The following is a 55,906-nucleotide window of genomic DNA, read 5'->3' as shown; positions in this document are numbered from 1 at the left end:
CAATTCGCGACGATGTTCGTCAATGCCCGTAACAACATCCGTGCCCGGGCCGCGGCGATCCATCCCGAACTGCACCCGCTGGGGTTCAGGGTGCTCACGATCCTCTCCCGCTCGGGAGCCCGTCAGCAGGGGGCCTTGGCCGAGGAGACGGAGGTGGACAAGGCGATGATGAGCCGGACCATCAAGCAGCTCGAGGCCCTGGGCCTGGTGGAGCGGAGCATCGACCCGAACGACGGCCGCGCCCTGCTGGTCGCCATGACGGATCTGGCCCGGGCGCGCTTCGACGCGACGCTGGCCAATGCCCGCCGCGTGCTCCACGACCGGCTCGCCGAATGGGAGCCCGGCGAGGTCCGCCGCTTCACCGACCTGCTGGCCAAGCTGAACGACTCGGGCATTTAGCCCCATCCCCCATCCATGTGGTCCTTGGTCCCGGAATGAAGATCTTCCGGGGCCAGGGACCACATGCGTATCGGGTAGCGTTTCAGTCAGCGCCACCGGTCCCCCTTACGGGATCCCAAACCAAGGAATACCCCCATGGGATTGCTCTTCAGCCACGACACCCTGCCCCAACGCGTGCTCTTCGGCACCGGCAAGGCCGCCGAACACCTCGCCGCGGAGGTGGCTGCATTTGGGGCCACGCGGGTCATGATGATTGCCGGGCGGCGCGACGCCAACACGGCCGCCGGCCTTTCCGCCCGGCTCCCGGTTGTCCTGCACTATTCCGACATCGTGCAGCACGTGCCCATCGAAAGCGCGGCACGTGCCCGCGCCGCCGCCCGGGAGCACCGCGTCGACCTGCTCGTGTGCCTCGGCGGCGGGTCGGCCGTGGGACTGGCCAAGGCCGTCGCCCTGGACACCGGATTGCCCGTCATCGCCATCCCCACCACCTATGCGGGCTCCGAGGCAACCAACGTCTGGGGCCTGACCGAGGACGGCCGCAAAAAGACCGGTGTCGACGCGCGGGTGCTCCCTGCCACCGTCATCTACGATGCGCAGCTCAGTCTCTCGCTGCCCTCGGGGCTGAACGCCATGGCACACTGCATCGATTCGCTGTGGGGGCCGCGCGCCGACCCGATCAATGCGGCACTCGCCGCCGAGGGAATCCGTGCCCTGGCCACCGGCCTGCCGGCCATCGCCGCGGATCCGTCGGGGATCGACGGCCGCGAGCAGGCACTCTATGGCGCTTACCTGTCGGCGGTGGCCTTCGCCTCGGCGGGTTCGGGCCTGCACCACAAGATCTGCCACGTGCTGGGAGGCACCTGGAACATGCCACATGCCCAGACCCACGCCACGGTGCTGCCCTACGTGTTGGCGTTCAATGCGCCGCACGCGCCCGAAGCCGAGTCCCGCATTGCCGCGGCCTTTGGCAGCCCCACGGCACTTGAGGGGCTCAACGCGCTGCGGAAGCGGCTGGACGCACCGCGGGCGCTGAAGAACTACGGATTCGACGCGGCGGACATCCCGGAGGCGGTGTCACTCATCCTGCCGCAGGTTCCTGCCATCAACCCGAGGACCGTCACCGGGGAAAACCTGACGGAGCTGCTCACCGCTGCGCTCCACGGCACCGACGCGGCCGGCCTCTCACCGGTCAAAGCCTGAACGCAGCCAAGCCACCGGCGGCTCGAACCTTGGCCGCGGCGATGTTGCGGCCTGTCGGCACGCCACCGGCATCCGGCTGGCCGTCGGGCAGGTTGCCGGGCGGCATGGCGTTCCCCTTACTTCCTTACCTCGCATGAACCGGAATTGACCCCGCGTCGGCCTCGCAATTTATAGTCGGGGTATGGAACAGCGCGTATTGGGCAAGACCGGACGGAACGTTTCAGTCATCGGACTGGGCACCTGGCAGCTCGGGGCCGACTGGGGCAACGTCGACCCGGGGCAGGCGCGGACCATCCTCGCGGCTTCCGCCGAGGCCGGCGTCACCTTCTTCGACACGGCCGACGTCTACGGGGACGGCCGCAGCGAGCAGGCCATCGGGGCGTTCCTCGCGGAGAACCCCGGCACCGGCATCACGGTGGCCACGAAAATGGGCCGCCGGCTGGAACAACGGCCGGAGAACTACAACCTGGCCAACTTCCGCCAATGGGTGGACCGATCCCGCCGCAACCTGCGGACCGAAGCCCTGGACCTGGTCCAACTGCATTGCCCGCCCACCGCCGTCTACAGCCGCGCAGAGGTGTATGACGCGTTGGACACCCTCGTCTCCGAGGGCGCCATCAAGAACTACGGCGTCAGCGTCGAACGGACCGATGAAGCCCTCGAGGCCCTGCGCCACGACGGCACCGCATCCGTCCAGATCATCCTGAACGCCTTCCGGCTCAAGCCGCTGGACGAGGTGCTCCCCGCCGCGAAGGCCGCGGGAGTGGGCATCATCGCCCGGGTTCCCCTCGCTTCCGGCCTGCTCTCGGGGAAGTACACCAGCGAAACCAGGTTCGCCGAAGACGACCACCGCAACTACAACCGCACCGGCGCCGCCTTCGACGTCGGGGAAACCTTCTCCGGCGTGGATTTCGAGCTGGGTCTCCAGGCCGTGGCCGAGTTCCAGCAGCTGGTGCCGCAGGGCGTAGGCACAGCACAGGCGGCCATCGCGTGGGTGAGTGCCCAGGACGGCGTCACCGCGGTCATTCCCGGTGCCCGCACCGTGGAGCAGGCCCGGGCCAATGCCGCCGTCGGGGCCGCAATCACCCCGGAGTTCGACGAAAGCGTCCGCTCCATCTATGACCGCTACTTCCGCGAGGCGGTCCACCCCCGCTGGTGAATGCCCGGCGGGGCCGCTTGGGGTCCCGCCGGAGCCTCGGCGCGATCGTCGTTGCGCTTTCCGGATGCCGCGCTGCGCTATTGCGGTCTTTTGCCGGCCGGCCGCCGGCTACCGGATGGATTGCGCAGCGGCGGCCGCGGTAGCGGCCGGATCCTGCGCGGTCGGGGAGAGCTTCGCGGGGTCGCGGCGCCCGGTGCGCGTGGCACCGATCCCGGCAACAATCACCAGCACGATGCCCGCGATCGCGGCCGGGCGCGGGACCTGCTGCAGGAAGATAAACCCGACGACCATGGCGATGGCCGGCTCCAGGCACATCAGCGTGCCGAATGCCGCGGTGGTCAGGCGGCGCAGGGCCAACAGCTCGAGGCTGAACGGGATGACCGGCAGCAGCAGCGCAAGGGCCAGCCCGATGGCCAGCACCTGCACGTCCATCCGCCCGATCACCTCCGGCCCCACCACCAACGTGGCGGCCAGCGCCGCGACGGGCATCGAAATGGCCAGGGCACCGATCCCGTCGACGGCGTCCCCCGCACGCTGGGTAAGCAGGACGTAGAGGGCCCAGCAGCCGGCGCCGGCCAGGGCGAAAAGCACCCCGGCCAGATCTGCCGCACCGTGCCACGGTTCGGTCAGCCCGAGCACGCCGGCCGCCGCGACCAGCGCCCACCAGCGCCCGGCACCCCGACCCTGGACGATGGCCACGGCCAGCGGGCCCATGAATTCCAGGGCGCTCGCGGTACCCAGCGGAATGGTTTCCACCGCCTTCATGAACGCCAGCGTCATGCCCGCGGTGGCCAGGCCCAACAGGGCGCAGACCCCCAGCGTGGCCCGGGTGAACCGCATGCGCCACGGGCGGGCAATGGCCACCAGGATGACGGCGGCCCAGGCCAGGCGCAACCAGGCAACGCCCTCGGACCCCAGGGATCCGGCGAGCCCGATCGACGCGGCAAGGCCCAGCTGGACACAGCCCATCGCGGCAAACGCCATCAGGGAACCGACGGAGGCGGACGTGGCGGCGGGTGCGGGTGTGGAACTCATGGATTCAAGTAGATCCGAGACGGGTTGTCCATGTCCACGCGAGAATCATCAACATATCGTTCGTTATTACTGCACAATGGTTGTCATGGAAACCCGGCGCCTGCAATACCTGTACGAGCTCTCCCGCATGGGATCGATGCGCGCGGTGGCGGACATCCTGGGCACCACCACCTCGACCGTCTCCCAGCAGATCGCACAGCTGTCGCGGGAGACCGGGGCCCGGCTGCTGGAGCCCGACGGACGCGGGGTGCGCCTCACCCCGGCCGGACGCCGACTGGCCGAGCACGCGCAAACCATCCTCGCTGCCGTCGACGCCGCCCGCCTCGACCTGGATTCGGGGGCCGAACCCTCCGGAACGCTGCGCGTGGCCGGATTCGCCACCGCGATCCGCAGGACGCTGATGCCGGTGATCGAGGAACTGGCCGAACGCCATCCCCGGGTGCGCATCGTGGTGCTCGAGCACGAGCCGGCGGAGTCGCTGAAGCTGCTGGCCGCGGACGACCTCGACCTGGCCCTGACCTACGACTACAACCTCGCCCCGGACGAGGTGGGTGCGGACATCGAAACTCTGCCGCTGTGGAGCACCGCGTGGGGGCTGGGCGTGCCGACCGCCGAGGCGCAACGGTTCACGGCCGGTGGCCTGATGCCTGACGCCGCGGCGGTCTTCTCCGCCTTCCGAGAGCGCGACTGGATCGGAAACTCCCGCAACATTGCCGATGAAACCGTGCTCCGGCTCATCTCCTCGATGGCGGGCTTCGAGCCGGCCTTGCGCCACCAATCCGACAGCCTGGACCTGGTCGAGGACCTGATCCTCGCCGGCCTGGGCGTGGGCCTCCTTCCGGCCGACCGGCCGCAACGCGAAGGCATCGCCATCCTGCCGCTGCACCACCCGGACCTGCAGCTGCGCGCCTTCGCCCGGACGCGCCGGGGACGCAGCGCCTGGCCTGCACTGGCCCTGGTGCTGCAGCGGCTGGGCAACGGCTGACCGTACCGACATACGCCAAGGCAGGGCCCCACATGTGGGCCCTGCCGTCGGTTGCGAAGCCAGGTCCGGCTAGCGCACCGCGCGGAACTTCACGGCGGAGGCCAGCGCGACGATGCTGACACCGGCGAGCACCGCCAGGTAGTAGCTCGGTGCCATCGGCTGGCCGGTGACCTCGATCAGGTAGGCGCAGATCATGGGCGTGAACCCACCGAACACCGCCACCGCCGCGTTGTAGCTGAAGGACAGCCCCGTCGCGCGGGTTTTGGCCGGGAAGACATCCGCCATGACGGATGGCAAGGCGCCGAAGTAGACGGACTTCAGCAGGCCCAGGACGATCATGACCAGCGCCAGCACCAGGAAGGTCCGGCCGGCAATGAGCCACATGAACAGCGGGATGGTCAGTACCGCGATCGCGATGGCGGCCGGGACCATGATCCGGATGCGTCCGAACCTGTCGGAAAGGTGACCGACCAGCGGGGTGAGGAAGGTGAGGATGACACCGGTCAGGATCAGCGAGGTGAAGGAAATCGACGGGCTGATCCCCAATTGCTTGATGCCGAAGGTCGGCATGTACTGGATGACGAAGTTCAGTGCGGTGGAGATCGCCAGGGCGCCGCCGGCCATCAGGACGCTTGCCTTCTGCGAGACGAAGACATCGCGCACCGGTGCGTGCTTTTCCTCCGGCGCCACCGCGGCCAGCGGTGCCTCGTCCACGTAGCGGCGGATCATCCAGCCGGCCGGTCCCACCAGCAGCCCGATGACGAAGGGAATCCGCCAGGCCCAGGCGTTCATCTCGGCCTCGCTGAACACCGAGGTCAGGATGACCACGGTGATGGCGGCCATCAATGCTCCCAGTCCTTGGCTGGCAAATTGGAAGCTTCCCAGGAAACCACGTCTTCCCTCGCCCTGCGCAATGAGGTAGGAGGTGGCTGCCCCGAATTCGCCGCCGGCCGAGAAGCCCTGGATGAGACGGCCCAGGATGAGGCCGATCGGGGCCAGGATGCCGATGGCGTCATAGCCGGGCATGAAGGCGATCACCGCCGTCCCGAGCACCATCAAGCGGATGGTGAGCATCAGGCCCTTCTTCAGGCCGTTCCGGTCGGCGTATGAGCCAAGGATCAATCCGCCCAGCGGGCGGATCAGGTAGGAGCCGCCGAAGACCGCGAAGGCCTGGATCACCTCGACGGCGGGGTTGTCCGAGGGGAAGAAGTTGTGGCCGATGTAGATCGCCAGCAGGGCATAGATCGACATGTCGTACCACTCGAGGGCATTGCCGATCGTGGCAGCGGCGATGCCGCGGGCCATGGATTGCTTGCGGGGCGCCGGAGCGCCCGGTGCTTGCGGGGTTGCGGCGATCTGGTTCTGACTGCGGTTCATGGGAGTTCCCCTCGGGAGGCGGTGTCAGGCGTGGGTGGACAGGACACTGGGCGCGAACGGGCTGTTGCCGCGGACCCCCAGGTCGTGGAAGAGACCGCACATGAGCTGCAGTCCCTGTCGGGCGATCGGTTCGAGCATGTGTTCGTTCGGGGCATGCTGGAGGCATCCGGGATACGAATGCGGGATCCAGAGGGTTGGCAGGCCAAGGGTCGATTCAAAGACGGCGTTGGGCAGCGAACCGCCGATGTTGGGCAGGATGGTCGTCGGCAGGCCGGTGCTTTCGCGCAGGGACTCGGACGCCCAGTAAACCCACGGGTCATCGGGTTCGATCCTGCTTGCCGGAAAGCTGGTCAGCACCTTCGCCCTGACCATCGGGAAGCCCGCTTCGTTGAGTGCGCGCTGGACCTGGCCCTCGAGGTCCTGCACGTCGGTGCCCACAACGAAACGCAGTTGAAGGACGGCATGCGCGGTGCCGGGGATGGCGTTGACGGGGTTCTGCGGATCCGCCGCCCCGATGGCCAGCACCTCGAGGGTGTTCCACCCGTAGACGCGTTCGGCCGGGGTCAATTCCGGATCCCCCCAGCCGGCATCCACGTTCGGGTCGTCCCGACCCGTGGCGACCTGGATGCCGTCCAGCGCATTGCGCACAGCGGCGGGCAGGGCGGAAGGAAGCAATGCGGGGAGCTTGATCCTGCCGTGTCCGTCAACCAGCACGCCAATGGCGGCGGCGAGGGTGGTGGCGGGATTGCGGATCAGTCCACCCCAGTTTCCGGAGTGGTAGCTCTCCGTGCGCAGGTCGGCGGCGAGTTCGAAGGTGACTCCACCGCGGGCGCCGAGGAAGATGGTCGGGGCCTCGGCCGATAGCCGGGGCCCGTCCGAGGCGATGAAGACATCGGCGGCAAGCTCCTCGCGGTGGGCTTCGGCGAACTCCGCCAAGTCCGGGGAACCGATTTCCTCTCCGGACTCGAAGAGGAACACCACGTTGAACCCGAGGCTCCCGTGCGCCTCGAGCAGGAATTCCAGGGCCTTGAGATTGACCAGGTGCTGGCCTTTGTTGTCCGCCGAGCCGCGCCCGTACCAGCGTTCGCCCTCGGCGCTGAGGGTGAAGGGATCCCTGCCTTCGTCCCACTGGCCCTCGTGTCCGTCGACCACGTCGGCGTGGCCGTAGCAGAGCATGGTCGGAAGATCCGGGTCCTCGATCCGGCGGCCGACCAGGAAGCTGTTGGCCCCGCCGTTCCACTCCGCGTGGATCCGGTTATCGAAGCCCATGCGCTGGAGCCGGGGAGCGATCTTGTCGGTGAGGTATGAATTCAATTCAAGGCGGTTTGCCGAGTTGGTGCTGACGGTGCGATGCCCGACCAACGCCGCCAGCTCCGAGAAGAATCCGCCGCCATCGACAAATGACGCCGCCTTCTTCAAGATTTCCTTGCGATTGCTCATGGCCGCACATCCTTTTTGTTGTTGTATCGTGAATCACACTAAGAGCAGCGACGGGCATCCACCAGTAGCATTTTTCGCAACCTCGTTGACTTGAAGTCAAACCTGATGAAATGAGAATCGAATCGTGCAAATGCTGCCCACGTCCCTGGTCTACTTCCATGAAGTGGCCCGCACCGGCTCCATCACCGATGCTGCCGAAGCGCAGCATGTCTCCGCCTCGGCCATCAGCCGGCAAATCACCCAGCTTGAGCACTCCACGGGGGTCGCGTTGTTCCGCCGCCACCCGCGCGGAATGCAGCTGACAGATGCCGGGGTGCTGTTGCTTGCCCACACACGCCGCAGCGAGGCGGAGGCCGAGGAACTGCTGGGCGAATTGCGTGAACAGGCCTCGGGCAAGCAACGGACGCTTGAAATCGTCAGCTCCGAGGGCCTGGCCGCCTATCGGGTGCCGTCGGCCATCGCCGCATTCTGCCGGGAACACCAGGACGTGTCGATCCAGCTCACGGTGCTTCCGTCGCCGGAGGCAACGCGCCGCATCGTCGATGGGAGTGCAGACGTGGCCATGATCTTCGCCCTGGGTCCGCAGCGCGACGTCACCGTGGAATTCTCCTGCCCGGCACCCGCCTACGCGGTGGTCGCCGACGACCATCCCCTGGCCGCGCATGCCAAGGTCTCACTGTCCGAGCTTTGCCAATACCCGCTCTCGCTTCCCGCCAAGGGCATCAGCCAGCGGGAGCTGTTCGATATTGCCGCCCAAATGGAGGGACTGGTCCCCCGCATTGCCATGATCACCGACCATATCAATCCGGCCATGGAATTCGCCCGATCCGGCGTCGGGGCAACGTTGCTGAGCCATTTTGCCCGGCGCGAGGGCCTCACCGACGGGCTGCGTTTCATTCCGGTTGACCACCCGGCGCTCGGCGAGCGCCGGGCACAGATCCTCACCATGCCGAGGCGCCGTCAATCGGCATTGGCCGCGGCATTCATCCAAACCATGACCAAGGTCCTGCGCCAGGACTAACCAGCCGCCGCGGGCCGTCGGGGGAGGTTACTTCAGCAGCGCGACGTCGGACACCAAGTCGATGTGGGCCTGCATGGCCGCGGCGGCGGCCGCCGCGTCGCCATTCCTGATGGCCCGCGCGATCACCTGGTGCGATTCAAGCGAACGCTCCGGGCGGCCGGGCTGCCCCAGGGACTCGAGCCTGGTCTCAAGCACCATTTCGGCAATGAAGGTCATGAGCTGGGCCAGGACGCGCGAGTGCGCGGCGGCGGTCACCGCCTCGTGGAAGAGTTCGTCGCCGCGTTCACCACGGCCTCCCTTGGCGATCTCGCCCGCCATGACCTCCAGGGCCTCGTAGATCCGCTCGAGGTCGGCGTCGGTGCGTCGCTCCGCCGCCAGCGCCGCGAGCTTCACCTCCAGCGTGCTGCGCGCCTCCACGATTTCGGGCAGCCTGTTTTGGTGCTCCCGGAGGTCGCGCAAGACGGTGGCGATGCTCGGCCGGTAGACCAACACCGCGCCGGTCCCGTGCTGCACGTCGATAACACCCAGGACCTCGAGTGCCACCAGCGCCTGGGCGATCGTCGCCCGCGAGACTCCCAGCTGGTCGGCGAGGTCCCGCTCGGCCGGCAGGTGGTCGCCGGGCCCCAGCTGCTCGGATTCGACGTAGCCGAGGATCTGTTTCATCAGCTGCTCGTAGAGCCGCGGACGCGCCACCTTGCCCAGCGATGCAGGCTTTTCCCGAGCCACGATAGACCTCCCAGCGTTCAAGTGTTGACTCCAATCTACACCGGACGCCCATTGACAAAGACACCTACTGTCTAGGAGGCTAGTCCAGTGACACCGTGACGCGACTCACACCATTGGATCTGAACAAAGGAATCGCATATGTCCCCCGCCGTTATTTCCATCATCGTCCTGGCGGTGATGTTCTTGATTGCCACGGTGCTCCCCATCAACATGGGGGCACTCGCATTTGTCGGCGCGTTCCTGTTGGGCGCGGTCTTCTTGGGCATGGATTCCAAGGACATCCTGGCCAGCTTCCCCGGGGGTCTGTTCCTCACCCTGGTGGGAGTCACCTATCTCTTCGCCATAGCCCAGAACAACGGGACCATCGACCTACTGATCAACAAGGCAGTGAAACTCGTCGACAACCGGATCGCCCTGATTCCGTGGGTCATGTTCATCATCACCGCGGCCATCACCTCGGTGGGCGCCCTGGGTCCCGCGGCGGTGGCCATCATGGCACCCATCGGCCTGAGCTTCGCCGCCAAGTACAAGATCAATCCGCTGATGATGGGCATGCTCATCGTCCACGGAGCGCAGGCCGGCGGGTTCTCCCCCATCGCCGTCTATGGCGTCATCGTCAACGGGCTCATCGCCGAAACCGGTTTTGCCTTCAGCCCCACCGCACTCTTCCTCTCCAGCTTCATCTTCAACCTGGTCATTGCCCTGGTGCTCTTCATCGTCTTGGGCGGAAGCAAGCTCGCCGGATCCCGCGCCGGGCAGCTGGCCGAGCGCGTTGCGGAGGCCCGCCTGGAGGTCTCGGTCGGTGCCCGCACCGCCGACGTCGACTTCAAGGGTTCCGGCAGCGGAACCTACGGCCCCCGCGACCCGGCCGGCGACGGCGCCGCCGCGACCAAGTCCTCCGGCGAGCGCTTCCCGCAGGTCATGACGATCCTGGGCCTGATCGCCCTGGCTGTCATTGCGCTGGGCTTCAAGGTCGATGTGGGCTTCGTGTCCATCACCATCGCCGTGATCCTGGCACTGGTGAATCCCAAGGCGCAAAAGGGAGCGGTCAACAAGATCAGCTGGTCCACCGTGCTGTTGATCTGCGGAATGCTCACCTTCGTCGGGGTCCTCGAGGAAGCCGGCACCATCGAGTACGTCTCGGACGGCGTCGCGAACATGGGCATGCCGCTGCTTGCTGCGCTCATGATCTGCTACATCGGCGCGGTGGTCTCGGCGTTCGCCTCGTCCACCGCGATCCTCGCGGCACTCATCCCCCTGGCGGTCCCGTTCCTCGATTCCGGTTCCGTCAGCGCCGTGGGCGTGGTCTGCGCCCTGGCGATCGCGTCCACCATCGTGGATGTCTCGCCGTTCTCCACCAACGGTGCCCTCGTGCTAGCCAACGCCCCCGAGGGTACCGACAAGGACCGCTTCTACAAGCAGATCCTGGGCTACGGCGGCATCGTCGTCGCGGTCGGGCCGCTGCTGGGCTGGGCCACCCTGGTCCTGCCCGGCTGGCTCTAGGCGCCGACCTCCCCCTTCCACTTGCCCCAATTCACCACCAGTCACAAGGAGTCTTCGTGAGCACCACCGCGTACAAGACGCTGCCAACCATCCCCGCCACGGCCACCGGCCCGCTGAGCGGATACACCGTGCTGGACCTGACCGGCGCCCTGGCCGGCCCACATGCGGGCATGATGATGGGGGACCTCGGTGCCCGCGTCATCAAGGTCGAGTCGCCCGGGACCGGGGACGACACCCGCAGCTGGGGCCCGCCGTTCGTGGGACCCGAGGACAACCCGCAGGCCACCTACTTCCTGTCCTGCAACCGCAACAAGGAGTCCATCGCCCTGGACCTCAAGAGCAAGGAGGGCAAGGAAACGCTCTCCCGGCTCATCGAGCGCTCCGACGTGCTGATGGAGAACTTCCGCACCGGCGTCCTGGAACGCCTGGGATTCGGCGTCGAGGCGCTGCACGAGCTCAACCCCCGGCTGGTGATCCTCTCGATCACCGGATTCGGGCACGACGGCCCCGAATCGCACCGCAGCGGATACGACCAGATCCTGCAGGGCGAGGCGGGCCTGATGTCCCTGACCGGGTCCGGGCCCGATGACCCGCAGCGGGTGGGCGTCCCCATCGCCGACCTGCTCTCGGGAATGTACGGGGCCTACGGTGCCCTCGCGGCCCTGCTGGAACGCGAGAAAACCGGGAAGGGGCAGGTTGTCCGCACGTCCCTTCTGGCCGCCATCGTCGGCGTCCACGCCTTCCAGGGCACCCGCGCCACCGTGGCCGGCCAGGTGCCCCAAGCCCAGGGCAACCACCACCCGTCCATCGCCCCCTACGGGCTGTTTGGCTGCCGCAACGGCAAGGTCCAGATCAGCGTGGGCAGCCAAAAGCTGTGGCTGGCCTTCGCCGCGGCCTTCGGGCTCGAGGGTACCCGGCCGGAATTCGCCACCAATGCCGACCGCGTCAAAAACCACTCACTTCTCCTGGCCGAGATCGAGGCGGCCTTCGCGCACCACGAGCCGGCGGACCTGCTGGCGAAACTGGATGCCGCCGGCATCCCCGCCGGCAAGGTCCGCACGCTGGACGAGGTCTACGCATGGGACCAGGTCGCCTCGCAGGGCCTGATGATGGATGTTGAGCACCCGGTGCTGGGCAAAATCACCCTGCCCGGCCCGCCACTGCGCTTCTTCGACCCCGCCACCGAGGCAGAGACCACCCGGACGGCACACACCGCTCCCCCGGTGCTGGACGCCGACGCCTCCTCCATCCGCACCTGGTTGGACGAGGAAACGGAGGCACGGCCGTGACCGCTACCGAACTGAAGGCGAAGCGCATGACGGCAACCGAACTGATCGACACGGTCCTGGATGCGGGATCGTTCGCCTCCTGGGACGCCCCGGTCCGGCGCCCGGTCATCGGCGAAAAATACGCCGCGGACCTTGCCGCCGCCGAGGCCAAGAGCGGCGTCGATGAATCGGTGCTCACCGGCGAGGGCCTGATCCGGGGCCGCAGGGTGGCGGTCATCGTCTCCGAATTCCGGTTCCTCGCCGGCTCCATCGGGCAGGCCGCCACCGAACGCATCACCTCGGCCATCGAACGCGCCACCGCCGAGGGGCTGCCACTGCTGGCGGGCCCGGCCTCCGGCGGCACCCGCATGCAGGAGGGAACCCTGGCTTTCCTCGGGATGGTCGCCATCACCGATGCGGTGCGCCGGCACAAGGAAAGCGGGCTGCCCTACCTGGTCTACCTGCGCCACCCCACCACCGGCGGGGTCATGGCCTCCTGGGGGTCCCTGGGGCACATGACGGTGGCCGAGCCCGGCGCGCTGCTCGGGTTCCTGGGCCCGCGGGTGTTCGAGACCCTCAACGGCACCGCGTTCCCGCCCGGCGTCCAGGTGGCGGAGAACCTCTACCGCAAGGGGCTGATCGACGCGGTCGTGACGCCGGAGGAACTGCCGGCGATCGTCGACCGCGCCCTGCGGATCCTCACGCCCACCCAGGGGCCGGACCCGGCCATCGTGCCGGAGGTACGTGCCGGGACCCCAAGCGACGCGAGCGCCTGGGACTCCATCCTGATCAGCCGCAACCCCCGGCGCCCGGACCTGCGCATGTTGCTGGCCGCCGGGGCGGTCGATGCGCTGCCGTTGAACGGCACCGGCCAGGGAGAAAAGGACCCGGGGTTGATCCTGGCCCTGGCCAGATTCGGGCAACAGTCATGCGTGGTGCTGGGCCACCAGCGCCCGCGGCACAAAGACACCCCCGCGATGGGCCCCGCCTCGCTGCGCGAGGCCCGCCGCGGCATGCAGCTGGCCGAGGAACTCCAGCTGCCGCTGCTGACCATCATCGACACCGCCGGGGCGGCGCTGTCCAAGGAAGCGGAGGAGGGCGGACTTGCCGGGGAAATAGCGCGGTCGCTCAACGAGCTCATCGGCCTGAAGGCGCCGTCCGTGTCGGTGCTGCTGGGCCAGGGAACCGGCGGCGGGGCACTCGCGCTGCTGCCCGCTGACCGGATCATTGCCGCCCAGCACTCGTGGCTCTCCCCGCTGCCCCCGGAAGGAGCCAGCGCCATCATCCACCGCACCGCGGACTTCGCCCCGGAGGTCGCCGCCGAACAGGGCGTCGAGGTCGCCTCGCTCGCACGCATCGGCCTGGTGGACCGCGTGGTCGAGGAACGTCCGGATGCATCCCTTGAACCGCGGGAATTCTGCACCCGGATGGGGCAGGCCATCGAGCTGGAGCTGGCCCATGCCCGTGCGATCCCGGAAAACGAGCGCTTGGCCCGGCGCCGGGCAAAGTTCCGGACGCTGGGCGCCTGACGGGACACACCCCGGTGCCCGGTCCCTTCGGGGCTGGGCACCTGCTTGTGTCCGGCCCATATTCAGACCAGACTCGAGGTAAAGGGGCGACGCCCACGCCCTCATCCGCCCGGAGGAGCCAAGCCATGTCGCATCACAAGAAGCGCCGCTATACCGGAAAGGTGCCCCACCCCCTTGCCGCGGGGCACGCTCAGATACTCGAGGTCGCCATGGAAGCCGGCCGCAGGGCCGGGCGAAAGGCCGCAAAGAAGAAGTTGAAGCGGGCTTCCCGGCATGACGGAACCAAGCTCTCCAAGGCATTGCGTGAATCGGTGCTGCGGGACGCGGAGAAGGCAGGTGGCAAGGCCGCATACGCGGCCGCCGCCAAGGCAATCCGGAAGGCCGGGCACCGGATCGCCGTTCCGACGGACCTGCACCAATCCACCGGGTCGCCGCTCGCGCCGGGCCCGATCCATGAACCCATGCCGGTCCCCAGGCGGCGGATCAGCGGTTCGCAGATCGTGATGGAAGTCCTGCGTGTGGAAAGGCCCAGCCGCAGCATGGTGCGCATCGTCGCCGGCGGGGAAGGTTTCGACGACTTCGAGTCCAACGGCGCGGCCGACCAGTACGTCAAGCTGTACTTCGCGAACCCCGCCCTCGGGCTGCTGGCGCCCTACGACATGCGTTCGCTGCGCAAGACGCTGCGGCGCGAGGACTTTCCTGCCTCCCGTTCCTACACGATCCGCCGCCACGACCCGGTGGCCCGGGAACTGGCCATCGAATTCTTCATCCACGAGCCCGCCGGTCCGGGCGCCGCCTGGGCAGCGGCAGCGCAGCCCGGCGACCAGCTGGTGCTCTCCAAGTCCAAGGGCAAGTTCCGTCCCGATCCGAAGGCCGAGCAGCACCTCTACGCGGCAGACGACGCGGGGATCCCGGCCATCGCCGCGGCGCTGGAAATGCTGCCGCGCACGGCATCGGGGCGGGTCTTCCTCGAAGTGGAGGGCCCGGAGGACGAACAGGAGTTCGACCTACCCCTGCACATGGAACTCACCTGGCTCCACCGCAACGGCGAACCCGCGGCCGTCAGCAACCTGTTGGCCGACGCGCTGCGGGACATCCCGGCTCCGCATGGACGCGTCGAGGTTCTGGCGCTGGGCGGGCGCGACGCGGTGCGCGACATCCGCAAGCTGGCCTCGCACTGGGACATCGAGCAGCGCAACATCCACGTTTCCAGCTACTGGACCGCGCGCCGCCCCGGGCGCATGTGGCCGGTGCTGGCCGCCGAGGGTCCCCGCACCGAGTCCAAACAACAGACCGGCGGGACGGTCGATTAGGCGGACGGAAGGCCCCGGGTGATCTGCGACAGGGAACGGTTCACCTGGAAGACCTTCCCGCGGATACCGGTAATCCCCCATCCTGCCAGCCTGGCGCTGTGCATCTCCAGGTACGCCCGGGCGTCTTCCTCCGCGGTGAACAGGTAGACTCCCCCGGCTTCGCCCGTCTCGCTGTTCTCGGTCCACAGCTTCCAGATCAGGCCGGGTTCCTGTGCGATGCTGTGGGCCAACTCGGCATAGCCTTTGGCCATCTCATCTCCAAAGGGCCCGTCCGTGGGGAAGTCGACCTGAACCATCCACAGGCTCTCTTCCGACCGGAGGGCGTCATTATTTGTAGCAGTCATTGTTTGGGTTCACTTTCCATGGTGGCGAGCACGATGTGCCGCAGTTGAATGAGTTCCGAAGTCCGGCAGGGCGGACGATTGTCACAGGCATCAGGGCCAAGCCCCACACTATCGGGGGCGTGCCACACGCAAAAAGAGGCCCTGCGGTGCGGTGCGTCAACTATTGACGCTACGCACGGTTTCGTTCATTGTCGCCCGGTGAAGCCTGGGCAACGACGACGCAGTCCAGGGCCGGGCGGAGTTTGCCGGCCACGGCCCTGGTTCTGGTTTCAGCGGACAAGATGGACATGCCCTCAGCGCGCAGCCAGCCGGCCACCTGGGCCGGGGTCTGCAGCACTGCGGGATCCTGCGGACCTCCAGTCCCATGCTCGAGGTTGGAGGCATCGTGGCTGACAAACAGGAAACGGCCACCCGGGGCCAGAGCCCCGGCCGCGGCGGTCACCGCTGCCTGGAGCTGCGTTACCGGCAGTTGCAGATAGGCAACGAGCACCAGGTCCGCGCTTCCGGGCTCCGGTGTGATGGCGGTTGCGTCCTGCACGATCCACTCGATGTTCTCGTCCAGAGCCTGTGCCGTCGCCACGTTGCGTCCCACCTCCAGGCCCGTGGAAGAGAAATCAACGGCCTTCACCTTCCAGCCCCGGTCGGCCAGCCACAACGCGTGGCGTCCCTCTCCCGCGGCCAGGTCCATCGCCCTGCCCGGCGCCAGCGCGCCAAGTTCCTGCACCACCCAGACATTCGGTGCGGCGCCCCACACTCCGGCCGGGTCGGCATACCTGCGGTCCCACGCCGTCGCGTCAAGCGGTCCTGTTGTTCCAGTCATCAGCCAGCTCCTTCATCAGTGGTGCCCATCGTGCTTGCTGCCCACCACGGGGATGTCGACGGTCGCATGGCGCCATGATATCCCCGGGCAAACGTTGTTCGAACCTACGCGCATTGCTCCGCCGGCCATTGCCGAGATCGACGGCGGTCGCGCTGCCTTGGACTCATCGTGTTTCGGCGTCTTCGGGCTTTGCAGGGGATGCAATCCGTCGACGCAGCGGGCACGCGGGGACGGCGACCCAGCAGAGGGTCGCGGTCGCGGCGAGGGCGGCGGCGGTGACGACGAGGATGAGGTTCGCCGGTGCCGGCAGTTCCTGAAAGAGCACGAAGACGCCCATGCCAAGCACGAAGAAGCCAAAGCCCTTGCGCAACGATGGTTCGGGGATGCGTCCGGCGAGCCGGGCACCAATGAATGACCCGAGGATCGCGGCCGTGGTGACCCCGCCGACCAGCGCCCAATCCAAGGAGACCGTGGTGAGGTATCCGCCGAGTCCGGCGAAGGACTTCATGGCGATGACGATCAGCGAGGTGCCGACGGCCACCGGCATGGACAGTCCGCCGAGCAGGGCGAGCGCGGGCACGACGAGGAAGCCGCCGCCGGCGCCGACCAGGCCGGTGACCAACCCCACGACCAGGCCCTCGAGGACGACCTTGGGCACCGGGAGCTCGCCGTCGTGGGCCTCGGACGAGGGGACCTTGCGGCCGCGGATCATGGCCAGGGAGGTGGCGACCATCATCAGCGCGAAGGCGAGCATGAGGATGGTTGCGGGGATGTGGCCGCCGAGCAGGCCTCCTCCGAAGGCCCCCGCCATGCCGGCGCCCCCGAAGACCAGCCCGGTGCGCCATTTCACGCGTTTCTTGCGGGCGTGGTCCACGGCGCTGACCGCGGAGGTCGCGCCGACCACGAAGAGCGAGGCGGCGATGGCTTCCTTGGGGTTCATGCCCGCGACATAGGTGAGGATCGGGACCGTGAGGATGGATCCGCCCCCGCCGAGCAATCCGAGCGAGAGTCCGATCAGCACCGACAGCAGGAGGGTGAGAGCGAGGGTAAGGGTCATGAAGAAAGTCCTTGCGGGGTCGGGGGTCGGCTCTGCGCGCGGCGGGTGGGGGCCGTCGGGGAGTTTTCGCTAGGTGACGGGCAGGTCGGCACGCTGCCAGGCGTTCATGCCACCGTCCATGTTGTCGGCGATGAATCCGGCGTCCGTGAGTGCGTCGGCGACGCGGGTGCTCCGGTTGCCACTGCGACACACCACGATGACGGGACGGAACCGGTCGATCTCCTCCAGCCTGTTGCCCAGCTCCCCCATGGGGATGTGGATGGCGCCGGGGATCATGCCCTCGGCAACTTCGAAGTCTTCGCGGACGTCGAGGATCTGGTCCTCGCTGCGGCGCCGGTCGGCGTCGACGACGGTGATATCGGGCATGGTTGTTCCTTTGGCGCGTTGAGGAGTGAGTGTCTTTCCTGACCCGGGATGTCAAGCCCGGGGCGGGAGTGGGTTGGGGAAAGGCCGACGGAGCCGGCAGAGGTGGTGTTAGGAGCTCCTGCCGGGCAGCTGGGCGATGACCGATTCACGGGTTGGCTCGTTGCCGGTCTTGTTCCACGGCATCTTGGACAGGGCCTTGCCCATGGCGCAGGTATTGGTGGCAGCCGAGAAGGTCAGGCCCGCACCGATGACACCGGCAACGGTGCGCAGTTGCGGGGAGAGGAACTTGCCCCCGGCCAGCCCGGCGACAACCAGGGAACCGGCGGCCATTCGCACCTGGCGTTCCAAGGCCCAGCGCTTGGAACCCTGGACGGTTTCTCCGCCGGCCTGCTGGTATCCCGGCACGCCCCCAACGAGGACATGGGCATCGTTGAAGCCGACTCCGGCGAGCTTTGAGCGGGCCTCGGTGGCGCGCACGCCCGACTGGCAGACAAGTACCACCTTGGTGTCGAGTCTCGCGGCAAGCTCCGCGGTGTGCTCGGCCAGCAGCGGGAGTGGGACATTGTAGGAGCCCTTGATATGCAGGCTTTCGAATTCGGCAGCGGAACGCACGTCGAGAACCACGACATGGTCGCCGGAGGCAATCCACTCGTTGAGCACTCCGGGGCTGGTGGTCTGGGGAGTCGTGTTCATGGCTTTGGGGCCCTTTCCGCCGGGCAGGGTGCCCGGCCGGTCCCGCGTCCGGAAGGGATGATGCGGGACCGATTTATGCTGGTCGGGTGGTAGGGGTGTGTGGAGCGCCTAGGCGTCCTGCGCTTGCTTCCAGGCGTTCCATCCGACGTAACTGCCCTCGAGCTCGATGACCTCGTGTCCGGCGCGGCGCAGGGCGGAGGCTGCCACGGAATTGCGGACGCCGGACTGGCAGTAGCTCACGATCACGCCGTCGGACGGCAGCTGGTCAGTGTGCCACAGCACGCGGCCGGCGTTGAGCTGTTCGGAGCCCGGGATGTGCCCGGCGGAGTGCTCGGACTTGTTGCGCACGTCGAGCACCATCGCCGCGTCGAACCGCGCCAATTGGGCGGGGGCCAACGTCTCGGGGGTGTAGGTCGGAAGACCCTCGAACGAGGTCACGTAGCCGGCGACGTTGTCGATGCCCACGCGGACGAGGTGGTCCCACATTTCGGTGGCCGTTTCGCTGCCGGGTGCCAACAACACCAGCGGGCGCTGGTCGGTTTCCGGGTCCATGGCCCAACCGCCGTAGCTGGCTGCCTTGTTCCCGGCCGGGATGTTCAGCGCCCCCACCACGGTGCCCTTGTGGACCTCGCTGTGGTGGCGGGTGTCGACTATGCCGATTTCGTCGGCCGCCAGTGCCTCAACGACATCGGAGCCGGATAGCTCGACCAGCGGTGCGCGTTCGCCCATGATGGCCGGTCCCTGTCGGTTTTGGCGCTTCATCCGGCCAAAGTAGGCGTGGGCGTCGGGCTGCCCGTCGAGCAGGGTCTCAATGAATCCGGTCTCATCGTTTGCCGCGAGGTAAGGGCCCCACCAGGAGAAGTTTCGTTCATATCCGACGGTGGAGGACGGAATGGCGCCCAGCGCCTTGCCGCAGGCACTGCCTGCACCGTGGCCCGGGTAAATCTGTACATAGTCGGGCAGGGTCAGGAACTGCTCTTTGAGCGAGACAAACAGGTCGTGCGCCCCGGCGAAGCGGGTGTCGGTGCCGCCGGCTGCCTCGTCGAGCAGGTCTGGGCGGCCCAGGTCACCCGAGAACACGAAATCTCCCGTGAGCAGGAAGCCCGGTTCGTCGCTGAAGGCGCCATCGGTGATCAGGAAGGAGAGGTGCTCCGGGGTGTGGCCGGGGGTGTGCAGGGCCTTGAGGCTGATGTTGCCGAGCTTGATGGTGGACTGGTCAAAGAGGCGTTCGGCGTCGAATTCATACTGCCAGTCATCGCCTCCCTCACCTGAAACGTAGATCGCCGCGCCGGTGGCGGCCGCCAGTTCACGGGTACCGGACAGGTAGTCGGCATGGATGTGGGTTTCCGTGACGGCCGTGATCTTCATGCCGTTCTTCGCGGCAAGGTCCTGGTACACCTGAATGTCGCGGCGTGCGTCGACCACGACAGCCTCGCCCATTGCCTGGCAGCCGATGAGATAGCTGGCTTGCGCGAGGTCCTCGTCATAGATGCGTTCGAGAAGCATGATCTCTCCTTTTGGTTGCGTGAATCAAAAACAATACCCCCGGGGGTATCTCGCCACCACAAACAATAATACCCCTGGGGGTATCCGTCAAACGATCCATCGGCCAGCCCCCGGGGGCGCCCTCTGCGCAGAAAAGCGGCGGTCGACACCATGTGTGAATGATGCCGACCGCCGCCGGACCTTGGATGGTTGGGCTTAGCGGCCAAAGAGGCGCGCGAAAAACCCACCGCCCTTGCGGGATTTCCTCGGGGCACTTGGATCGCAGGTGCAGCGCTTGCTGCGTGGCACGTGGGCCATGACCTGCTTGACATGCTGGCCGCATCCGGTCCAGGTGGTTTTCTGGCACTTGCGGCATTTGATCGCACGGCACATGTGGCGGCTCCTCGCGTCTGGGGTTATCGAGGGCCCATTTGCTCCCTCTGCATTCGAGTATGACACATACCCCCGGGGGTATTTAAAATCACTGTCCCCGAATCACCGAAAAACCCCCGGGGGTATAGAATTGATAAAACCAACACCCGGGAGGGACCCACCATGGAACTTGAAGCGGACACCATGAAACCGGCCATCAACAGGCTCAAACGGGCCCAGGGCCAGCTGAACGCGGTGATACGCATGCTGGAGGAAGGCGGTGACTGCCGCGCGGTGGTTACCCAGCTTTCCGCCGCCTCCAAGGCCATCGACCGTGCCGGGTTCTCCATTATCGCCACTGGCCTCGAGCAGTGCCTGAAAAGCGAGGACCCTGCGGCCGACCGCGCTGACATGGAAAAGCTCTTCCTCTCACTTGCATAGTTCCCAACCAGCCAACGCCGCAGAATTACTTCAATGCCTTCAAAATGCATAGGCAAAATAATTCACGCGACCGTATCGTAATTCCTTAAACCCGGGAACCCTCGGTGACTGTTTCCGAGACGACTGGCCTCTCGGATTCGGCTGAAGGTCCTGCCGATGCCGACGTTTAGCCGCCACTGGTGGTCTCAGTTCAGCATGGCAAGAAGGATTTCGTCCGCCGCCCGAAGACCGGAACGCACGGCCCCGTCCATGTAGCCGTTCCAGACGGACGAGGTCTCCGCGCCCGCCCAGTGGATGCGTCCGACGGGAGCCGCCAGGGCCTTGCCGTACTGCGTCCAGGCGCCGGCACCCAACCGCCCCCCGTAGCAGCCGCGGGTGAATTCCTCCGCCGTCCAGTCCTGCTCCACGATGTCGAAGGGCTTCGCCGCCTTCGGCCCGAAGTACTTCACCAGGTCCGCGACGACCAGCGCACGGCGCTCCGCCTCGCCCAATGGGCTGGCGGTGCGGGCATGGTGGCCCTCCAGGAAGCCGACCAGCACTCCGCAGGACCCGTCGCGCGGACTGTTGTCCAAGACGACGTTGAAGGGGTCATCGAAACTCCACACCGTGCCGCTAAGCCCCTCCTCGCGCCAAAACGGCGTGTCGTAGCCAACCTGGAACTTGATCACGGCCCCGGCCGGCATCTGCTGGGTAAGTCCGTCGCGCAACGAAGGCAGCGGCGGATCGTAGCGCAGGCGCCCGGCAAGCGTCTGCGGGATGGCGACGATGACGTGCCCGGCCGTGAGACTGCCTCCCTCGTACTCGACCACGACCCCGGACTCGTCCTGGCGGATGGTCCGCACCACGGCGTTGAGCCGCACCGACTCCCCCAGCGCCTCGGCCATCCGCTCGGAGATCAGGTGCGTGCCGCCCACGACCCTCGACTCCTGCGCACCGCCCGTGGTGGTCATCAGCGATTCCAGGCTGGTTCCCGACTTGACGTAGAACAGGAAATGCAGAAGCGAAAGCTCCGGCGACTCGGCCGAGAACAGCGAAGGCACCAGCAGTCGGAAGAAACGATGGGCCAGCGCGTCGGAGGTGTTCTCAACCACCCACGAGTCCAGGGTCTGCCGATCCAGGTCCCCGGCTCCTGCCGTTTCCCACGGCTCGCCCAAGGCCACCGTGGAGGCCATCGCCTCCAGCTCCTCCCAGAGCCGGTTCACCTCCGCGGCCGTTTCCGGCGGAAGGCCATAGGACTTGTCCGCGTAGCGCACCAACTTCCCGTCATACGCGGTCAGCGACTCGCCTTCGTCAAAACTGGTGAAGGTCTCTAGCCCCAGTTCCTCGATCAGCCCCAGCACCGCATCCTGCGTCGGGCCGACCCATTGGCCGCCCAGCTCCACCGGCTCCCCATTGCTCAGGAAGCCGCCCATATTGCGCCCCGCCACCCGGTCGCGGGCCTCCAGCACTGCCACGGACCGGCCTTCCGCCACCAACTTCCGGGCAGCGCTGAGACCGGCCAGGCCCGCACCCACGACAACTACGTCCACATCAAACATCCAAAACCTCCACTAGGTCATTGCCTTGGCCACAACACCGGCGCGTTAAACGACTTTGTCCCGGGGCGCTGGCCCCGGGACAAAGTCAGCGGATCTAGCCGGCGACCGGTGCGAACGCGGCGCGTCCCTGGACAGCGGAGGAGCCGAGGTCGCCCTTGGGCAGCTCGGCGCCGCCCTCGACGGACGTCACCCAGGCGTCGGCGGTGGCGACGGTGGCGAAGTTGGAGTGCAACAGCACCATCAGTGCTTCGTGCAGCTGCTGCGCATCGACCTGGCCAGCCTCGTTGGCGAGGTGAACCGCTCCGCTGGCGTCGGAGAGGATCTCCACGCCGAAGCCCAGCGGTTCTGCGGCCGCGGCGGTGGCCAGGTCGCAGTTGTTGGTCATGTAACCGACCAAGGTGATGGTGTCGATCTGGTTCTCCCGCAGCCAGGCCTCGAAGTCGGTGCCGGCGAAGACGCTGGCGTAGCTCTTGACCAGGGACTTCCAGGAATCCTTGCGACGGGCCTCGATCTCCGGGTGCAGCTTCCAGCCCTCGGAGCCCTCGGCGAACACCGGCGCCCCTGCCGGGTACTGGTGCTGCACGGCTACGACGGGCATGCCCTGCGCGTTGGCCAGGTCGATGGCCCGGGTGATGTTGGCCAGGGAATCGCTGCGGTTGGGGTACTGGATGGCCAGTGGCCCTTCTTCGGCAAAGTAGTCGTTCTGCACGTCGACAATGACCAGTGCGCGGCGCAATTCAGCCATGGTGGGCTCCCATTCGTTGTGTTTGGTTGGTGATTCCAGCATGGCAGGGCCCGCTCGGGTACAGTGAGTGGCGTATATGCACATCTTCGATGGAAATGGGCCAGAATGAAGATCGCCATCCACGCCTTCGATGGCATGACCATGTTCCACCTCGCCACGCCCCTGCTGGTTTTCGGAGAGGTGGCCCGCCTGGGTCTCGCCCCGGACTGGACGACGGCGGTATTCAATGACACGGGGCAGCCGGTGCGCAGCGCCGAGGGCAACCTGATCGGCGACATTTCCGGACCGGAAACTGCAGCCGACGCCGACCTCGTGGTGTTCCCCTCCTGGCTCTCGGAGCTGCCCGATCCCTCCGGGGAACTGCTTCAGCTGATCCGCGAGGCACATGGGCGCGGGGCCGCCATCGCCGGACTGTGCCTCGGCGCGTACCCGGTCGCGTGCAGCGGCGTGCTCGACGGGCGCACGGCCGTGACGCACTGGGGAGCCGCCCGGGAGGTCGCGGCCAAGCCACATGCCGCGGAATTCAACGATTCAGCCCTCTACATCGACCACGGCGACGTGCTCACCTCGGCCGGCACCGCTTCGGCCCTGGATGCCTGCCTGCACATCGTGCGCACCCGCCTCGGCTCGGCGGCCGCGGCCACCGTGGCGCGCCAGATCGTCATCGCCCCGCACCGCGACGGGGGCCAGGCGCAATACATTGCGCGCCCGCTGCCGGATCCCGAGTTGGACGGGCCGCTGGGCCGGACCATTCAATGGGCGCTGGCGAACCTGGACCAGGACCTCGAGGTGGACGCCATGGCGGCCCACGCCACGATGAGCAAGCGCAACTTCACCCGCAGGTTCAAGGAGGTCACCGGGCTCTCCCCCGCCCGTTGGGTGCTCGGTCGCCGGCTCGACGATGCCCGCCAATTGCTGGAAACCACCAACTGGAGCATTGCCCGCATTGCCGAATCCTGCGGCTTCGGCAGCGCGGTAACCTTCCGCCAGAACTTCGTTTCCGCCTATTCCACCACGCCGACCTCATACCGCCACCGTTTCACCGCGCGCTGAGCGGCGTGCCGTTTACCCCGAGGCGGAGCCCGTGGCGCGACGGCGGTCGCCCAGCTGCAATGCGAGAATGACCAGGGCATAGGCCAACGCTGGAAGCAGGGCCCAGCCCCAGTCGCCGAACTCCACCTCGAACGCCTCGGCCGTCGCCCCGCCCATGTTGATCCAGGCGGCGAGCGGGACGGAGAGCGCCCAGGCCAGCCCCACGGCGAGCATGCAGGTGCAACGGGAGGTGAGCCCGAGGAACTTCGCGCCCAATGCGCTGAACAGCGCGGCCAACACCACGAAACCGAAGGCCACCAGCAGCAGGGTGTTGACCATCCGGAATTCGCTCAGGCCGCCGTGGCCATTGCCGGCGAGCACGAAAAGGATCGCGCCGGTGAGGACTGCGGTCAACACCATCCCCAGGCAATTGACCCGCTGCCAGCTCGGGGCCGCCGAGTCCCTGCCCGAACCGCGGTCCAACGGGGTCGCGGAATACGCCTGCGTCCTGTTTATCCCCACCATGGCGCTCCCCCGGCTCGAAGTTGTTCGGCCCCACGTCGATGTGGTGCGATGCGTGGTGCAAACCCGCACCACTCCAGCATATAGTCAACCTCTTGGATAAAGCGATTGGCGGGCCGATCCGAAGTTAAGAATACCGGGCCGCTCCGGCGATCCCCGCACCCTCAGCGCGGTCACTGACCAAGGAGACGCGTTGAAGGTGGCGGGAGAAGCCGGGGCGGCCCGGAAGTTGGAGGCGGCTCGGCGGCCTAGACCTCGCCGCGGCGAATCAGCTTGCCCTGCGGGGTCGTGAAGTCGACCTCGGTGCCGCGCACGAAGGTCCGGCGGACCTTGCCGGCCAGGACCTTGCCCTGGTACGGGGAGATCGGGTTCTTGTGGTGCAGCTTGTTCACGTCGACCAGGAAGCTGTCCTCGGGTGCGAAGAAGGCGAAGTCGGCGTCGTTGCCCAGCGCGATCGCACCCTTGTGCTGCAGGCCGGCGATTTCCGCCGGGCGCTTGGACATCCAGTCCAGCACGGTCTCGAGCTTGATGCCGCGACGCTGGGCCTCGGTCCAGATCAGTGCCAGGCCCAGCTGCAGCGAGGCGACCCCGCCCCAGGCCACGCCGAAGTCGCCGTTCTCGACGTCCTTGAGGTCGATGGTCGAGGGCGAGTGGTCCGAGACGATGCAGTCGATGATCCCGTCCTCGAGTCCCTTCCAGAGCAGTTCGCGGTTGGAGGCCTCGCGGATCGGCGGGCAGCACTTGAACGCGGTGGCGCCGTTCGGGATCTCCTCGGCCAGCAGCGTGAGGTAGTGCGGGCAGGTCTCCACGGTCAGCTTCACGCCGTCGCGCTTGGCCGATTCGATCATCGGCAGGGCGTCGGAGGAGGACAAGTGCAGGATGTGGGCGCGGGCGCCGGTCCAGCGGGCGCGCTCGATGACCTCGGCCACCGCCACGTTCTCGGCGCCGCGCGGGCGGGAGGCCAGGAAGCGGTCGTAGTGGTCGCCCTCGGCGTTCGGCGCGCGATCGATGGCGCGCGAATCCTCGGCGTGGACCAGCATCATCGAGTCGAAGGACACGATCTCGGTCATGTCCTCTTCCATCTCGTCGGGCTCGAGGTAGGGGAATTCCTCGACGCCGGAGTGGAGCAGGAAGCACTTGAAACCGGAGACGCCGGCGTCGTGCAGCTCGCGCAGGTCGGACTTGTTGCCCGGGATGGCCCCGCCCCAGAATCCGACGTCCACGTAGGCCTTGGCCCGGGCAGCGTCCTGCTTGAGCTCGAGGGCCTCGACGTTGACGGTCGGCGGGATCGAGTTCAGCGGCATGTCCACGATCGTGGTCACCCCGCCCGCGGCGGCGGCCTTGGTGGCGGACTCGAAGCCCTCCCACTCGGTGCGCCCCGGCTCATTGACGTGCACGTGGGTGTCCACCAGGCCCGGGATCAGCACCTCTTCGACGGAAAGCTCGATGAGCCGCGCGCCGGAGAGGTTGTTGCCCAGGGGCTCGATGGCCACGATCTTGCCGTGGCGGATGCCGATTTCGCGCGCGACGGTTCCGGCGCCCGTGACGATCCGCTCGCCGCGGATCACCAGGTCGAAGTCCGCGCCTGTGTTTTCTTCGGTCCGTGGCGTCGTTGCCTCGGTGAGCTCGGTGTTGCCCATGGTCTCGTCCTTAGATCTCGTGCGTTGGAAATGCGGTGGAAAGCGGGTGTTACGCGGGGGCCGCGTGGGTGGCCAGGAATTCTTCGGCCAAGAGGGTTGCCGCCCGTTGCACAAGTGGTCCACCCTCACTCATGCAACGGGCAACATCGGGTTCCAGCTCGAGCAGCGACCTGACAGCGGCGAAGCCCGCACCGGTTGCCTGCTCGGCGGAAAGTTGGTTGCGTCCACAAATTGCGTAGACGGGAATGCCGTGGGCGGCGGCCAGCTGGGCCACGCCCACCGGCGTCTTGCCTTCCAGCGACTGGGTGTCGAGGCTGCCCTCGCCGGTGAACACCGCGACGGCCCCGGACAGTGCTTCTTCGAGTCCGGTCAGCTCCAGCACCACGTCGATGCCGCGGCGCCGGGTGGCTCCCAGCACGGCCATCGCGGCGAAGCCCACGCCGCCGGCGGCCCCGGCCCCGGCGGCTGCGGCAAGCGCGTTGATGTGCCCGGGGCCGAATTCACCGCCCAGCACCTGAGCCCAATGCCCCAGCGCGGCATCCAGCGCCGAAACCAGCTCCGGGCTTGCGCCCTTTTGCGGGGCGAAGACGAAGGCTGCGCCGTTGGGCCCGGTAAGCGGGTTCTCCACGTCGGCGGCGAGGGTGAAGGTGGTCGTGGCGATCCGCGGATCCAGTGCATCGAGCTCGACGCGCTCCAGGGTGCCAAGCGCACCGCCGCCCAGCGGCAGCTCGTTGCCCTGCTCGTCCAGCAGTCTGGCGCCGAGTCCCTGAAGCATGCCGGCCCCGCCGTCGGTGCAGGCGCTCCCGCCCACGCCGAGGATGATCTGGGTTGCCCCGGCGTCGAGGGCCGCGGCGATCAGTTCGCCGGTGCCGAGGCTGGTGGCCCCGAGCGCATCCTTCCCGCCGGGCAGCCGGTCCAGGCCGGAGGCCTCGGCCATCTCCACGACGGCCACTTCGTCCCGCAGGCCGAAGGCCGCGCGCACCGGCTCCCCGGTGGGTCCGGCGACCGTCGCATGGTGCAGCTCGAAGCCACACTGGGCGGCCGCGGCGAGGGTTCCCTCGCCGCCGTCGGCGACGGGCACCGCGAGCGTGCGCGCCCCGGGCATTGCCGCGCGCACCCCCGCCTCGATGGCGGCGGCAACCTGCGCGCCGGTGAGCGATCCCTTGAACTTGTCCGGTGCCACTACTACCAACATGGTGTGCCGCCTCCTCTCGTGTTGTTCTTGCCTAGACCGATGCGCCCACGTGCACGCCGTGCGAAGCTTCCAACGGGGCCAGCGCCGTGGGGGCGTCCGCCGCCGCGGTGGCCAGGTCCTCGAACTCGTTGACTGCATCCAGTTCAGCACCCATGGCGATGTTTGTCACACGCTCCAGGATGACCTCGACGACGACGGGCACCTGGAACTCCGCGGCCAGGCGTCCGGCCTCGGCGAAGCCCTCGGCCAGCTTGGACGGGTCCTCCACGCGCACCGCCTTGCAGCCCAGGCCCTCGGCGACCTTGACGTGGTCAACGCCGTAGCCGTTGGTCTCCGGGGAGTTGATGTTCTCGAACCCCAGGGAGACGTGGTAATCCATCTCGAAGGGACGCTGCGACTGGCGGATCAGGCCCAGGTAGGAGTTGTTGACCACCACGTGGATGTAGGGCAGCTTGAACTGCGCGCCGACGGCCAGCTCCTCGATCATGAACTGGAAGTCGTAGTCCCCGGAGAGCGCGACGACGGTGGAGTTCGGCTTGCCGCGCACCACGCCCAGGGCCGCGGGGCCGGTCCAGCCCAGCGGGCCGGCCTGGCCGGCGTTGATCCACTGGCGCGGGCCGTAGACGTGCAGCATCTGTGCGCCGGCGATCTGGGACAGGCCGATGGTGGAGACATAGGTGGTGTCGCGGCCGAAGGCCTCGTTCATTTCCTGGTAGACGCGCTGCGGCTTGATCGGCATGTTCTCGAAGTTGGTCTTGCGGTGCAGCGTGCCCTTGCGCGCGGTGCATTGATCGGCCCACGCCGAGTAGTCCGGCAGGGTGCCGGCGGCCTTGCGGTCGCGTGCCGCGGCCAGCAGCTGGTCGATGGCCGCCCCGGCGTCGGAGATGATGCCCAGATCCGGGGAGAAGACCCGGCCGATCTGGGTGCCCTCGATGTCGATGTGCACGAACGTGCGGCCCTTGCGGTAGGTGTCCAGGCCGCCGGTGTGGCGGTTGGCCCAGCGGTTGCCCAGGCCCAGCACGAAGTCGGAGGCCAGGAAGGAGACGTTTCCGTAGCGGGTGTGGGTCTGGATGCCGACCATGCCCGACTGCAGGCGGTGGTCATCGGGAATGGTGCCCCAGCCCATCAGGGTCGGGGAAACCGGGATGTTCAGCAGTTCGGCCAGCTCGACGAGCTTGTCCGAGGCGTTGGCGTTGATGACCCCTCCGCCGGCAATGATCATCGGGTGCTTGGAGGCAACCAGCAGGTCCAGGACCTTCTCGGCCTGGCCGCGGGTGGCTGCCGGCTTGTCCGGGGTGAGCGGCTCGTAGGCGTCGATGTCGAATTCGATCGTCGCCATTTGCACGTTGATCGGCAAATCCAGCAGGACCGGGCCCGGGCGTGCCGAGCGCATGATCTGGAAGGCCTTGGCGAAGTATCCCGGGACCAGGCCCGGCTCCAGGATGGTGGCGGCGAACTTGGTGACCGGCTTGGCGATGGACTCGATGTCCACGGCCTGGAAGTCTTCCTTGTGCAGCTTGTCGGTCGGCGCCTGTCCGGTGATGCAGAGCATCGGGATGGAGTCCGCGATCGCGGCGTAGAGGCCGGTGATCATGTCGGTGCCGGCGGGGCCCGAGGTGCCCAGGCACAACCCGATCTTGCCCGTGGCCCGTGAGTAGCCGTCGGCCATGTGGCTGGCCCCCTCGACGTGGCGGGCCAGCGTGTGGCGGATGGTGCCGCGGCGCTGCATGGCCGAGTACAGGGGGTTGATGGCCGCACCGGGCAGCCCGAAGGCCTCGGTGGCGCCTTCCTTTTCCAGAATCAGGACAATTGCATCAACGACGCGCAACTTTGCCATGGTGTTCAGCTCCTTGTGTCAATCCCCGGCGCCGGCGCTTGCCTGGCGGGGGGAGGGTGTTGGTTTGGGTGGACCGATGGCGCACAGCGGGTGCTTGCCGCGAAGGATCCCTGGGGGCGGATGGTGCGGTGCCGGCTTCCGGGCCGGCACCGCACCAACTGCCCTGCTTGCTAGCTGGCGGCCACGGGTTCGGCCGGCACGTCGGCGGATCCGCTGAGGCGTTGTACGCCGCGGAAGAGCCCGGAGTGGTCAAGTGCGCCGTCGCCGCTGGCCACGGTGGAGGCCACGAGCTGGGCGACGAGTGCGCCGAGCGGAAGCACGACGCCCGCCTCGCGGGCCGCGGAGGTCACGATGCCCATGTCCTTGTGGTGCAGGGCCAGGCGGAAGCCGGGCTCGAAGGAGCGGTCGAGGATCTTCTGCCCCTTCTGGTCCAGGACCTTGGAGCCGGCGAGCCCGCCGCCCAGGACCGTGAGGGCCGCGTCGGTGTCCACGCCGTAGGCCTCAAGGAACACCACCGCCTCGGAAAGTGCCTGGATGTTCGCCGCAACGATCAGCTGGTTGGCTGCCTTGACGGTCTGGCCGGAACCCGAGGGGCCCACCAGCACGATGGTCTTGCCCACGGCGTTGAAGACGGCTTCGGCGTCGGCGAAGTCCGCTTGCTCGCCGCCGACCATGATGGAGAGCACTCCGCCGATGGCACCGGCCTCGCCGCCGGAGACCGGGGCGTCCAGCGGGCGGAGTCCCGCGGCGCGGGCCTCGTCGGACAGGCGCGCCGCCACGTCGGGGCGGATGGAAGAGTTGTCGATCCACAGGGCGCCGGACTTGGCGTGCGCGAAGACCCCGGCCTCGCCGGTGACGACGTCTTCGACGTCAGCGGAATCCGGAACCATGGTAATGATGACGTCGGCGTCGGCCACGGCCTCGGGGATGGAGCCGGCACCCTTGCCGCCGGCGGCAACGAGTTCCGCGGTCTTTTCCGGGCTCCGGTTGTAGCCGGTGACCTCAAAGCCTGCCTTGGCCAGGTTGATGGCCATGGGAAGGCCCATGATGCCCAGGCCGATGAATGCGATCTTGTGCGTGTTCGACATGCCGTGCTCCTGAAAACTTGTGCGTGCTGGTGGCTCGGGCAGCGCGTGCCCGAAAGTGTTTGGGGTGCCGGTTAGGCGGGCTGGCGGATGAGCCAGGTGAAGGCCTCCGCGTGGGCGGCCTTGTACTCAAGGGCGACGCCGCCGGCGTAGCCGAGGTCGCGGGAACGGGTGACCCATTCGCCCAGCGGCAGGGTTCCGGTGCCCGGCGCCCCGCGTCCCGGATCGTCGGCGATCTGGATGTGCCCGAATTCGTGGGCGTGCTCCTCGATCAGTGCGGCAACGTCGTCGCCGTTCACGGCCAGGTGGTAGAAGTCGGCCAGCAGCTTCACGTTGGCTGCCCCCGCGGCGTGGACCTTTTCCAGGACAAAGAACGCGTCGGCGGAGGTCTTCAGCGGGTAGGCCTCGGAACCGGAGATCGGCTCGAGCAACACCGTGCCGCCGATCCGCTCGACGCCCTTGGCTGCCGCGACCAGGTTGGAAATGGCCAGCTTGTCGTGCGCCTGGCCGTCGATCCCGGGCTGCCGGTTTCCGTACAGGGCGTTGAAGCCCTTGCAGCCGGTGGCCTCGCCGATGCCTGCCACGACGTCGATGTTGTCGAGGAACTCGGATTCGCGTCCGACCCAGGAAACCAGTCCGCGGTCCCCGGCCGGCATGTCGCCGGCGAAGAAGTTCAGGCCCTCGAGGGTGACGCCCGCGTCCTTGATCGAGGCAACGAAGGCGTCGACCTCGGAGTCGGCGGGTACGGCCGTGGCAAACGGCCACCAGAATTCAACGCTGTCAAAGCCCGCGGCCTTGGCCGCGGCGGCGCGCTCCAGCAGGGGCATCTCGGTGAGCAGGATTGAACAGTTGACGGTGTAGGCCATCTTCGACTCCTTCATGGTTCCAACTTCCATATTGTGAAATATGTTTATTGCCTTATGAGAACTCTAACGAGTGGGCCGAGTCACTGTCAAGGGTGCCCAACAGCTCCGCGCGTCGGCCTACTAACACGCCCCGGGCGACGGAAACGGACACGAACCGGGCATGACCAGTCAAATTCGGATCACGGGATTTTTTCCGGTAATTCCACCTGATGAAAATCCTTTTCTTTTACATGGAATCATGCCATCATCGATCCACGAAGTAATCTCCGTCACACCCCCTGTGGTGAAAGGTACGAGTTCTCATGACCCATCCAGATGTGCGCACAGCGACGTCAGAATCCAGCGTTCCGCCCGTGGTCCAGCACGAACTGAATCCCCATGGACTCAGCGCGTCGCTGTACAACAGCGACCTGGCACCGACCACCAAGGCGGGAAGGACCTGGTCCAGCTACAGCATCTTCACGCTGTGGGCCAACGACGTCCACTCCCTGGGGAACTACGCATTTGCGATTGGGCTCTTTGCACTCGGCCTGGGCGGCTGGCAGATCCTGCTGGCCCTGGGCTTCGGCGCAGTCCTGCTCTTTGGGCTGTTGAATTTTTCCGGCTTCATGGGCGAAAAGACCGGCGTCCCGTTCCCGGTTATGAGCCGCATTGCCTTCGGCATCCGCGGGGCACAGATCCCGGCCCTCCTGCGCGGTGCGGTGGCCATCGCCTGGTTCGGCATCCAGACCTACCTGGCATCCGTGGTGCTGGTGGTCATGATCCTGGCCGTGGCCCCTTCAGCCGCGAGCCTTAACTCCAACAGCATCCTGGGCCTTTCCACCCTGGGCTGGATTTGCTTCGTCTCCCTCTGGGCACTCCAACTGGTCATCGTCAGCTACGGCATGGAAATGATCCGCAAGTACGAGGCCTTCGCCGGTCCCGTCATCCTCGTCACCATGGGTGCGCTGGCCATCTGGATGTTCACCCAGGCCGGCGGCTCCATCGCCTGGTCCACCGGGGACGCCAAGACCGGGGTCGACATGTGGCTCGGGATCCTGGGCGGCGGCGCCCTCTGGGTCTCCATCTATGCAACCTTCGTGCTGAACTTCTGCGACTTCACCCGCAGCGCGCGCTCCAAGGGCTCGATCGTGCGCGGCAACTTCTGGGGCATCCCGCTGAACATGCTGCTCTTCGGCGTGATCGTCGTGGTCATGACCGGTGCACAGTTCAAGATCGACGGCACCATCATCGACAGCCCCTCGGACGTCGTCGCAGCCATTCCGAACACCTTCCTGCTGCTGGCGGCATCGGCGGCCCTGCTGATCCTGACCATCGCGGTGAACCTGATGGCCAACTTCGTCGCCCCGATCTACGCATTGACCAACCTCTTCCCCAAGGTGCTGAACTTCCGCCGCGCCGGCATCATCTCCGGGGTCATCGGCCTGCTGATCCTGCCGTGGAACCTCTACAACTCCCCCGCCGTCATCACCTACTTCCTCGGCGGCCTGGGCGCCCTGCTCGGCCCGCTGTTCGGCATCATCATGGCCGACTACTGGATCCTGCGCCGCGCCCGGATCAATGTCCCGGACCTCTACCGCACCAACCCCGAGGGCACCTACTTCTTCACCCGCGGCGTGAACTTCCGCGCCATCACCGCCCTGGGCATCTCCGCCATTGCGGCACTGGTCCTGGCCTTTTCGCCCGCCCTGGGACACGTCTCAGCCTTCGCCTGGTTCATCGGCTCCGGCCTCGGCGCCCTCGTCTACCTGGCCATCGCCAGGCGCGGCCAGGTCCACCAGGACGTCGACGGCGAGGCCATCGCCGTGGCACCCAGCCACTAGACGCCAACAGTTCCCCGATCCCACCGGCAACACAGGAGTTTCCCCATGCGCATTCTCGTCCTCAACGTCAATACCACCGCGTCCATGACCCGGTCCATCGGCGACTCCGCCCGTTCGGCGGCCTCCCCGGGAACCGAGATCGTCGAGCTGACGCCCGACTTCGGTGCCGATTCCTGCGAGGGAAACTTCGAGAGCTACCTCGCCGCCATTGCCGTCATGGACAAGGTCGTGAACTACACAGAGCCCTTCGACGCCGTCATCCAGGCCGGCTACGGCGAACACGGCCGCGAGGGCCTGCAGGAACTGCTCGATGTACCGGTCGTGGACATCACCGAGGCGGCCGCATCCACCGCCCAGTTCCTGGGGCACAAGTACTCCGTGGTCACCACGCTGGACAGGACGGTTCCGCTGATCGAGGACCGGCTGAAGCTGGCGGGCCTCACCGATCGCTGCGCCTCGGTCCGCGCCAGCGGGCTGGGCGTGCTCGAGCTCGAGTCCGATCCCGAACGCGCCGTGGCCGCCATCGTGGAGCAGTCTCGCCAGGCGGTGCAGGACGACAAGGCCGAGGTCATCGTGCTTGGCTGCGGCGGCATGGCGGAGCTTGAGGCCAAGGTCGCCGAGGCCACCGGCGTGCCGATCGTGGACGGCGTGCGTGCCGCGGTGACCATCGCCGAATCCCTCATCCGGCTGGGGCTGAGCACCTCCAAGGTGCGCACCTACGCCATGCCTCGACCGAAGGTGGTCACCGGCTGGCCGATCACCAAGGCCGCCGTCAACGCTGGCTGACGCGCCGGACATCGAGGACCACGCTTGACGAGGGGCGGCTGCCGGTACGGCGGCCGCCCTCCGTTCATTTGGCCCGTTCATTTGGCCAATGGTCGCGGGTTTGGCCCGCAGCTTGAAGCACCCCAGATCGTGCCACCTCCCGCGTCTTTGGGTTCGCCGAGGCCGGAAGACACTTCGCCGCCGCCCTTTGCGGGATGATCGGTAGGTGGAACTTTCAATGGCTTCGATCCCGGCGGGCAAGGTCCGCCTGCGCGATGCCCGATCCGATTCGGTCCGCGAGGTCAACCTCCGCCCGATTCATCTCTCCGAGACACCTGTCACCCAGGCCCAATGGGCGGACGCGGACGGTGCCGAACTCGTCGAGGCCTCCGCGCAGGATGTGCCCGCCCACCCGGTCACCTGGTTCGAGGCGGTGCGCTGGTGCAACAAGCTCTCGCAGGACCACGGACTCGATCTGGCCTACCAGATAGCAGGTCGAGAGATCACCTGGAACGTCGGCGCCGGGGGCTACAGGTTGCCAACCGAGGCCGAATGGGAATTTGCCTGTCGCGCGGGCACCACGGCGCCCACCTATGCCCCCCTGTCGAAGATCGCGTGGACCTCCGGAGACGGAGTCAACGGCCCGCAAGCCGCCCGCCTCAAGGAGCCCAATGGCTTCGGCCTCTTCGACATGATCGGCAACATCTGGGAATGGTGCTGGGACTTTGCGGACACGGCACGCTACGGGGACTACAGAAGTCTGCGCGGCGGCGGCTGGGACGACAAGTCCTGGAGCTGCCGCGCCTCGGTGCGCCGGGGCAGCGCACCCGATGCCGTGCTTGAAGACGTCGGATTCCGGGTGGCGCGAGGAGCGGTCGGCGAGCGCGGCGAGACCGCTGCACAGGGGTGGTCCGCCACGGCGGATCGCCGGCGGGCCGATATCCGCGGCCCTCTTCCCCTCGGGTGGACGCCATTGCGGAGCCTGCTGCGTGGCTGACCGCGTCCCGCAAGTCACCCCATCCGTGGGCGTATACTTTTTCGCATGTCCATTTTGATCTCGACCCCACCGCCCCGCGGGCGTTCGGAGGTAGCCGGCGTCTTTTCCGCCGGCTCGAGATAAGGCTGTCCACTTTCGGTGATATTTCGCGCCCCTTTGGCGCGCCCACATCCGCCGCCGGGTGATCGGCGACTCGTCGCCCGACCGCGCGCGGATCCTTTGCCCCACCCGAAGCATGCCCCCTCCCCTTCGCCGCGGCGACGAGGCGGCACGACAGTCAGGCCCAGAATTTCCATGCATTCACTTTCCGAAAAACAGATCCGTTCATCCTTCATCAATGCCTCGCTGCGCGAGCGCAAGGCCATCACGCTCCCGGAGGACTTCGACTCCCTGGATTGGGACACCTTCGAGTTCCTGGGGTGGAGGGATCCGAAGTTGCCTTTGGTCGGCTATGTCGTCACCGTTCTCGACGACGCACCTGTGGGCATCATGTTCCGCAAGACCGAGGGCAAGATCCGCAACCGCCCCCAGTGCTCGTGGTGCGAGGACGTCGACCTGCCCAACGACGTGGTGTTTTTCAACGCCAGGAAGGGCGGCCAGGCCGGCCGCGACGGCGACACCATCGGCATCCTGGTGTGCGCCGAGTTCCAGTGCCCCGCCAATGTCCGCATGATGAAATCGCTGCCCTACCTCGGTTTCGATCGCGGGGCGGAGGTCAACCGGCGCATCGCCGTGCTGCGCGAGCATGTGCAGAACTTCGCCAAGCGGGTGCGCGACGACGCCTGATCCCGGCAGCTGGCCTCTTGCGGAACGACGCAATTAGCCCCGCGACACCAGCCATGCCAGCACGTCGCCATCCAGCTCACGGTCCGCAAGGATGAGCCGGGAAGCCGGCCGGTCCCCGACCGCTGCGGCCGTCTGCGGCGACGGAGCTCCCTCCCAACGGAGTTGAAGACCGGCCTTCTGCGCCACCTTGAGCGATGCGGGGTTGGTGGAAAGCACCCGGGCAATCACCGGCACCAAATCCCTGGCGGCATGGGCGCGTTCCACCGCGTACCCGGCAAGTTCGGTGGCGAATCCGTGGCCCCAGCAGGCAGGGTCCAGCCGGTAGCCAAGGTTCCATACGGGCGTGCCGGCAACCGCCGCAAGCAGGTGCACTCCCCCGGTGCCCAGTACCTGGCCGGGCTCCAAGGGCGGGTAGGCGCCGGCCTCGCCCAGCCGCACGACCCAGTGCGAGAGGCCGTGCTCCCGCCAGCCGGCGCCAAACGTTTCCAGCAAGGACTCGGTCTGCCGCGGATCCGTGACCCGTTCGCCGGGGATGTGCGCCCAGGTCCGCGGATCGCCGGAGATCGCGAAGACCTCATCCAGGTCCTCGGGGACGGGTGGATCGAGACGTAGCCGTTGCGTCATCTGCCGGTCCGGGATCATTCCACCAAACTACCGTCCGGCGGCAAAAAAGCCGGGAATAGCGGGTCCGGCACCGAGCCACGCCTCTGCATATGAGTCGATACCGGTTCGATATGGATTGGATTCCGGGCCCGTCGCCGGCCCGCTCGTTGGTAGGGTGTCTGCATGATCAACACTGCCCGCCTGCACTCGGACCTTTCCCGACTCGGCCGCGAAACCAACATGATGCTGGCCACGATCGACACCCTGTCCGCCGACGAAATGTCGGCGCCGTCCCTGTGCGAGGGGTGGAGCCGGGCCGATGTCATTGCCCACCTGGCATCCAACGGCCGTTCGCTGGTCAAGCTCATCGACTGGGCCACCAGCGGGGAAGAGCAGCAGCTCTATGCCTCCCCGGAGGCCCGCAACGCGGAGATCGCCGCGCTCGCTGCCCTGCCGGGCCGGGAACTCGTCGAGAAATTCCGCAGCGCCGCGGAGTACTTCGCCGAACAGTGCGAGCGCCTGGCCGGGGAGCTCGCGGTCCAGGAAGTGAACCTGCACGGCAAGGTCATCCCCGCCACCTCCATCGTGGCGCTGCGCATCGCCGAGGTCGTCGTGCACCACCACGACCTGGACACCGCCTGGACCATCGAGGAGGCCGACCCTGACTCGCAGCTGGACGCCGTGGAGGCGGCGGTGCGCACCATGCGCGCCAAGGACGCCCCGGGCATGACGCTGGTGACCGAGGAAGGCGACGAGTGGGTCGTCGGCGACGGCGCCCTGCAGGTCAAGTCGGACCGCGAGGGCCTGATCGAGTGGCTCGCGCGCGGCCAGGCACGCTACATTGAATCCAGCGGACCCCTGCCGGTGCTCCCGGCCTGGTAGCAAACGCCTCTCCCCGGCACCACCCCTTTCCCAACGGGCGCCGGCCGAGATGGGGGGCAGGGGGTTTCCCCTCCCCCAAACACCGTCGGGCCCTTTGAACGCATCGCGTTCGAAGGGCCCGACGGTGTTAAGCGCTGTGCCGCGTTACAAGGCGATCTGGCGGTTCTGGTCCTTGTAGAGCAGGTAGCGGAAGTTCGACGGTCCGCCGGCGTAACAGGCCTGCGGGCAGAAGGCGCGCAGCGACATGTAGTCCCCCGCCTCGACCTCGACCCAGTCGGCGTTCAGCCGGTAGACGGCCTTGCCCTCCAAGACGTACAGGCCGTGCTCCATCACGTGGGTCTCGGCGAACGGGATGGAGGCGCCGGGCTCGAAGGTTACGATGTTCACGCCAAAGTCGAACGCCACGTCCTGCGGGTCAAGCATGCGCGTGGTGCGCCACTTGCCCTCGGTCTCCGGCATCGCGCCGGGCTCGATGTCGCGCTCGTTGCCGACGACCGGTCCCGGGGCCGCGACGCCGGCCAGGACCTCGTAGCGCTTGCGGATCCAGTGGAAGGTCGCCACCTCGACGCCGTTGTTGTGGGCCTGCCACTGTGTGCCGGCCGGGACGTAGGCGAACCCGCCCTCTTCTAGGGTGTGCGCGGCGCCGTCGATGGTCACGGTCAGCCGGCCGGAGACCACGAAGACGAAGGACTGGACCTCGGCCTGCGGCTCCGGGTGATCCGAACCGCCGCCCGGGGAGACCTCCACGATGGACTGGGCGAAGGTGGTCGAGCCGCCGGCGACCGGGCGGTTCAGCACCCAGGCGCGGGTGCCGGTCCACTCCGGGAAGACCGAGGTGACGATGTCACGCAGCACCCCGCGCGGGATGACCGTATAGGCCTCGGTGACGATGGCGCGGTCGGTCAACAGGTCGGTCTGCGGCGGGTGCCCTCCGTAGTTCGTGTAGTAGCTTGCATCCGCACGAGTCTGGATCTTAGACATTCGAGTCCTCCGTCTGTGTTGCTCGCGTCAGGGCGATTGATTCAAGGGTGGATAGGGAAATCTCTGCTTCCGCGGCGATCTCCTCGGCGGTCAGTGCGCCGCAGACCAGGCCGCGGCGGATGAAGTTGGCCAGCGCCTTGGCGGTGGCCGGTTCGTCCATGATGGCCGATTCGATGCGGTGCACGTAGTTGCGCAGGCGCGCCGCCGCGGCGGCAAAGCCCTCGCGGTAAAACGCGTAGGTGGCCAGGTAGCGGGTGGGCAGCTGGTTCTGGTGCAGGTCCCAGCCCTGGTAGATCCCGCGCTCCAGGTGGCGGCGCACCAGCCGGGCATGCAGTGCCCAGGCGGCCTGGACCTGTTCCGGATCGCCCAGGGGCAGGATATTGGTGGAGCCGTCGGAGAGGTGCACGCCGGTGCCGGCGACGGCCACCTGCATGACGTTCTTGGCGTAGTCGGCCGCCGGGTGCTCCATCGACTGGTAGGCCGCCGCGATGCCCAGCGAGGCCGAGTAGTCGTAGGTGCCATAGTGCAGCGAGGTGATCCGCCCCTGGCCCGCGTGCAGCAGCGTCGCCGAGGGGACGGTGCCGTCATGGGCGAGGATCAGTTGCGGGGTTTCCATCTGGACCTCGAAGCGCAGGCGCCCGGCGGGCAGCGAGTGCGCCGCCTCCAGCTGCTCGCAGACGAAGACCATGGCGCGGACCTGGGCGACGGTGGTGACCTTCGGCAGGGTCAGCACCAGGCCCGGCGGCAATTCGCCGGCGCGGGCCAGCGTGGAGACGAACAGATCCAGCGTCCGCAGCCCGCGGGCCCGGGTGGGTGCCTCGAGGCACTTGAAGCGGATGCCGATGAACGGCGGAGCCACGCCCGCCGCCACGGCCTTGGCGACCTGTTCTGCCGCTGCAACGGCAGCGGCGTCCTCGGCCGTATCGCCGCGGTTGCCGTATCCGTCCTCGAAGTCCAGGCGCAGGTCCTCGATGGGCTCGCTGCCCAGCTTCGCGGCAACCAGCGTGGCAAGTTCCTCCGGCCGCGTCAGTCCCAGCTTCCCGGCCAGGTCGGCCAGGCCCGCCACGCCGCCGGCGGCCTCAAGCGCCGCGGCGCCCCAGGCCGCGGGCAGCTCGGGGGTGAAGCGGTCGGCCGGGACGTAGGCGGTGTGGATCGGCTGGCGCCGTCCATCGTCGCCCGGGTAGTTCTGCTCCAGCAGTTCGTCGGTGGGGGCCAACTCGCTTTCGATGCGTGCCAGTGCGGCCGCGCCCAGCGCGCCCTGGCGGATCATTTTGCCACCAGCTCGGTGCTCAGCAGGCGGTAGGCAGGCAGCGTGAGAAAGTCCTCGAAGTCCTCCTCGCGCCCGGAGACCAGTCGGCCGATGAGTTCGGCGGCCGGGGCATAGTAGGCGGCGAAGGTTTCCTCGTCGTTGACCTCGTCGCGCAGCTTGGCGACCTGGACGGCCAGGGCATCGGCGACGAGTTCGGCGGTGATGGTGTTGCCGGTGTCTGCGGCGACGACCTGGTTGTTGATCTGCTGCCAGATCTGCGAACGGGAAATCTCCGCCGTTGCCGCGTCCTCCATGAGGTTGTGGATGGCCACCGCGCCATTGCCCGAGAGCCAGACGGCGGTGTATGCCACTGCAACGTAGAGGTTGGCGTTGACCCCGGCCTCGGTCACCGAGCCCGGTGCCGAGGCGACGTCGAGCAGTTGTTCGGCGGTGACCGCGACCTCGGGACGCTGGCGGTCGATCTGGTTGGGCTTGGCGCCGAGCACGGAGTCGAAGACCTCCACGCAGATCGGGACCAGATCGGGGTGTGCCACCCAAGAGCCGTCGAAGCCGTCGTTGGCCTCGCGGGTCTTGTCGGCCCGGACCTTCTCGAACGCGGCGGCGGTGACCTCCGGCTCGCGGCGGTTCGGGATGACGGCGGCCATGCCGCCCATCGCAAAGGCACCGCGCTTGTGGCAGGTGGCCACCAGCAGTTCGGTGTACGCGCGCATCATCGGCGCCGTCATGGCCACATCGGCGCGGTCCGGCATGACGAACTTCTCGCCGGCCTCGCGGAAGTACTTGATGATGGAGAAGAGGTAGTCCCAGCGCCCGGCGTTCAGGCCCGAGGCGTAGTCGCGCAGCTCGTAGAGCATCTCGTCCATCTGGAACGCGGCCGGGATGGTTTCGATGAGCATGGTGGCGCGGATGGTGCCGTGCTCGATCCCGAGTTCCGCCTCGGCGAAGGCGAACACCTGGTTCCACAGGCGGGACTCGAGGTAGGACTCCATCTTGGGCAGGTAGTAGAACGGGCCCTGGCCCGATTCCGCCAACACCTTGGCGTTGTGGAAGAAATGCAGGCCGAAGTCCACCAGCGCGCCGATTGCCGGTGCGCCGTTGATGAGCACGTTGGCCTCCGGCAGGTGCCAGCCGCGCGGGCGGACCACGACGGTGGCCAGCGGTGCGTCGGTGCGCAGCGCGTAGGACTTGCCGTTGCCCGCGTCTTCGAAGGACAGGGTGCCGGCGGCCGCCTCGGTGAGGTTCACCAGCGCATCCACGACGTTGTGCCAGGTCGGGGTCGAGGCGTCCTCGAGGTCGGCAAGCCAGACCTTGGCGCCGGAGTTCAGCGCGTTGATGGCCATCTTGGCCGGGGAAGCCGGGCCGGTGATTTCCACGCGGCGGTCCTGCAGGGCGGCCGGCGCCTGGGCGACCTTCCAGTCGCCGGCGCGGATGTCCGCGGTGGCCGGGTCGAAGTCCATGGTGCCGGTCTTGGCGACCTCCGCGCGGGCCTTGGTGCGTGCCGCCAGCAGCTCCTCGCGGGTTCCGGTGAACTTCTCGTGCAGCTTCAGGACGAAGGCCAGCGCCTCGGTGGAGAGGATCTCATCGGCCTTGGCAACGGACGGGGTGTGGGTCAGTGTGATGCTCATCGTGGTGGACCAGATCTTTCTTGCTACTTGTTCTTCACGGCCGCGGAGGAGACGGCCTCGGCAACGTCTGCGGCCACGTGCGGGTCGAAGACGGAGGGAATGATGAAACCTGGGTTGAGTTCATCTTGGCTCACCCGGGCGGAAATGGCATCGGCTGCGGCCAACAACATTTCGTCGGTGATGTCTGAAACGCGTGCGTCGAGCAGTCCGCGGAAGAAACCCGGGAAGGCCAAAACGTTGTTGATCTGGTTCGGGAAGTCCGAACGGCCCGTGGCGACCACTGCGGCATGGCGGCCGGCGGCGATCGGATCGACCTCCGGGTCGGGGTTGGCCATGGCGAAGACGATGGCATTCTCGTTCATGGCCTCGATGTCCGCCTCGTCCAGGACGTTGGGGGCGGAGACGCCGATGAAGACGTCGGCGCCGACCATGGCTTCCCTGAGCGTCCCGGTGAACTGTTCCGGGTTGGTGTTGTCGGCCAGCCACTGGCGGTGCGGGTCTGCGGAAACATCGGTGCGGCTGATCGCTCCGTTGCGGCCGGCGGCGATGATGTTCTTGGCGCCGCGGGCGGCCAGGAGCTGGATGATGGCGTTGCCGGCGGCACCGACGCCGGAGACGACGATGCGGACCTTGTCGATCTGCTTGCCGACCACAAGCAGCGCGTTGGTCAATGCTGCGAGGGTGACGATGGCGGTGCCGTGCTGGTCGTCATGGAAGACCGGGATGTCCAGCTCCTCGCGCAGGCGGGCCTCGATCTCGAAGCAGCGCGGTGCGGCGATGTCCTCGAGGTTCACCCCTCCGTAGACCGGGGCGAGGGCCTTGACGATCATGATGATCTCCTCGGTGTCCTGGGTGTCCAGGCAGACCGGCCAGGCATCAACGTTGGCGAACTGCTTGAACAGCGCGGCCTTGCCTTCCATGACCGGAAGCGCGGCGGCAGGGCCGATGTTGCCCAGGCCCAGGACGGCGGAGCCGTCGGTGACCACGGCAATGGTGTTGCGCTTGATGGTGAGGTTGCGGGCGTCCTCGGGGTTCTCGGCGATGGCCATGCACACACGGGCCACCCCGGGGGTGTAGGCGCGGGAGAGATCGTCGCGGTTTCGCAGGGCGACCTTCGGGACGACCTCCAGCTTGCCGCCCAAGTGCATGAGGAAGGTGCGATCCGAGACATTGCGGACGTTCACGCCGTCCAGCGCATCGAGGGCATCGCGGACCGATTGGCCGTGTGCGGCATCGGTGGTGTTGCAGCTGACGTCGACGACCATGTGGTCATGGCCGGATTCGGCCACGTCAAGTGCCGTGATTGACCCTCCGGCGCGGCCCACGGCCGCGGCCAGTTCGCTGGTTGCAGTGATCGAGACGGGCGTTTGGACACGCAGCGTCAGTGAATATCCCGGGCTAGGTACAGCCATATCGTCCTCCTGAAAAAGTTTCCGTATAGTGGATACTATTATCTACTCAGTGAAATTACAAGCACTTATGTAGAGTGGGTCACGGGAATTGTGCAGCAAAGTTTCGGATCGTGGAAGAAATAGCTAGGGTTCCGGTAGTGTTGCACCACAAGACTTGACCGTTTGCGGGACCTTTTGACGGTTCCCGCCCGCGCACCAGCAGACCCAGGAGCATCGCCATGGCCGAAGTAAAGACGACATCGGGCGTCCAATCCGTCGAGCGCGCCTTCGAGCTCCTTGAACTCATTGGCCGGGCCGGCGGGGAGGCGGCCCTGAGCGAACTTGCCATGGACACCCCGCTCCCGCTTCCCACCATCCACAGGCTGCTGCGCACCCTGGTCGGCATTGGTTACGTCCGCCAGCTGAACAACCGCCGCTACGCCCTCGGCCCGCGGCTGATCCGCCTGGGCGAGGTCGCCAACCGCCAGCTGGGCGCCCTGTCCACGCCCATCCTGCAGAACCTGGTGAACGAACTGGGCGAGTCGGCCAGCATCGCGGTGCTCGACGGCGACATGGTCACCTACATTTCCCAAGCCCAGTCGCCGCACGCGATGCGCATGATCACCGAGGTCGGGCGCCGCTCGTCGCTCCATGGAACCGGAGTGGGCAAGGCAATCCTGTCGGTGCTGGAAAACGACCGGGTCCAGCGCCTGGTCAACCAGGCGGGCATGGCGCCCCACACGCCGAAAACCATCGGCACCATGCACCAGCTCTTCGAGGAACTCGATCAGGTGCGCACCCGCGGCTATGCCATCGACGAGGAAGAGCAGGAGCTCGGCGTGCGCTGTCTGGCGATGGCGGTCCCCGGCGCGCCGACCCCGATGGCGATCTCCGTCTCCGGGCCCGTCACCCGGCTCAACGACGAGTTCGCAGCCAGGGCCGTGCCGCGCTTGCGCGCAGCGACGGCCCAGCTTTCCGCGGCCCTCGCCGTCACGACGGGCTAGGGCGACCGACCGCACGGGACGTCATGGAACCGGGAATTCCTGAATCCACTTTGTACGCACGATCCTTCATCGCGTCGGCGCCTTGGCGCGCGCTGCGTAGGCGAGCCGCCGCGTAGGGCGGGAAGCCGCGTAGGGCGGGAAGCCGCGTAGGGCGGGAAGCCGCGCGGCTTTCCATGGCCACGATGCACATGATCGGCGCGTTCTGCGACCGGCCCTGCAGTGCCCAGGCGTCCAGCAGACCGTTGCGTCACTGGACTCGGGGATGCCCGCGGGCCCGGTACGGTGCGGAAAACGAGGAGGTCACCCTCTTGCGACCCCTGGGATCCTCACCAGCATGCTCTCGATACCGGTCCCATGCCTACGAAATGTGAACAAGCATCTCGCGGGTTTCCTGAGCCTGATAGCCGGAGCCCAACACCTGGAGCTTCCAACTGCAAACTGTGACGACGTGTGGACCGGAAACACTCCCCGTGGAGGACTGCCGGAGGGCAGTGGCCATGTTGCCCCTCGTGCCAGCGCTGTCTGGCTGCCCTATTTATGCGTTCTTCGGCATCACCTACGAATGCTTCCGGAGCCCAGATCATCCTTCTGCTGTCGGCCGCGGGGCACCGCGAAATGGTGCATTTGCATATCCTCGCAAGGGCGGGCGAACGTGCCCAAGGACCGAGTCAGCCAATTTCCTGTCAGGGAGGACGGCCGCTCGGGTCCCAAGGCACGACGACAAGGCAGCGACAATGCTCGTCGGGCCGGGATCCCTGGGCGAAGCCTCCGGGGCGTACGTGCATTGGAAGTCGGTGATCGGCTGGACATGGTCCTGGCTGCCCCGCCAGCTACGACCCGGAAACTGGGCCCACCAACTGATGATTCCTTTGGATTCATCCCTTGAACCTGCCCGCGGCACCGAGCCGCAGGCGGCCGGTTGTCGCCTGCGCTACCGCACGGGGGCACCGGGACCGAGCGGAATGCCCAGCGCCCACCAGGCGAGGAACAAACCGAGCCACACCACGAACATGATCAACGCACACGGCAATGTGAAGGAGATCAGCGTGCCAATGCCCGCCTTCTTGTTCAGCGTCTGGAGGTAGCCCACACAGAGAACAAAGCTGGTGCTCATCGGGGTGATGGAGTTGGTGCACGAATCGGCGATGCGGTAGAGCGCCATCGTGGTGGCAGGATTTGTCCCGAGCAGCATCATCATCGGGACGATGACCGGTGCCACCAGCGCCCACAGGGCCTGGCCGGAAGTGATCATCAGGTTGAGGACCGCGATGCAAACCACAACAATCAAGAAGAGGCCAACGCTGTTGACCCCCAGGCCTTGGATGGCATCGGAACCGACCACGGCCACCACGGTGCTGATTTTCGTGAACTTGAACAACGCCAAAAACTGGGAGACGGCAAAGAATAGGACGATCAGCGGCGCAATCGAACGAACGCCGTCGGCCATGAAGCGGGGGATGTCGGAGGCGGAATCAAGTTGCCGTGAACCGGCCGCGAAGGCCGTGCCCAGAACCAGAAAGAACATCGACAGGAAGAACGCGATACCGTCCAGGAACGGCGATTCCAGGAACTCCCCGCCCTCGCCGCGCAACGGTGATCCCGCGGGAATGATGGCCGCAGCCAGCAGCGCGAGGAATGCCACCGCCGAGAATCCGGTGACGCGCAGTCCACGGCGTTCCTGCTCGTCGGAGAGCAGGGCGCTGGGAGCCATGGCGGACAGTGCCGCCGTGTCGTCCTGCTGGGAGTCGACCACCAGGGTGTGCTCACGCTTCTTCAGGATCAGCTCGGTGACCAAGGTGACCGTAATCGCCAACACTATGGCTGAGACCGTCGTGAAGTACATGTTGTCCGTGGCTCGAACTGTGACATTCGGATCGATGAGGTGGGCGGCCTCGGTGGCTACCTTTGCAAAGACCACATCGCCGGGGGCGATCAGCGGATTTGCATCTCCGGCGGCATTGATCGAGACGAAGGCCACGATCATGCCCAGCATCGGCGAGCGTCCCACGGCCTTGAACGCCACGGCGCCCAGCGGAATCAACACCACGTAGGCGGAGTCGGAGAGGAACTTGGAAAGCGCGCCGCCCAGTGCCACGGCGAACACCACGGAGCGCGGCGACACATTGCTCAGCGCACGCCGGGCGATGACCTCGAAGAGTCCGGACCTGTCCGCCACGGCAACGCCCAGCATCACGATCAACACCGTGCCCAGCGGCCCAAACGTGACGAAGGATTCCTCCGCGCCGGTCAGCAGGGAGCGGATGGCCTCGACACTTAAAGCATTGTTGACCCCGACCGTCTCTCCGGTCGCGGGATCCGTAACCTGCACCCCGGCGTTGGACAATATCCAGCTGGCCACGGCGAGCACTCCGAAGAGAATCCAGAACAGCCAAAACGGATGAGGCAGTGCGTTGCCTGCCCGTTCCACGCTGGCGAGCAAACGGAGCCCCAGCGATTCGCTCCGGCCTCCGATTTTGGTGATGGTCATGGATCCTCCAGTAGTGCGGTAACCCTGAGCCGCGGATTGCCCAGTAGCGTGGGAATCGAAAACCCCACCCGTGATTTGTATTACAAGCACCGCGGTGCTGGGAGATGATTATCCAATTTTCGACAATCGTTCCGGAAGTTGCGACGAGGATTTGGAAACTGTCCCGCGAGATGCATAAGGACGGTTCAATGAATGCCAACCAATGATCCCCACTATTCGCCGACTTCGGAAACGTGCCGCCCGGTAGGGGAAGTCATCTGGTCAGGGTGGCCAGCAGGTCCGGGCCCATCCTGAGCACCGTGGCGGTGTCGATGCGGTGGTAGACCAGCTTTCCCTGCCGATCCGAGACCACCAAGCCCGCTTCGCGCAGCACCCGCAGGGATCGGGAGATCTGTGCCGCGGGTTGACCGAGCCTTACCGCAAGATCGGAGGTCGTCATGGGCTCTGCCGAGATGTGCCGGAACAGCTCCATTCGGGAGTCGGCACTGAGCGCGCTGAGCCTGCCACGCATCTGCTGGATCTGCAGGAGTTCCTCCTGCGGGGTCTGCGCCGGGAAATGGACGATGACCGGGTACCCGGCATTGTCCTTGACCGTGAGGTGGTTGCCGATCCAACGCGAGGGGACCAGCAGCAGCTGGCGTCCTGCCATCTTCACCCGGCGTTGCTGGAGCGTGTCGAAACGGACCTCGGAGGCTCCGCGGAACGCCTTGGCCGTGACGCTGAGCGAGGCGATCGTTGCGATGGGGTCGTCGCGGTTCAGCTTGCCTGCGAGTTGGGCTGCGGCGCCGCTGATGTTGAGGGCGAGATCCTCCCATTCCTTCCTGAAGAACGAACTCCAGCAATCCGAGCAAAATTCGATGATCCTCCGCCTGAACTGCTCCGGGTCATTCAGAAGTTGTTCGGCCAACTCGAATCGTCCCAAAGATCGCGACCGGCACGTGTCAAGGAATTCCCGACGGGTTTTTTCATCATGCAACAGTTCCGAGGCTGCCGGGAGGTCCTTGCTGAAGCCGCGGATGGCTTCGGCCGCCATGGAGACGAAAGCCTCAAGCGGCAGGGCGGCCATGCCAGCGAGTTCACGGTCAAGATTCTGCTTTGGTCCGGTGGAAACCGGAAAGAAGAATCGTGCGCGGAACCGTGCCCACAGGGGCGAGAGAGCGTTGAACTCGGCGATCAGCCGATCGTCCAGATTCCGCGCGATGGCCTGAACTTTTGCAGACGATTCGAAGTGATGGTCAGGTTCCGCCAATACGTGGAGTACCGCCATCAGCTCGGCCAGCGGGGAAACCGATACGTGCAGGTTGTTGGTCTCGAATCCGGCAAATTGAAGTGCAATGGCCATGAGTCCTCCTCTGCCATGCCTAATGTGTTGCGAACAATTGGCTCAATTCAGCCAATTGTCGCACGCGGCGCCGGTTCACTGGCTAACTTTTCATGGTGGAGGACTCCGCCGGCGCAGCTGAGAGTACCACCGGGAATTGAAAAACTGAGGAATGAGGTCGCAGTTGACTAGTTACATTGATGAGAGAGCCTTGCTGTCGGAGGACGCGGGCCGTCCGCAGGAATTCATGGTTGCGATGAGTGATGGATGCCGGCTTGCCACCGACGTATACCTGGGCGACGCTCCCGAAGCGCCCCGGCCCGTACTCTTGGAACGCACACCCTATGGGAAGCGTTCAAGCCGGGATTCGGACCAGTCAATACATGACCAGCCAATACCTCTGCCATCCGAGATCGCCGATTTTTTCGTCCGACGAGGCTATGTCGTGATCCGTCAGGACTGCCGCGGCCGAGGTAATTCGGAGGGCGAATTCGTCAAATACCTCAATGAGGGACAGGACGGGGTAGACACGATCGCCTGGATCGAAGCCCAGCCCTGGTGTGATGGGCGTGTGCTGATGAACGGGGTTTCCTACTCGGCCCATGTGCAAACGGCGGCGGCTGCTTTGGCCCCCTCCGGCCTGGCTGCCATGTTCATGGACTCTGGCGGATTTTCCTCGGCCTATGAGGTGGGCATGCGCATGGGCGGCGCCTTCGAACTCAAGCAGGCAACCTGGGCGTTTCGCCATGCGGTGCGAAGTCCGGCAGCAGCAGGCGATCCCGTTCTCGCTTCCGGGCTGGCCGCGCTGAACGTGGCGGACTGGTTCCACCAGACGCCGTGGCGGCAGGGCAGCTCACCTTTGAGTCTGGCCCCCGAGTATGAAGGCTACCTGCTGGAGCAGTGGGCCCATGAGAACTTCGACGACTACTGGGCACAGCCTGCAATCTATGCCCGCGATTCCTACGACAAGTTTCCCGATGTGCCAAGCTTCCACATCTCCAGCTGGTACGACCCCTACATTGCCTCGGCCATCGAGAATTTTCAGCAGCTCGGAGATCGCAAGTCCAGTCCGGCTTACCTGCTGCTGGGCCCCTGGACCCATGGGAAACGCTGCCAGAGCTACGCAGGCGACGTCGACTTTGGCCCGGCGGCATATTTTGACGGCAATCTTGCTCCGTCGTACCTGGACTTTAGGGCTGATTGGATGGACGAGGTCCTGGGACGGGACACGAGTGCCGTGCAACGGGCCGCTGTCACCTATTTCCTGATGGGTGGCGGCAGCGGCAATGCCACGGCCCAGGGCCGGCTGGATCATGGCGGCCGATGGGAACACGCGGCCACGTGGCCCCCGGAAAACGCGCAAAGGGTCACCCTGTACTGCTCGCCAGACGGGGGACTGATTCCCGAACCGGTCGCACAGGACACCTCTATCACCTATGCCTTTGATCCGAACGACCCGGTTCCCACCATCGGTGGCCAGGTCACCAGCGGCGAACCAGTCATGCGCGGCGGGGCCTACAACCAGGTGCCCAGCGACGAAATCTTCGGAGCCAGCCAGCCGCACCTACCGCTCAGTGCCAGGCCCGACGTTCTGGTATTCCGCACCCAGCCCCTGCAGGAGCAAGTGGGCATCGCAGGTGAAGTGACCGCGGAGATCTTCCTCTCATCCTCGGCCAAGGATACCGACCTGACCATCAAGCTGATCGACGAGTACCCGCCGAGCCACGACTTCCCCCAGGGTTTTGCCATGAATCTCACCGAAGGAATCCTGCGGGTGCGTTATCGCAATTCCTTCACCGAACCTGAATTAATGGAGCCCCACCGGGTATACCGCGTCACGGTCTCGGCACCTGCGACCGCAAATCTCTTTGCCGTCGGGCACCGGATCCGGCTTGATGTTTCATCGAGCAACTTTCCGCGCTTTGACGTGAACTCAAATACCGGCGGGACGATTGCCACCGACAGGATCAAGATCGTGGCCGAAAACACCGTGCACATGTCGGATGCCCATCCGACGTCGCTTTCACTAGACGTGTTATCCGACTAGCTCCATTGCCTCGCGGGTTGGCAGAACCGGCAATGGAAGCGATGTGTACAACCCGAAAATGCGCGTCCGCACGGACCCAGGGAACCGGGTCGACTGTGGTTCCTGGATCCGTGCCAATGGCCGCACGGGCCAGAGTCGCTCAGTGAAGCTGCGGGGGCTTCCCGGATCGCACGAACTCGGACTCGTCCGGGCACGGGACGCCGGCCGCCTCGCATTTCTTGCGATACTCCTCGACGATGCCCTTGAATTCGTCGTCGTCGACGACGGGGATCTCCTCGCCGTCCGCGGCGATGAGCTTGCCGGACTTGAACCGGTCCCCGTCCAGTAGCCCGCGGACTTCCTCCGCCTTGACGATGCGCGGGATCTGGTCGGCAATGAGCATGCGTGGCGGGGCCGCGGCATAGGCCGAACCGTGTCGCTTCGGGGTGCCGATCTTCAGCTCATTGAACAGCAGGTTCAGTGCCACGGCCATGACCGCGGCCGAGCTGATGCCGGAGTGGAAGATGGTGGCGAACCAGGTCGGGAACGCATCGTAGAAGTCGGTCTTGACGATCGGCAGCGCCCCGAAGGCGATGGAGGTGGCCACGATGATCATGTTCAGGTTGTTGTCGTATTTCACGCTCGCCAGGGTGCGGATCCCCGAGGCCGCAACGGTGCCGAAGAGCACGATGCCTGCCCCGCCCAGGACCGGGGTGGGGATCGCGGCGACCACGCGGCCGAGCACCGGAAGCAGGCCCAGGACAACCAGGATGCCTCCGCCGGCCGTGACCACGAAGCGGGATTTCACCCCGGTGATGGCCACCAGGCCGACGTTTTGCGCGAACGCGCTCTGGGTGAAGGTGTTGAAGACCGGGGCCAGGATGCTGGAGGCCATGTCGGCGCGCAGGCCGTCGGCGATGCGCCGCGAATCGACGCGGGTCTTGGCGATCTCCCCCACCGCGAGGATGTCGGCGGTGGTTTCGGTGAGGATCACGATGACGACGATCGTCATCGAGACGATGGCACCGACCTCGAACACCGGCCACCCGAAGGCGAAGGGCTGCGGGAAGGCGAAGATGGCGCCGCGACCCACGGCCGAGAAGTCCGCCACACCGAGGAACACCGCAATGACGGTGCCGATGACCATTGCCAGCAGGATCGACAGGCGTGAGATCGCTGCCTTGCCGACCTTGGAGAGCAGCAGCACGATGACCATCGTCATGCCGGCCAGGCCGATATTGGCCAGCGAACCATAGTCGTCGGCCTTGGCGTTTCCGCCCATGGCCCAGTTGGCCGCTACCGGAATGAGCGAGAGCCCAATCATCGTGATGACCACGCCGGTGACCACCGGCGGGAAGAACCGCACGATCTTCGCGAAGAACGGGGCCACCAGGAAGCCGATCACGGAGGCCGCGAGGACCGCGCCGAAGACCGACTGGATGCCGCCGTCGCCGTTGACGATGGCCACCATGGTGGAAACGGAGGCGAAGGAGGTGCCCTGGACCAGGGGAAGCTGGGCTCCGAAGAAGGGGACGCCTACGGTTTGCAGGATCGTGGCCAGGCCGCCGACAAAGAGGCAACTGGCGACCAGCACGCCGATTTGTTCCGGGGTAAGCCCGGCGGCACCGCCAATGATCAGCGGCGGGGCGATGATGCCGCCATACATGGTCAATACGTGCTGGAGCCCGTAGGCGATCGTCTTGCCCAGGGGCAGCCGTTCGTCCTCGGGACGGTGTGTAGTATTTTTGACTTGCGCGGCCTTCATGTCTGACTCCTTGACGGGTTGCGACGCATCGGGGGTGCGCGCGTTGCACCGCGCGCACCCCCGAGACCTCATCGGCTAGCAGAATCCGGGCGTGTTTTCCCAGATCGGATGGGCTGCGGAGGCGCCCTCGCGGGTGATGGCCGCCTCGATCAGGCCGTACGGGCGATCCGCGGCAAAGAAGACCTCATTCGGGTTGTCCTGTCCAAACGGGGACAGGTCGACGAGGAAGTGGTGCTTGTTGGGCAGCGAGAACCTGATTTCCTCGATCTCCGGATGCGCCTCCAGGACCGCCTCGCCCATGTCGAACATTGTCTGTTGCAAGGCGAAGGAATGCTTGGCCGCGAAGCCAGCCAACAGCAGTTCCCGCACCGAGGCGTAGACGGCATTGAAGTCCACGTCCCCTCCGGCAACCGCGTTGGAGTTGTAGCGCCAGCGGCTGCTGACGTCGGTGGCCAGGATCCGGTCGCCGGTTTCCTGCAAGGTGGTGTAGCGGTCAACGGGGAAGTTGCGGAATTCGCTGGCGGTGGACTTCAGGACCGTGAGGTCCTTGATCCCGGCGAGCACCGAGGCCTCGCCGTCCTTGATTTCCAGGACCGCGGTGCGCACCTCGGACTTGTTCCGGGAGAACGCGTGATCGTGCTCCTGGATCCGGTCCCAAAAGTATTGCTCGGCTGCCCAGCGCCCGCCCGTGACCCAGTCGAATTCCGTGGTGAAGTGCGCACCGAGCCGCAACAGGAACGCCTCCGGCGAGCCAACGCCATCCCGGGCAAAGCCGTAGACCGTGTTTTTCTGTGTATCGGTTGGGACAACGTGCCGGTTGTCGCCGTCGATGTGCGCGGCGAGGAAGTCGCCGTGAAGCTGCGAGGTCACGTTCAAGTCCTCGATCTCGTGCCGCTCGGTGTCCCGGGTGATCTTCACCAGCCGGACCTCGGCCTTGCCGTATTGGTTGGCGCCGAGAACGATCTTGGTGCCGGTCTTCTTTTCGGCTGCAAAGGTGTTCATGATATCTAGCTCCCTCGGTACGTGGAATATGCAAACGGGCTGATAAGAAGAGGTACGTGGTAGTGAGCGGCGGTGTCGCCAACGACGAAATCGATGCTCACCGCGGGAAAGAAGGTTTCCGTACCCGTCTTTCCGAAGTAGTCACCGGTGCCGAACGCGATTCGGTGGTGACCTGCTTCAACCTTTGTCGGACCGAGTGACTCGATGCGTCCGTCGGCATCGGTGACTCCTGATCCGATTTCTTGCCAGCCGGATGCCGTCTTGGCTTCCAGCGTGGCCTTGACACCGGAGGCAGGCCTCCCGGTCCCGGTGTCGAGTACATGGGTGGTGATGTGGCTTCTCGCAGCCTGGTTGGCGCTCATCGAAGGCTCCTTTGGACTCGTTGAGGGGAAGGAAAAGCTTTAGATTCCGGTGGACGTGATCTAGCTTGAGGGCACGCGGCCGAAGCACGCGTCGAGGCGAAGAAGGGCGATGGCGCGCAGCTGTTCTCCGACTTCCGCCAGTTCGACCTCGGGGTCGTTGTCCAGTCGGCGGCGCAGTTCAGCGAGAATTTCTTCGCTGCTTCGGCCGGCGGCGCGTATCAGGAAGACGCGTTCGAACCGTTCCTCGTAGGCACGGTTGCCGGAGAGAAGCTCGGCGGCAATTCGCCCGTCGAGATTCAGCGTGGATTGTTCGCCGCGGCTGAGCGTTGCTTCCGCGGATGAACCGGCGGCACGTTCCCCGATACGGGGATGGTGGGCAAGCGCCGCGTTGATCTCCGCTTCGGTGAACGGGTCGGCGGCGTTTTGCGCGCAGGCTAGGAGTTCATCGATGGAACCAAAGGGGCGGGCGCTGAGAATCGTCTCAATCCAGCGGCCAATATCTGCACAGGGCCGGAGCACTGCGGCCGCGTCAGCCGAGTCGAGGTCGTTGAAACGGGAAATGTCCATGGGGTGATCAGCTCTTTCAATCCTGCGAGGTTTTCCTGCACCATCCAGGGCTGAACACCCTTACCACCGGCTTGGAACCGGCTTCGACTCGATGTTTCTGGATGGTGGAACTTTGCTTTCACACCATGTAACTCGGATCACACCCTTCCCGTCAAGGGTTTAGCCGAATCTTTTCCCGCTGCCCGCCCACCCCTGCCCGGAGGCCGGCGTGAAGCAAGTTGCGGCGAGCCCTTGCCTTTCCCATGCTCCGCGTACATACTTAATTTCACAAACCAATATTTAGATTTCATATCTTGGAATCTTTGTCGTTTCGAGGAGGACCGCATGAACACCACCCAGCCCATCGCTGAAACATCCAGCGAGAAAAAAGCGCGCGCACTTCTGGAAACCTCGACGGCACTCAGCACCGGAATGTTCCACCCCATCGGCGGATTGGACCCGGACATGAGCCGTGGCCCGCGCAGTCCCAGGCCACGCATCGGACTCTGGTCGTGGTTGCGCGCCGCTCGCAGGTAGCCCCGGGAGTCCGGCTCGAGGGCCCCGGCGCAACTGCCACGAATTGCATACCACGTCGAAAGAACAGCCACGGCGGTGGAACCCCCGGCCCGGCACGGGTGTCCCGCCGCATGCGTGTCCCCGCCGGGCAACCGGCGCCACAGGATCCGGGACCCGCCGCTGCGGCGGTCTCCTCAGTAGGCTGGGGTCGAATGCCTGAACGCGAACCCTTCGCCTGCAGGCACAGCCGACCAATGCCAGTCTCACTTCAAAGGATGATTCCGCTTGAACCCTGTCCCCAATCAGACCGTGCCCGCGTGGCGAACCATGCTGGTCACCGGGGCCGGTTCCGGAATCGGACGCGCAGTCACCCGACGCATGCTCGAGGCCGGGTGGAACGTGGTCCTTGCCGGGCGGCGCGCGGCGCAGCTGGAGCAGAGCGCAGGCACACACCCCAACGCGCTCGTGGTGCCCACCGACATCACCGACCCATCGGCCGTGGAACGGCTATTCGCCGCCGGGATCGATCGCTTCGGCAGGATCGACGCGCTCTTCAACAACGCCGGGGTTTTTGGCCCCTCCGCAACCATCGGCGAGCTCACGGCGCAGCAATGGCAGGATGTCTGCGCAGTCAACCTCGGCGGTGCCATCCATTGCGCGGGTGCCGCGTTCAGGCACATGCAGGCGTCCGGCGGCGGTCGCATCATCAACAACGGTTCGATCAGCGCGCAGGTGCCGCGCCCCGCCTCCGTTGCCTACGCGGTGACCAAGCATGCGATCACGGGCCTGACCAAGTCCATTGAGCTCGACGGCCGCCCCTACGGAATAGCGTGCTCGCAGGTCGACATCGGCAACGCCGCCTCCGAGATGATGAAGGATGTCGGCGCGACCTCGGGCGCGCTGCAGGCCGACGGAAGCCGGAAGGTCGAGCCCACCTTCGACATGGACCAAGCCGCGGCAACCATTGAGTTCATTGCCGCCGCACCGGCCGAGGTGTCGATCAACCACGTCACCATCACCGCCGCCGGGATGCCGTTCATCGGCCGTGGCTAGGGCCGGCCAGTCCGCGGCACCCTAGAGGTGCGCGGCAAACAAACGGTCGAGCTTGATGAACGAGGACTCCCATCCGGCACGCGCCGGCTCCAGGACCTCGGACGGCAGCGGACCCTGGGTGATCCTCAGCGCGGTACCCGCCGGGCAATCGGAAAACTCCACGCGCAATTCGATGACCAGGTTCAGGGTCATTTCATGCGGTCCATCTTCCCCGACCAGCAGCTCATGGTCCCTGACCTCGGTGAATGTCGCATGCACCGGCGAAGTTTGGGTGGGGTCCTCAAGCAAGTGCATCACGAACTTCTGTACGCCGCCGACCCGGGGCTCAATGTCCACCGTGTCCACATGTACGCCCCAGCCCTCCGGGCCGAACCATTCGGCCAGGATTTCCGGTTCTGTAAAAGCTGCCCACACCGCGCCTCGGGGTGCGGAAAATTCGCGATCAATGACGAGTTTGCCCATATCCATGCGCACGAGATTACCCCGGTTCGAGCGATGGACCGAATAATCCGCCGCTTCTGTGGGGGCAAACACGCACCACCGGTTGATGAAAGGATTGGGATCATGACCGTGATGAAATCAATCCTGCTCTTCGGCGTGGCCGCCCTGCTCGAAATCGGGGGCGCCTGGTTGGTATGGCAGGGAATCCGCGAGCACCGGGGCTGGCTATGGGTCGGGGCCGGCGCCGTGGCCCTGGGACTCTACGGCATCGTGGCCACGCTCCAACCCGACGCCAACTTCGGCCGCATCCTGGCCGCCTACGGCGGCGTCTTCATTGCCGGTTCGCTGTTGTGGGCGGTCTTCCTTGACGGGTTTCGTCCGGACCGCTGGGACATCGCCGGTGCCATCGTTGCCCTGGCCGGGGTCGGGCTGATCATGTACGGCCCGCGCGGGGCCTAGGAGCACTGCCCGAGCCCGGATGCTGGTCCCACTCCCATCTCCTGGGAGCACCCCACGAGCCGGCCCTTCTCGGCATCGTTCCTCGCCTCGTGCATGAAGCGCACCTCCTCACCCGGCACACCACGGGCCGCCAGGTCTTCCCTCAACTGGTCGAACACGTTCCAGTCCGGGGATGGGGTGCCCAGGTCGCAGAACACGATTTGAAGTGCCCCGGGGCCGGGTGGGGTTCCCGGTGGCCGGGTCTTCGTAGATCCGGTCCTAGTTCTTTTCATACAGCCCAGCGATCAAGTCGACCGCCGCACCGGTCTTGGTGGCCGCTTCCAGCAGCTCGAGAGTCGGGTCCGCCAGGCGCATGCCCAAGGCTGCCTTGCGGCCACCGCTGGCACTTTTCAGCATTGGGATGTCGCCTCCCTTCCGCTCTACGGCCACTCCCCACAGATAAATAACAACCGGTAATAAATATTATGTAAACCAATAAAAAGGACTATTCGCGAAAGGTGCAGATAGTCCCCTTTTGATACGTTTCCCCGTGGTTCAGCAATTCGCGTTCTGACGTGGGTCTTGCTGATCATTCCACACATTTCTCGGAGCAGTGCCGCTATCGGTTGACACCACCAGTCGAACGTCGCCTGACCAGCAATTTTCTGTTGATCCATTGCAATTTTTGCATTCCGTCTGCAATATTTTTATCCATGAAAGCCGCGTGGTGAATGAGGACATGGGCGGATTGATCTGGCTGCCGTCGATTGCTGCGGCGCCGGATCCGGAGAAGTTCCTGGACGAAGCGTTAGGCGGTTGGTCGCGCCA

The 55,906-nt window shown here is 66.2% G+C and carries 53 protein-coding genes (1 of these 53 cut by a window edge); 22 read left to right on the top strand and 31 right to left on the bottom strand.

What is annotated here, in order from left to right; translation table 11 throughout:
- From OIU93_RS18935 to OIU93_RS18925, 3 genes are all read left to right on the top strand, one after another.
- On the top strand, positions 1–399 hold the 3' portion of the coding sequence (locus OIU93_RS18935; protein ID WP_264271611.1) for a MarR family winged helix-turn-helix transcriptional regulator. The gene continues 90 nt to the left of window position 1, outside the view; only the last 399 of its 489 coding nucleotides appear in the window; the start codon falls outside the window, past its left edge; its stop codon occupies positions 397–399.
- Positions 400–534: 135 nt separating this feature from the next.
- Positions 535–1,599 (top strand): maleylacetate reductase, encoded by a 1,065-nt coding sequence (locus OIU93_RS18930; protein WP_264271610.1) that lies wholly within the window; start codon positions 535–537, stop codon positions 1,597–1,599.
- A 181-nt stretch (positions 1,600–1,780) separates the two neighbouring features.
- Entirely contained in the window at positions 1,781–2,758 is a 978-nt protein-coding gene (locus OIU93_RS18925; RefSeq protein ID WP_264271609.1) for an aldo/keto reductase, read from the top strand.
- Positions 2,759–2,866: 108 nt separating this feature from the next.
- Here OIU93_RS18925 and OIU93_RS18920 read toward each other — a convergent pair whose 3' ends face one another.
- On the bottom strand, positions 2,867–3,793 hold the full coding sequence (locus tag OIU93_RS18920; protein WP_264271608.1) for a DMT family transporter: 927 nt from the start codon (positions 3,791–3,793) through the stop codon (positions 2,867–2,869).
- Between the two features lie 85 nt (positions 3,794–3,878).
- On the opposite strand from OIU93_RS18920, the gene OIU93_RS18915 reads away from it, so the two are divergent.
- Positions 3,879–4,778 carry a LysR family transcriptional regulator gene (locus OIU93_RS18915; RefSeq protein ID WP_264271607.1) on the top strand — a complete coding sequence of 300 codons (900 nt, stop codon included), beginning with the start codon at positions 3,879–3,881 and terminating at the stop codon, positions 4,776–4,778.
- A 69-nt stretch (positions 4,779–4,847) separates the two neighbouring features.
- Here OIU93_RS18915 and OIU93_RS18910 read toward each other — a convergent pair whose 3' ends face one another.
- Both OIU93_RS18910 and OIU93_RS18905 read right to left on the bottom strand, forming a co-directional pair.
- Positions 4,848–6,155, bottom strand: coding sequence for an MFS transporter (locus OIU93_RS18910; protein WP_264271606.1), 1,308 nt, complete (start codon positions 6,153–6,155; stop codon positions 4,848–4,850).
- 24 nt (positions 6,156–6,179) lie between these two features.
- On the bottom strand, positions 6,180–7,595 hold the full coding sequence (locus OIU93_RS18905) for a M20 family metallopeptidase (RefSeq protein ID WP_264271605.1): 1,416 nt from the start codon (positions 7,593–7,595) through the stop codon (positions 6,180–6,182).
- Positions 7,596–7,725: 130 nt separating this feature from the next.
- Between OIU93_RS18905 and OIU93_RS18900 the strand changes: the two genes are divergently transcribed.
- A complete protein-coding gene (locus tag OIU93_RS18900) occupies positions 7,726–8,616 on the top strand; it encodes a LysR family transcriptional regulator (RefSeq protein WP_264271619.1) in 891 nt (296 codons plus the stop codon).
- A 27-nt stretch (positions 8,617–8,643) separates the two neighbouring features.
- On the opposite strand, the gene OIU93_RS18895 is transcribed toward OIU93_RS18900, so the two are convergent.
- Positions 8,644–9,345, bottom strand: coding sequence for a FadR/GntR family transcriptional regulator (locus OIU93_RS18895; protein WP_372342969.1), 702 nt, complete (start codon positions 9,343–9,345; stop codon positions 8,644–8,646).
- A gap of 135 nt (positions 9,346–9,480) precedes the next feature.
- Here OIU93_RS18895 and OIU93_RS18890 point away from each other — a divergent pair, with 135 nt between their 5' ends.
- The 4 genes from OIU93_RS18890 (at position 9,481) to OIU93_RS18875 (ending at position 14,955) form a co-directional block, all read left to right on the top strand.
- Positions 9,481–10,845, top strand: a complete 1,365-nt coding sequence (locus OIU93_RS18890; RefSeq protein WP_264271603.1) for an SLC13 family permease — start codon at positions 9,481–9,483, stop codon at positions 10,843–10,845.
- Positions 10,846–10,901: 56 nt separating this feature from the next.
- Complete coding sequence (locus OIU93_RS18885) at positions 10,902–12,134, top strand: CaiB/BaiF CoA-transferase family protein (RefSeq protein ID WP_264271602.1); 1,233 nt, start codon at positions 10,902–10,904, stop codon at positions 12,132–12,134.
- Between the two features lie 26 nt (positions 12,135–12,160).
- Complete coding sequence (locus OIU93_RS18880; protein WP_264271618.1) at positions 12,161–13,642, top strand: acetyl-CoA carboxylase carboxyltransferase subunit alpha/beta; 1,482 nt, start codon at positions 12,161–12,163, stop codon at positions 13,640–13,642.
- A 125-nt stretch (positions 13,643–13,767) separates the two neighbouring features.
- A complete protein-coding gene (locus tag OIU93_RS18875; RefSeq protein WP_264271601.1) occupies positions 13,768–14,955 on the top strand; it encodes a siderophore-interacting protein in 1,188 nt (395 codons plus the stop codon).
- On the opposite strand, the gene OIU93_RS18870 is transcribed toward OIU93_RS18875, so the two are convergent.
- The 6 genes from OIU93_RS18870 to OIU93_RS18845 form a co-directional block, all read right to left on the bottom strand.
- Complete coding sequence (locus OIU93_RS18870; protein WP_264271600.1) at positions 14,952–15,299, bottom strand: monooxygenase; 348 nt, start codon at positions 15,297–15,299, stop codon at positions 14,952–14,954. The genes OIU93_RS18875 and OIU93_RS18870 overlap by 4 nt on opposite strands.
- 169 nt (positions 15,300–15,468) lie before the next feature.
- On the bottom strand, positions 15,469–16,119 hold the full coding sequence (locus OIU93_RS18865) for a bifunctional 2-polyprenyl-6-hydroxyphenol methylase/3-demethylubiquinol 3-O-methyltransferase UbiG (protein ID WP_264271599.1): 651 nt from the start codon (positions 16,117–16,119) through the stop codon (positions 15,469–15,471).
- Positions 16,120–16,282: 163 nt separating this feature from the next.
- Positions 16,283–17,176 carry a sulfite exporter TauE/SafE family protein gene (locus tag OIU93_RS18860; protein ID WP_264271598.1) on the bottom strand — a complete coding sequence of 298 codons (894 nt, stop codon included), beginning with the start codon at positions 17,174–17,176 and terminating at the stop codon, positions 16,283–16,285.
- 69 nt (positions 17,177–17,245) lie between these two features.
- Positions 17,246–17,542 (bottom strand): rhodanese-like domain-containing protein, encoded by a 297-nt coding sequence (locus OIU93_RS18855; RefSeq protein WP_264271597.1) that lies wholly within the window; start codon positions 17,540–17,542, stop codon positions 17,246–17,248.
- Positions 17,543–17,650: 108 nt separating this feature from the next.
- Complete coding sequence (locus OIU93_RS18850; RefSeq protein ID WP_264271596.1) at positions 17,651–18,235, bottom strand: rhodanese-like domain-containing protein; 585 nt, start codon at positions 18,233–18,235, stop codon at positions 17,651–17,653.
- A 108-nt stretch (positions 18,236–18,343) separates the two neighbouring features.
- A complete protein-coding gene (locus OIU93_RS18845) occupies positions 18,344–19,741 on the bottom strand; it encodes a rhodanese-like domain-containing protein (protein WP_264271595.1) in 1,398 nt (465 codons plus the stop codon).
- A 534-nt stretch (positions 19,742–20,275) separates the two neighbouring features.
- Between OIU93_RS18845 and OIU93_RS18840 the strand changes: the two genes are divergently transcribed.
- Positions 20,276–20,533, top strand: a complete 258-nt coding sequence (locus tag OIU93_RS18840) for a metal-sensitive transcriptional regulator (protein WP_149619517.1) — start codon at positions 20,276–20,278, stop codon at positions 20,531–20,533.
- Between the two features lie 185 nt (positions 20,534–20,718).
- On the opposite strand, the gene OIU93_RS18835 is transcribed toward OIU93_RS18840, so the two are convergent.
- Together OIU93_RS18835 and OIU93_RS18830 are read right to left on the bottom strand one after the other, a co-directional pair.
- Positions 20,719–22,071 carry a flavin monoamine oxidase family protein gene (locus tag OIU93_RS18835; protein ID WP_264271594.1) on the bottom strand — a complete coding sequence of 451 codons (1,353 nt, stop codon included), beginning with the start codon at positions 22,069–22,071 and terminating at the stop codon, positions 20,719–20,721.
- 94 nt (positions 22,072–22,165) lie between these two features.
- Positions 22,166–22,816 carry a cysteine hydrolase family protein gene (locus OIU93_RS18830; protein WP_264271593.1) on the bottom strand — a complete coding sequence of 217 codons (651 nt, stop codon included), beginning with the start codon at positions 22,814–22,816 and terminating at the stop codon, positions 22,166–22,168.
- Between the two features lie 105 nt (positions 22,817–22,921).
- Here OIU93_RS18830 and OIU93_RS18825 point away from each other — a divergent pair, with 105 nt between their 5' ends.
- Complete coding sequence (locus OIU93_RS18825) at positions 22,922–23,869, top strand: GlxA family transcriptional regulator (protein WP_264271592.1); 948 nt, start codon at positions 22,922–22,924, stop codon at positions 23,867–23,869.
- Between the two features lie 12 nt (positions 23,870–23,881).
- Here the strand turns inward: OIU93_RS18825 and OIU93_RS18820 are convergent, their stop codons facing one another.
- From OIU93_RS18820 to OIU93_RS18795, 6 genes are all read right to left on the bottom strand, one after another.
- Positions 23,882–24,373: a hypothetical protein gene (locus tag OIU93_RS18820; protein ID WP_264271591.1), complete on the bottom strand. Its 492-nt coding sequence runs from the start codon at positions 24,371–24,373 to the stop codon at positions 23,882–23,884.
- 245 nt (positions 24,374–24,618) lie between these two features.
- The gene (allB, locus tag OIU93_RS18815) at positions 24,619–26,010 is read right to left on the bottom strand and encodes an allantoinase AllB (RefSeq protein ID WP_264271590.1); all 1,392 of its coding nucleotides are present in this window, start codon (positions 26,008–26,010) and stop codon (positions 24,619–24,621) included.
- A gap of 49 nt (positions 26,011–26,059) precedes the next feature.
- Positions 26,060–27,205: a glycerate kinase gene (locus OIU93_RS18810; RefSeq protein WP_264271589.1), complete on the bottom strand. Its 1,146-nt coding sequence runs from the start codon at positions 27,203–27,205 to the stop codon at positions 26,060–26,062.
- Positions 27,206–27,236: 31 nt separating this feature from the next.
- On the bottom strand, positions 27,237–29,042 hold the full coding sequence (gene gcl, locus OIU93_RS18805; RefSeq protein ID WP_264271588.1) for a glyoxylate carboligase: 1,806 nt from the start codon (positions 29,040–29,042) through the stop codon (positions 27,237–27,239).
- Between the two features lie 170 nt (positions 29,043–29,212).
- Positions 29,213–30,130, bottom strand: a complete 918-nt coding sequence (locus OIU93_RS18800; RefSeq protein ID WP_264271587.1) for a 2-hydroxy-3-oxopropionate reductase — start codon at positions 30,128–30,130, stop codon at positions 29,213–29,215.
- A gap of 71 nt (positions 30,131–30,201) precedes the next feature.
- Positions 30,202–30,993, bottom strand: coding sequence for a hydroxypyruvate isomerase family protein (locus OIU93_RS18795; protein WP_264271617.1), 792 nt, complete (start codon positions 30,991–30,993; stop codon positions 30,202–30,204).
- A gap of 302 nt (positions 30,994–31,295) precedes the next feature.
- Between OIU93_RS18795 and OIU93_RS18790 the strand changes: the two genes are divergently transcribed.
- From OIU93_RS18790 to OIU93_RS18775, 4 genes are all read left to right on the top strand, one after another.
- On the top strand, positions 31,296–32,816 hold the full coding sequence (locus OIU93_RS18790; protein WP_264271586.1) for an NCS1 family nucleobase:cation symporter-1: 1,521 nt from the start codon (positions 31,296–31,298) through the stop codon (positions 32,814–32,816).
- Between the two features lie 45 nt (positions 32,817–32,861).
- Positions 32,862–33,602 (top strand): aspartate/glutamate racemase family protein, encoded by a 741-nt coding sequence (locus OIU93_RS18785; RefSeq protein WP_264271585.1) that lies wholly within the window; start codon positions 32,862–32,864, stop codon positions 33,600–33,602.
- Between the two features lie 217 nt (positions 33,603–33,819).
- Positions 33,820–34,578, top strand: coding sequence for a formylglycine-generating enzyme family protein (locus OIU93_RS18780; protein ID WP_264271584.1), 759 nt, complete (start codon positions 33,820–33,822; stop codon positions 34,576–34,578).
- A gap of 294 nt (positions 34,579–34,872) precedes the next feature.
- A complete protein-coding gene (locus OIU93_RS18775; RefSeq protein WP_264271583.1) occupies positions 34,873–35,364 on the top strand; it encodes an FBP domain-containing protein in 492 nt (163 codons plus the stop codon).
- A gap of 33 nt (positions 35,365–35,397) precedes the next feature.
- Here OIU93_RS18775 and OIU93_RS18770 read toward each other — a convergent pair whose 3' ends face one another.
- Positions 35,398–35,988, bottom strand: a complete 591-nt coding sequence (locus tag OIU93_RS18770; RefSeq protein ID WP_264271582.1) for a GNAT family N-acetyltransferase — start codon at positions 35,986–35,988, stop codon at positions 35,398–35,400.
- 162 nt (positions 35,989–36,150) lie between these two features.
- Here OIU93_RS18770 and OIU93_RS18765 point away from each other — a divergent pair, with 162 nt between their 5' ends.
- Positions 36,151–36,849, top strand: a complete 699-nt coding sequence (locus OIU93_RS18765; RefSeq protein WP_264271581.1) for a maleylpyruvate isomerase family mycothiol-dependent enzyme — start codon at positions 36,151–36,153, stop codon at positions 36,847–36,849.
- Positions 36,850–36,993: 144 nt separating this feature from the next.
- On the opposite strand, the gene OIU93_RS18760 is transcribed toward OIU93_RS18765, so the two are convergent.
- Genes OIU93_RS18760 through OIU93_RS18745 form a run of 4 tightly spaced genes read right to left on the bottom strand, consistent with a single transcriptional unit; the run spans position 36,994 to position 42,137 of the window.
- Positions 36,994–37,830, bottom strand: coding sequence for a bifunctional allantoicase/(S)-ureidoglycine aminohydrolase (locus tag OIU93_RS18760; protein ID WP_217390763.1), 837 nt, complete (start codon positions 37,828–37,830; stop codon positions 36,994–36,996).
- Positions 37,823–39,100, bottom strand: a complete 1,278-nt coding sequence (locus OIU93_RS18755) for an aldolase (protein WP_264271580.1) — start codon at positions 39,098–39,100, stop codon at positions 37,823–37,825. The genes OIU93_RS18760 and OIU93_RS18755 overlap by 8 nt, the downstream gene beginning before the upstream one ends.
- The gene (aceB, locus tag OIU93_RS18750) at positions 39,097–40,725 is read right to left on the bottom strand and encodes a malate synthase A (RefSeq protein WP_264271579.1); all 1,629 of its coding nucleotides are present in this window, start codon (positions 40,723–40,725) and stop codon (positions 39,097–39,099) included. The genes OIU93_RS18755 and aceB overlap by 4 nt, the downstream gene beginning before the upstream one ends.
- 23 nt (positions 40,726–40,748) lie before the next feature.
- On the bottom strand, positions 40,749–42,137 hold the full coding sequence (locus OIU93_RS18745) for an NAD-dependent malic enzyme (protein ID WP_264271578.1): 1,389 nt from the start codon (positions 42,135–42,137) through the stop codon (positions 40,749–40,751).
- A 218-nt stretch (positions 42,138–42,355) separates the two neighbouring features.
- On the opposite strand from OIU93_RS18745, the gene OIU93_RS18740 reads away from it, so the two are divergent.
- Positions 42,356–43,120, top strand: coding sequence for an IclR family transcriptional regulator (locus OIU93_RS18740; RefSeq protein WP_264271577.1), 765 nt, complete (start codon positions 42,356–42,358; stop codon positions 43,118–43,120).
- A 931-nt stretch (positions 43,121–44,051) separates the two neighbouring features.
- Here OIU93_RS18740 and OIU93_RS18735 read toward each other — a convergent pair.
- Positions 44,052–45,608, bottom strand: a complete 1,557-nt coding sequence (locus OIU93_RS18735) for an AbgT family transporter (protein WP_264271576.1) — start codon at positions 45,606–45,608, stop codon at positions 44,052–44,054.
- Positions 45,609–45,861: 253 nt separating this feature from the next.
- Positions 45,862–46,950 (bottom strand): DUF5937 family protein, encoded by a 1,089-nt coding sequence (locus OIU93_RS18730; RefSeq protein ID WP_264271575.1) that lies wholly within the window; start codon positions 46,948–46,950, stop codon positions 45,862–45,864.
- 151 nt (positions 46,951–47,101) lie between these two features.
- Between OIU93_RS18730 and OIU93_RS18725 the strand changes: the two genes are divergently transcribed.
- Positions 47,102–48,976 carry a CocE/NonD family hydrolase gene (locus tag OIU93_RS18725; protein WP_372342968.1) on the top strand — a complete coding sequence of 625 codons (1,875 nt, stop codon included), beginning with the start codon at positions 47,102–47,104 and terminating at the stop codon, positions 48,974–48,976.
- A gap of 139 nt (positions 48,977–49,115) precedes the next feature.
- Here the strand turns inward: OIU93_RS18725 and OIU93_RS18720 are convergent, their stop codons facing one another.
- From OIU93_RS18720 to uraD, 4 genes are all read right to left on the bottom strand, one after another.
- Positions 49,116–50,720 (bottom strand): solute carrier family 23 protein, encoded by a 1,605-nt coding sequence (locus tag OIU93_RS18720; RefSeq protein ID WP_264271574.1) that lies wholly within the window; start codon positions 50,718–50,720, stop codon positions 49,116–49,118.
- Positions 50,721–50,795: 75 nt separating this feature from the next.
- The gene (gene pucL, locus OIU93_RS18715) at positions 50,796–51,722 is read right to left on the bottom strand and encodes a factor-independent urate hydroxylase (protein WP_264271573.1); all 927 of its coding nucleotides are present in this window, start codon (positions 51,720–51,722) and stop codon (positions 50,796–50,798) included.
- Positions 51,723–51,727: 5 nt separating this feature from the next.
- Entirely contained in the window at positions 51,728–52,084 is a 357-nt protein-coding gene (uraH, locus tag OIU93_RS18710) for a hydroxyisourate hydrolase (RefSeq protein WP_264271572.1), read from the bottom strand.
- Positions 52,085–52,144: 60 nt separating this feature from the next.
- Positions 52,145–52,651 carry a 2-oxo-4-hydroxy-4-carboxy-5-ureidoimidazoline decarboxylase gene (gene uraD, locus OIU93_RS18705; RefSeq protein ID WP_264271571.1) on the bottom strand — a complete coding sequence of 169 codons (507 nt, stop codon included), beginning with the start codon at positions 52,649–52,651 and terminating at the stop codon, positions 52,145–52,147.
- 324 nt (positions 52,652–52,975) lie between these two features.
- Between uraD and OIU93_RS18700 the strand changes: the two genes are divergently transcribed.
- Together OIU93_RS18700 and OIU93_RS18695 are read left to right on the top strand one after the other, a co-directional pair.
- The gene (locus tag OIU93_RS18700) at positions 52,976–53,167 is read left to right on the top strand and encodes a hypothetical protein (RefSeq protein WP_264271570.1); all 192 of its coding nucleotides are present in this window, start codon (positions 52,976–52,978) and stop codon (positions 53,165–53,167) included.
- Positions 53,168–53,473: 306 nt separating this feature from the next.
- Complete coding sequence (locus tag OIU93_RS18695; protein WP_264271615.1) at positions 53,474–54,199, top strand: SDR family oxidoreductase; 726 nt, start codon at positions 53,474–53,476, stop codon at positions 54,197–54,199.
- 21 nt (positions 54,200–54,220) lie between these two features.
- Here the strand turns inward: OIU93_RS18695 and OIU93_RS18690 are convergent, their stop codons facing one another.
- Positions 54,221–54,667 carry an SRPBCC domain-containing protein gene (locus OIU93_RS18690; protein WP_264271569.1) on the bottom strand — a complete coding sequence of 149 codons (447 nt, stop codon included), beginning with the start codon at positions 54,665–54,667 and terminating at the stop codon, positions 54,221–54,223.
- A gap of 96 nt (positions 54,668–54,763) precedes the next feature.
- Here OIU93_RS18690 and OIU93_RS18685 point away from each other — a divergent pair, with 96 nt between their 5' ends.
- Entirely contained in the window at positions 54,764–55,099 is a 336-nt protein-coding gene (locus OIU93_RS18685; RefSeq protein WP_264271568.1) for a YnfA family protein, read from the top strand.
- A gap of 258 nt (positions 55,100–55,357) precedes the next feature.
- Here the strand turns inward: OIU93_RS18685 and OIU93_RS18680 are convergent, their stop codons facing one another.
- Positions 55,358–55,495: a hypothetical protein gene (locus OIU93_RS18680; RefSeq protein WP_264271567.1), complete on the bottom strand. Its 138-nt coding sequence runs from the start codon at positions 55,493–55,495 to the stop codon at positions 55,358–55,360.
- Positions 55,496–55,691: 196 nt separating this feature from the next.
- On the opposite strand from OIU93_RS18680, the gene OIU93_RS18675 reads away from it, so the two are divergent.
- Positions 55,692–55,906 (top strand): hypothetical protein (locus tag OIU93_RS18675; protein ID WP_264271566.1); only part of this gene is annotated, 215 nt, incomplete at its 3' end.

The organism is Paeniglutamicibacter sp. ZC-3, assembly GCF_025847175.2.
In the GTDB taxonomy this organism is placed as follows: domain Bacteria; phylum Actinomycetota; class Actinomycetes; order Actinomycetales; family Micrococcaceae; genus Paeniglutamicibacter; species Paeniglutamicibacter sulfureus.
This window is presented reverse-complemented; position numbering and strand designations above follow the sequence as displayed.

Excerpts from the sequence above, each read along its gene's own strand:
- OIU93_RS18870 (WP_264271600.1), bottom strand. The coding sequence starts at position 15,299 with ATGACTGCTACAAATAATGACGCCCTCCGGTCGGAAGAGAGCCTGTGG.
- OIU93_RS18890 (WP_264271603.1), top strand. The coding sequence starts at position 9,481 with ATGTCCCCCGCCGTTATTTCCATCATCGTCCTGGCGGTGATGTTCTTG.
- OIU93_RS18825 (WP_264271592.1), top strand. The coding sequence starts at position 22,922 with ATGAAGATCGCCATCCACGCCTTCGATGGCATGACCATGTTCCACCTC.
- OIU93_RS18780 (WP_264271584.1), top strand. The coding sequence starts at position 33,820 with ATGGCTTCGATCCCGGCGGGCAAGGTCCGCCTGCGCGATGCCCGATCC.
- OIU93_RS18865 (WP_264271599.1), bottom strand. The coding sequence starts at position 16,119 with ATGACTGGAACAACAGGACCGCTTGACGCGACGGCGTGGGACCGCAGG.
- OIU93_RS18755 (WP_264271580.1), bottom strand. The coding sequence starts at position 39,100 with ATGATCCGCCAGGGCGCGCTGGGCGCGGCCGCACTGGCACGCATCGAA.
- OIU93_RS18930 (WP_264271610.1), top strand. The coding sequence starts at position 535 with ATGGGATTGCTCTTCAGCCACGACACCCTGCCCCAACGCGTGCTCTTC.
- pucL (WP_264271573.1), bottom strand. The coding sequence starts at position 51,722 with ATGAACACCTTTGCAGCCGAAAAGAAGACCGGCACCAAGATCGTTCTC.
- OIU93_RS18820 (WP_264271591.1), bottom strand. The coding sequence starts at position 24,373 with ATGGTGGGGATAAACAGGACGCAGGCGTATTCCGCGACCCCGTTGGAC.
- OIU93_RS18875 (WP_264271601.1), top strand. The coding sequence starts at position 13,768 with ATGTCGCATCACAAGAAGCGCCGCTATACCGGAAAGGTGCCCCACCCC.
- OIU93_RS18900 (WP_264271619.1), top strand. The coding sequence starts at position 7,726 with ATGCTGCCCACGTCCCTGGTCTACTTCCATGAAGTGGCCCGCACCGGC.
- OIU93_RS18905 (WP_264271605.1), bottom strand. The coding sequence starts at position 7,595 with ATGAGCAATCGCAAGGAAATCTTGAAGAAGGCGGCGTCATTTGTCGAT.
- OIU93_RS18740 (WP_264271577.1), top strand. The coding sequence starts at position 42,356 with ATGGCCGAAGTAAAGACGACATCGGGCGTCCAATCCGTCGAGCGCGCC.
- uraH (WP_264271572.1), bottom strand. The coding sequence starts at position 52,084 with ATGAGCGCCAACCAGGCTGCGAGAAGCCACATCACCACCCATGTACTC.
- OIU93_RS18725 (WP_372342968.1), top strand. The coding sequence starts at position 47,102 with ATGAGGTCGCAGTTGACTAGTTACATTGATGAGAGAGCCTTGCTGTCG.
- OIU93_RS18840 (WP_149619517.1), top strand. The coding sequence starts at position 20,276 with ATGGAACTTGAAGCGGACACCATGAAACCGGCCATCAACAGGCTCAAA.
- OIU93_RS18770 (WP_264271582.1), bottom strand. The coding sequence starts at position 35,988 with ATGACGCAACGGCTACGTCTCGATCCACCCGTCCCCGAGGACCTGGAT.
- OIU93_RS18915 (WP_264271607.1), top strand. The coding sequence starts at position 3,879 with ATGGAAACCCGGCGCCTGCAATACCTGTACGAGCTCTCCCGCATGGGA.
- OIU93_RS18775 (WP_264271583.1), top strand. The coding sequence starts at position 34,873 with ATGCATTCACTTTCCGAAAAACAGATCCGTTCATCCTTCATCAATGCC.
- OIU93_RS18925 (WP_264271609.1), top strand. The coding sequence starts at position 1,781 with ATGGAACAGCGCGTATTGGGCAAGACCGGACGGAACGTTTCAGTCATC.
- aceB (WP_264271579.1), bottom strand. The coding sequence starts at position 40,725 with ATGAGCATCACACTGACCCACACCCCGTCCGTTGCCAAGGCCGATGAG.
- OIU93_RS18760 (WP_217390763.1), bottom strand. The coding sequence starts at position 37,830 with ATGTCTAAGATCCAGACTCGTGCGGATGCAAGCTACTACACGAACTAC.
- OIU93_RS18800 (WP_264271587.1), bottom strand. The coding sequence starts at position 30,130 with ATGTCGAACACGCACAAGATCGCATTCATCGGCCTGGGCATCATGGGC.
- OIU93_RS18685 (WP_264271568.1), top strand. The coding sequence starts at position 54,764 with ATGACCGTGATGAAATCAATCCTGCTCTTCGGCGTGGCCGCCCTGCTC.
- OIU93_RS18720 (WP_264271574.1), bottom strand. The coding sequence starts at position 50,720 with ATGAAGGCCGCGCAAGTCAAAAATACTACACACCGTCCCGAGGACGAA.
- OIU93_RS18680 (WP_264271567.1), bottom strand. The coding sequence starts at position 55,495 with ATGCTGAAAAGTGCCAGCGGTGGCCGCAAGGCAGCCTTGGGCATGCGC.
- OIU93_RS18910 (WP_264271606.1), bottom strand. The coding sequence starts at position 6,155 with ATGAACCGCAGTCAGAACCAGATCGCCGCAACCCCGCAAGCACCGGGC.
- OIU93_RS18695 (WP_264271615.1), top strand. The coding sequence starts at position 53,474 with ATGCTGGTCACCGGGGCCGGTTCCGGAATCGGACGCGCAGTCACCCGA.
- OIU93_RS18880 (WP_264271618.1), top strand. The coding sequence starts at position 12,161 with ATGACGGCAACCGAACTGATCGACACGGTCCTGGATGCGGGATCGTTC.
- OIU93_RS18855 (WP_264271597.1), bottom strand. The coding sequence starts at position 17,542 with ATGCCCGATATCACCGTCGTCGACGCCGACCGGCGCCGCAGCGAGGAC.
- OIU93_RS18860 (WP_264271598.1), bottom strand. The coding sequence starts at position 17,176 with ATGACCCTTACCCTCGCTCTCACCCTCCTGCTGTCGGTGCTGATCGGA.
- OIU93_RS18810 (WP_264271589.1), bottom strand. The coding sequence starts at position 27,205 with ATGTTGGTAGTAGTGGCACCGGACAAGTTCAAGGGATCGCTCACCGGC.
- OIU93_RS18920 (WP_264271608.1), bottom strand. The coding sequence starts at position 3,793 with ATGAGTTCCACACCCGCACCCGCCGCCACGTCCGCCTCCGTCGGTTCC.
- OIU93_RS18745 (WP_264271578.1), bottom strand. The coding sequence starts at position 42,137 with ATGGCTGTACCTAGCCCGGGATATTCACTGACGCTGCGTGTCCAAACG.
- OIU93_RS18845 (WP_264271595.1), bottom strand. The coding sequence starts at position 19,741 with ATGCTTCTCGAACGCATCTATGACGAGGACCTCGCGCAAGCCAGCTAT.
- allB (WP_264271590.1), bottom strand. The coding sequence starts at position 26,010 with ATGGGCAACACCGAGCTCACCGAGGCAACGACGCCACGGACCGAAGAA.
- OIU93_RS18790 (WP_264271586.1), top strand. The coding sequence starts at position 31,296 with ATGACCCATCCAGATGTGCGCACAGCGACGTCAGAATCCAGCGTTCCG.
- OIU93_RS18730 (WP_264271575.1), bottom strand. The coding sequence starts at position 46,950 with ATGGCCATTGCACTTCAATTTGCCGGATTCGAGACCAACAACCTGCAC.
- OIU93_RS18830 (WP_264271593.1), bottom strand. The coding sequence starts at position 22,816 with ATGGCTGAATTGCGCCGCGCACTGGTCATTGTCGACGTGCAGAACGAC.
- OIU93_RS18700 (WP_264271570.1), top strand. The coding sequence starts at position 52,976 with ATGAACACCACCCAGCCCATCGCTGAAACATCCAGCGAGAAAAAAGCG.
- OIU93_RS18785 (WP_264271585.1), top strand. The coding sequence starts at position 32,862 with ATGCGCATTCTCGTCCTCAACGTCAATACCACCGCGTCCATGACCCGG.
- OIU93_RS18850 (WP_264271596.1), bottom strand. The coding sequence starts at position 18,235 with ATGAACACGACTCCCCAGACCACCAGCCCCGGAGTGCTCAACGAGTGG.
- OIU93_RS18735 (WP_264271576.1), bottom strand. The coding sequence starts at position 45,608 with ATGACCATCACCAAAATCGGAGGCCGGAGCGAATCGCTGGGGCTCCGT.
- OIU93_RS18835 (WP_264271594.1), bottom strand. The coding sequence starts at position 22,071 with ATGTTTGATGTGGACGTAGTTGTCGTGGGTGCGGGCCTGGCCGGTCTC.
- uraD (WP_264271571.1), bottom strand. The coding sequence starts at position 52,651 with ATGGACATTTCCCGTTTCAACGACCTCGACTCGGCTGACGCGGCCGCA.
- gcl (WP_264271588.1), bottom strand. The coding sequence starts at position 29,042 with ATGGCAAAGTTGCGCGTCGTTGATGCAATTGTCCTGATTCTGGAAAAG.
- OIU93_RS18795 (WP_264271617.1), bottom strand. The coding sequence starts at position 30,993 with ATGGCCTACACCGTCAACTGTTCAATCCTGCTCACCGAGATGCCCCTG.
- OIU93_RS18690 (WP_264271569.1), bottom strand. The coding sequence starts at position 54,667 with ATGGATATGGGCAAACTCGTCATTGATCGCGAATTTTCCGCACCCCGA.
- OIU93_RS18765 (WP_264271581.1), top strand. The coding sequence starts at position 36,151 with ATGATCAACACTGCCCGCCTGCACTCGGACCTTTCCCGACTCGGCCGC.